Below are 57,671 nucleotides of genomic sequence, written 5' to 3' on the forward strand. Positions count from 1 at the left end.
CCGGTCTGGCGGGCGCGGGTGGCGGCGCTGGCGGCGGGCGTGCTGCCCGGCGACGAGGCGAGCGCCGCCGCGGACCGCGCGCTGCGGCTGGCGCGGGAGGTGCGCGACGACTTCGCCGCGGCCCAGGCCCGGCGCGGGCTGTGGCGGATCGCCACCGCGCACCGCGACCACCCGGAGGCGCTGCGGCAGGTCGACCTCGCCCTGGCCGTCGCGGTCGAGCCGGAGGTCCACGCGGACCTGGTGGGCGACAAGGTGCTGACCCTCCGGCACCTCGACCGGCTGACCGAGGCCGACCGGCTGCTGCGCGTGGCGCGGCCCCACCACGCCGCCGCGACGCAGGACTACTGGCGCGGGCGCTGGGCGGACGCGCTCGCCCTGGTCGACGCCCACCGGGAGCCCGCGCCCGGTCCGTGGCCGCGCGACCGGGGGCCCGTGCCGCCCGCGCACGGCGTGGCCGCGCTCATCGCCGCCCGCCAGGACCGGGTGGACGTGGCGCTGCGGCACCTGCGCGTCGCGGCCGGGCAGCGCGACGAGTTCCTGGACGACTACCTGGCCGCCGCCGAGGCCGCCCTCGCCGAGCGCGACGGGCGCGTGGACGACGCGGTCGTGGCGCTGTCCGGGGTGTTGGCCGCCCACCGGATCGCGCCCGAGCACCCCTGGCTCCCCTCGCTCACGCGGCTGGCGCTGCTGGCGGACGACCACCACCTGGCCGCGCGCGCGGTCGAGCGGGCGCGGGCGGACCCGCGGGCGGTCGCGGTGGCGCTGCGCTGCCGGGGACTGGTGGACCGCGACCCCGCCCCGGTGCTCGACGCGGCGGCGCGGTACCGGGGGGCGGGGCGGCCGGTGGAGCTGGCCGAGTCGCTGGAGGACGCCGCCGTGCTGCTGGGCGAGCTGGGTGACGGCGGGGCGGCGGGCGCGGCGGCGCAGGAGGCCGTGGCGCTCTACCGCGGCTTCGGCGCTGAGTGGGACGCGCGGCGGGCCGCGGTGTGGTTGTGCCACGCCGCCTGAAGGACTTCGGGGAGGGACGGGGGCGGCGGCGGGACGGGGAGGGCGGTGGCGGTGCGGGAGCGGGGCGCACCGCGCGATCGGGGAGCCTTGGGGAGGGGACGGGATGACGTCGTTGCGGTTGGACGTGCTGGGGCCGGTGCGCGCGTGGGTCGGGGACCGGGAGGTGCCGCTGGGCTCGGCGCGTCCCCGGGCGGTGTTCGCGATGCTCGCGCTGCGCACGGGTCTGGTGGTGCGGCGTGACGAACTGGTCGCGGGCGTGTGGGGGCAGGACGCGCCGGCCACCGCGGAGGGCAGCGTCCACACCTACATCTCGTTGCTGCGCAGAGCCCTGGAGCCCGACCGCGCCCGGGGGGTGGCCTCGCGACTGCTGGAGTCCACCGGCTCGGGCTACCGGCTGCGCTGGGACCCGGCCGCCTCGGACCTGGCCGGGTTCCGGGCGCTGCGCGCGCGGGGGCAGCGCCGGCTGGCCGAGGGCGACGCCGAGGCCGCGCTCGACTCGCTGGACTCGGCCGTGGAGCTGTGGCGGGGCGAGGCGCTGGCGGGTCTGAGCGGGCCCTTCGCCGAGACCCGGCGGCGCGAGCTGACCGCGGAGCGCACCACCGCCCGGGAGCTGCGCGCCGAGGCCGCCCTGGCCGTCGGCGCGCACACCGACGTGATCGCCGAGCTCGGCGCGCTGGTCGTCGAGGAGCCGCTGCGGGAGCGGGCGCGCGAGCTGCTGGTGCTGGCCCTGCACCGCGGCGGGCGCGGCGCGGAGGCGCTGGAGGTGTTCCGCGACGCCCGCCGGGTGCTGGCCGCCGAGCTGGGCGTGGAACCGGGACCGGGGCTGCGCGCCGCGCAGCGGCTGGTGCTCACCGGCACGGGCGGTGGGCCCACCGCCCCGCGCACCGCGCCACCGCGGGCGTCCACGACCGGCCACGTCCTCCCCCACCACCCGGAGCCGACGACCGCCGCCGTGGTCGACGAGCCGGTCCTGCACGGCCGCGACGCGGAGCTGGCCGAGGTCGCGCGCGCGGTCGACGAGCTGTCCGCCGGGCGCGGCCGGGCGCTGTGGGTCGAGGGCGAGATGGGCATCGGCAAGTCGGCGCTGCTGGCCGCGGTGCTGGCGCGGGTCGGGACGGCCGGGCACCCCGTCGCCCACGCCGTCGCCGACGAGCTGGACCGCCGCTTCCCGCTCCGGCTCGCGCAGGACGCCCTGGGCGTCGACACCACCGCCACCGAACCGCGGCGCGCGGCCGTGGCGCGGGCGCTGCGCGAGCGGCAGCCGGTCGGGTCGATCTTCGCGGACGGCGACCCGGTCACGGGCGGGGTGGACCGGCTGGTCGCCCTGGTGGAGCAGCTCTGCGCGGACGGCCCGCTGGTGCTGGCGCTGGACGACCTCCAGTGGGCCGACGAGGGCAGCACCGAGGTGTGGCACCGGCTCGGCGCGCTGACCCGGCGCCTGCCGCTGCTGCTGGTGGGCTCGGCGCGACCGGTGCCGAACCGGCCGGAGGTGGCCCGGCTCCGGCGCGTCGCGGAGTCCACCGGCGGCGCGGTGCTGGACCTGGCGCCGCTGGGCGAGGCGGACGTGGCGGGCATGGTCGCCGGGCTGGTCGGCGCGCCGCCCGGACCGGGGCTGCGCGAGATCGCCGCGCGGGCGGGCGGCAACCCGCTGTACGTGCGCGAGGTCGCGGACGCGCTGCTGCGCGAGCGGCTCGTGGTGGTCGGCACCGGGGTGGCCGAGGCGCGCGAGCACGCCTTCGACCGGGCGCCGGGATCGCTGGTGTCGGCGGTCGGCGGGCGCCTCGACTTCGTGGCCACCCCGACGCGCGAGGTGCTGCGGTGGGCCGCGCTGCTGGGCGGTGAGTTCGCGGTCGACGACCTGGCGATCGTGCTGGGCCGCCCGGTGCCGGAGCTGGTGCCCGCGTTCGAGGACGCCGCCGCGGCGGGGGTGCTGCGCGACGCCGGGCACCGCATCGCCTTCCGGCACCCGGTGCTGCGGCAGGCGCTGTACGAGGGCACGCCCGCGGCGCTGCGCAACGCGCTGCACCAGCAGGCCGCGCAGGCGCTCGCGCGGGCCGGCGCGCCGGTCGACCACGTGGCCGAGCAGCTGCTGGCCGCGCCCGGCGACGCCGGGTCGTGGGTGGTGGACTGGCTGCTGGCCCGCGCGCCCGCGCTGGTCTACGAGGCGCCGCTGGTGGCGGTCGAGCTGCTCCAGCGGGCGCTACGGTCCACGGCGGTGCCCGACGAGCACGCCGCGACGTTGCGCGCGAACCTGAGCACCGTGCTGTTCCGGATCGGCCGCGACGTCGAGGCCGAGCACCACGCCCGGCAGGCCCTGCCGCGGCTGCGCGACCCGGACCGGATCGCCGAGGCGCGGTGGACGATGGCCTACGGGCCCTTCCGCGCGTCGCGGCCGGAGGAGGCGCTGGCCTCGCTGCGGGAGGCGCTGGCCGACCCGGTGCTGCCGGACGCGTGGCGGGCCCGGCTGCTGTCGTTGCAGGCGCTGGTGCAGCGCGCCGGGCTCGACGACCTCGACGCGGCGGCGGCGAGCGCGCGCGAGTCCATCGAGGCGGGCGAGCGCGGGGCCGACCCGTTCGCCATCGGGCAGTCCCTGGAGGTGCTCTGGCAGGTGGACGCGGCCCGCCGCGACTACGTGAGCGCGCTCGGCTACCTGGACCGGGCGCTGGACGTGGTGGGCACCGACCTCAGCCTGACCGACCTGAGGCTGGTGCTGCTGGACAACCGCGTGTTCACGCTCCAGTGCCTGGACCGGCTGGACGAGGCGACCGACACGCTGCGGCTGGCGTTCGAGGTGGCCGGGCACGGCGCGCCCGTGGCGGCCCTCCAGGTCGGCGCGTCGGTGCACCGGTTCTGGCTCGGCGGGTGGGACGAGGCGGTGGACCGGCTCGGCGCGGTGCTCGGGGACGACTCCGGCATCACCGGGTTCGGGCTGCGTGAGGGCGGGCTGGTGCTGCTGCACGGCGTCGCCGCGCTGATCGCCGCGCACCGCGACGACGGGCCCGCGCTGAGGCGGCACCTGCACGCCGGGCTCACGGTGCCGATGGTGACCGCGGCGAACCGGGAGAACTGCGACTTCCTGGTGGCGGCGCGGGCCACGGCGTCCTACCGGGACGGGAACCACGCCGAGGCGGTCGACCTGCTGGGCGGCATCCTCGACACCCGCTACGCGCAGATGATGCTGCGGCACCAGTGGTTGCCCGAGCTGGTCCGGATCGCGCTGGACGGTGGCGACCGGGCGACGGCGCGGGCCGCGGCGGAGGCGTGCGAGGCCGAGGCGGCGCGGGAGTCGACCGAGGCGAGGGCGGCCGCCGCCGCGCGGCGCTGCCGCTGCGTGCTGGCGGAGGACGCGGACGGGCTCGCCGAGGTCGCCGCGCACTACCGCTCGGTGGGGCGGGTGTTCGAGCTGGCGCAGACGCTGGAGGACCGCGCGGTCCTGCTGGCCCGGGGTCGGCGCGGGTCTGAGGCGGGCGTGGCGTTGCGCGAAGCCATCGGGCTCTACCGCGACCTGGGCGCGGCGTGGGACGTTCGTCGGGCCACCGCCCGGGTCGGCTGACGCCGGGTCGGCCCGGCCGGTCCCGCACGCGGCCGGCACCTCGCCCGACGAGAACCTGGCGCGGCGGAACCTGACACGGCCGGCTCCTGACACGGCCGGCTCCTGACACGGCCGGCACCGGGCGTGGTCGACGTCGGGCACGGCTTCCGGGGGCGGTTGGACCGCGTCCCACCGCGCGGCCCTCCGGCGCACCCCCGGTTCACCCCGGCCAGGGGTGTCTACTCGTCCCCCGCCGGAGCGCCGATCACGCCGTCCGCCGACATCACCCAGCCCGTCTCCGACCGGCCACCACGCGCGCCGGACGCTCCCCTCAACCCCCGCCGCACCTGGTCCACCACCCGGCGCAGCCTGGCCCGGTCCCGTTCCGCCACCAGGGTCTCGTCCACTTCAGATCATCCCCTTCCGCAGTGCGTAGGCGACCGCGTGCGGCCGGTTGCGCAGGTTGAGCCGGGTGGTCAACCCGTAGAAGACGTTCTTGATCGTGCGCTCCGAGTAGCACAGCCTGCTGGCGATCTCGGCGGTGTCCAGGCCGTCGGCCATCAACCGCAGCACGTCCGCCTCGCGCGGCGTCAGCTTCGGCACGCTCGCGTCCGGCGAGATCAGCTCCCGCTGGAGGCGTTCCACGTGCTTGAGCAGCTCCGCCACCAGGCTCGGCGGCATCACTCCACCGCCCGAGGCGGCCGCCAGGACGCTGCGCAGCACCCGCTCCCCGGTGGCGGCGCTGCGGGGCAGGATGGCCACCACCCGGCACTCCACGGCGGCGAGCACGTCCTTCTCCCCCACCTCGTCGAGGACCAGGACCATCGGCGCGGCCGCGTCGGCGGCGACCCGGCGCAGGCCCGCCAGCACCTCGGGGCCGATCCGGTCGACGGCGACCACGACCACGTCGGCGCGCGCCCGCTGGTCCCACTCCAGGACCACGATCTCGGCCCGCGAGCCGAGGTAGCTGGTCAAGCCGGCCATGCTCAGGTGATCCGCCGACTGGACGACGACCCGCACTCGTTCCACCGCTGCCTCCCACAGGTCCGCTTCCCCGATTTCGAGTGTGGAAGGCGTGGCTTCACGTGCTCTCAAACGCGTCTACAAAACTTCTTCACGAAGCCCGGACGGCATGGAGGGGGCGCGGAGAGGGGCCCGCCGATCACTCAACACCCCGCAAGATCTCCTGGTCAAGGGGGTGTTCCCGGAGTTGCGCAAGGTCGGCGCCCTCGCGCACCCCGGCGCGGTTCACCCCGGGGCGACGACCTCCTGCACCCCGCTCCAGTGCCGGTGCAGGGTCGACAGCACGTCGTCCAGGTCGTGCGCGGGCGACCAGCCCGGGTAGTCGCGCCGGAACTTGCGGGTGTCGCTGATCCACCACCGGGGGTCGGCGAAGCGGGGCCGGGGCGAGTAGTCGAACCGCACCTCCACGCCCGTCAGGTGCTCGTAGCGGGCGATCAGCTCCAGCACCGAGGCGGCGCGCTCCCGCCCGCCGCCCAGGTGGTAGACCTCGCCGGGTCGGGGGTCCAGGGAGAACTCCCACAGCGCGTCCACCAGGTCGCGGGCGTCCAGCACGTCGCGCACCTGCTTGCCGCCGTGGCCGACCACCGGGTAGGGTGCCCCGCGCACGGCGCTGCGCACCAGGTGCGACACGAAGCCGTGCTCCGGCACGCCAGCCTGGCCGGGACCGGTGACGCTGCCGCACCGGAACACGCCGACCTTCATGCCCAACTGGCGGCCGTGCTCCTGCGCGGCGAGGTCGGCCGACAGCTTCGACACCCCGAGGAACGCGCGGTCGGCCCGGTCGAGCCGGATCGACTCGTCCACGCCGTGCTCGTGGAACGGGTGGGCCGGGTCCAGCTCCCACCGGGTCGCGGTCTCCACCAGGGGCAGCGCGTCCGGCACGTCGCCGTACACCTGGGCGGCGGAGACCAGGGCGAACACCGCCTCGCCGCAGTGCCGCCGGACCGAGTCCAGCACGGTGAGCGCGCCCACGGCGTTGACCGCGAAGTCGACCAGCGGCTGCCGGGCGGACCACGCCCGGCTCGGCTGCCCGGCCGCGTGCACCACCAGCCGCACGTCGGCACCCAGGGTGCGCAGGACCCCGTCCACGGCCGCCCGGTCGCGCACGTCCACCGAGTGGTGCCGGTAGTTCTCGACGCGCCGGACCTCGGCCAGGCCGCGCGCCACCGACCCGGCCGGGCCGAAGAACTCCTGCCGCATCCCGTTGTCCAGGCCGACGACCAGGTCGAACCTCGGCGCGAACCGCCGGACCGCCTCGCCGCCGACCAGCCCGGCCGAGCCGGTGACCACTGCGATGTCCACGTGTGCTCCCTCCGTGCGTCAACCCTCTGCGTCAACCCCTGCGCGCCGACCGCGGTCACGGGCGGCGGAAGAACTCGACCTCGCCCAGCGCGACGTGCCGGCCGGCGCCCAACCCGGCGGCGGACGTCACGACCAGGCGCACCGCCACGACGTCGCTGATGCCCGTGTCGGTGCGCTGCGGGCCCGGCTGGTCGTTCAGCGCCACCGCGATCGTGCGGGTGACGCCGCCGGCGCTGGTCACCACCACGTCCAGGGCGGTGGGCCGGGCCTGCTCGCGGAACTGCTCGGGCTGCGCCGAGGCACCCGTGTGCACGACCACCGACAGCAGCCGGAACGGCCGGTCGAAGGTGAACTCGACCGCGTCGCCCACGGCGGGCGCGCCCCAGTACCGGTTCGACAGCCCGTCCACCGCGGCGGCGGCCGGGTGGTCGGGCACCTCGGCGGTGGCCGAGGTGCGCGCGGGCGCGATCGGCGCGGGCTTCGCCAGCCGGTCGCGCAGGTCCTCGAACAGCCCCACCGCCCTCGGGGCGAACAGGACCCCGGCGACCACCAGCGCGGCGACCACGAGCAGCGCGGCCAGCCTGCGCAACCACCGGGAGGTGTCGCCGCGCCGCCGCGGCCGCCCACGGCGGCGCGCGGCCCGCGTCGCCGGTCCGGCCGGCAGCAGCGGGGTGGCGCACCGGCGGCAGAACCTCCGGCCCGGTGGGTTGGTGGTGCCGCACACCGGGCACGGCGGGCCGTCCACCGCGACCCCGGGGCCGGTGCTGGGCAGCGGGCGCTTGGCCTCCGGCCGGCCCGGCAGCACCGGTCCCAGCACCACGTCCGAGGGCCCCGCCGCGACCACGGCCGCCGACCCGGCGCCAGTCCGGACCCGGGCCGCGTCCGCCGAGTCCGTCGGCACGGACGCGGCTCCGGTGCCCTGGTCGGCGGTCGCGCCCGGGTCCTTCCCGAACCGGGACCGCACCCAGGCCCGCCAGCGGGCCCACAGGCCCGGCCGGGTGGCGGCCGACTCCCCGACCGCCGGTCCGACACCGGCCGCCGAACCCGCCCGCGCCCCGTCCGACAGCGATTCCACGCCGCCCGCCAGGAAATCCTCGACCGGTGGGGTCCGCCCGGCGACCAGGTCCTGCACGGCGGCCAGGCCCTCCGCCACCCGGTCGTCCTCTGGAGCCCGATCGGCCCCCGCCGCCCGGTTGTCCCCCGCCGCCCGGTCACCGCCCGCAACCCGGTTGTCCCCCGCGGCCCGGTTGTCCCCCGCAGCCCGATCAGCCCCCGCCACCCGATCGGCCTCGGGTTGACCGGACCCGCCCGCGTGGTCCCGCGCCGGCGCGGGACCACGCCCGGTCCCGGCCCACCGCCGAGCCGCCGGTTCCGGGCCGGTGGCGAGTTCCCGCGCGGCGGCCGGGCCCAGCTCGGCGGCCGGGCCCTGCTCGGCCCCCGGTTCCCGCCCGGCCGCCACACCCCGCCCGGCCCCCGCCACCGCGGCCCCACCCGCCGACCACCCCAGGTAGGTCCCGCAGTTGCCGCAGAACTCGTCGCCGTCCTGGACGGACGCCCCGCACTGGGGGCACGAGCGCACGGTCATCCCCCCTCACCCCCGGGCGGCCCGTCCAGCACCTCGACCACGCACCTGACGTGCACCGGGCACACCGCCTCCACCAGCGCCTCGACCCGACCCCGGTCCACCGGGCCGGACGACCCCGCCCACACCCGCACCACGACCACCCCCACCGCCGGACCCGGCAGCGGCCCGTCCGGCGTGCCCGACCAGCCCACCCCGGGTCCGTCGGCCACCTCCGCGCGCACCCCCAGCGCCAGCTCCAGCCGATCCACCAGCCCGGACACCGTGCCGCGCCGCCGGTGCAGCTCCACCGCCCGCCGCACCAGGGCGCGCCGCAGCGGCTCCGGCCAGGCCGGGTCCAGCCCGGCCGCCACCCACGACGACAGCCACGCCAGGAAGTCCTCCGGCGCCAGCGCCGGGTCCAGGTAGGCGGGCAGGTTGTCCAGCGTGGACAGCACCGCCGACAGCACGGCGTCCAGCCCGGCGGTGAACCGCTGCGCGAGGTCGTCGCCCGCGAACAGCGCGGGCAGCATCTCCCCCAGCGGGTGCCTGCTCGGCAGCTCCGGCAGCGCGGCCCTGGTCACGGCGCACCGACCACGACCTGGTGCTGGTGGGAGAACACCAGCGCGTTGGGCGCGACCTCCAGCCGGTCCACCGGGGTGCCGCGCGCCCCGGTGATCGGGTTCGCCGGGAACATCCGGATCTCCTCCACCAGCCGCACCCCGGGCACCGCCTGGAGCACCGAGAACACCTCGCCGAACTGCACCGGCCGCCCGAAGCCCCACCCGGTCCCCCCCGGCCCGCCGCGCAGCGGGTCGAGGTACCGGTACAGCGCGGCCAGGGCGTCCTCGCGCGCCCGGTCGACGTCGGTCGCGGTGAGCCGGGCCACCACCGTCAAACCCTGGTAGCGCGGCGGCTCCACGACCAGCCGGGTGCCCAGCAGGCGCCGCTCGTCCAACCGGCGGGCGACCGCGGCCAGCACCTCGTCGGAGGGCAGCAGCTGCTCGAACCGCAACCGGTCGCCCTCGTCGGCCACCGCGTCGGGCACCACCAGCACCCGCGCCGCGCCCACCTCGCCCTCCACCGGCAGGCAGCGCACGCGCGCCAGCGACGGCGCGGCCTGCCGGGCGATCAGCTCGTGGTCCTCGGCGGTCACCGCGCGGTCCTGCACCCGCAGCTGCTGGGGCGCGCGCAGCTTCGCCTCGGGCACCGTCTCCGCGTCCACGCCGCCGGTCGCGGCCTCGCGGTTCTCCACCGCCGAGAGGTAGGGCACCGAGCTGCGCAGCACCGAGATGGCCCGCCGCGCGACGTTGCCCGACCGGCCGCCGCCGGTGCGGTAGCGCGGCACCCGCAGCGCCGCGCCCTTGGGCGGCACCGCGCCGTGGCGGCGCAGCGTCCCGTCCGCCTCCCGCACCGCCGGTGGGAACAGGAACTCGCCGCTCGACGCGTCGAGCACCACGTGCCGGTCGTCGGGGCCGGACGCGCCGAAGTCCTCGACGACCGACCAGTCCTCCCAGCCCTCGCCCGCGGCGACCTGGACGACCACCGGGTCACCGTCGAGCAGCACCGGGGCCCTGGGCACGCGGAACCGCTGGCCGGGCACGCCGGCGGACTCGCCGAGCGGCACGTCCACCTCGGTCTCGGCGTGCTCGGCGGTGGTGGTGCCGCCGATGGTGTAGACCTCGGCCTCGCGGACCGTCGGCGACCCGGAGTAGAACGGCTGGCCGGGCACCGGCTCGGTGACCCGGCAGCGCAGCCAGCCCGCGCGGTGCCCGGCGACCACCGAGGTGGTGTGCCCGCCGGGGACGTGCAGCACGACCTCGCCCGGCCGGTTGAGACCGCCGGTGCCGTCCTCGTCGACCTCGCAGGCGGCCCAGTCCGCGCCGTCCCACGCCTCCCACACCAGCGGGGGCTGCCGGGGGTCGACGCCGATGCCCTCGACGCGGCTCTCCAGCCTCAGCACCACCGCGCAGTTCGGCACCGCGGCGCTCAGCCCGAACAGGGTGGCGTCGCCGGGCGCGGGCGCGGGCTGGAAGCACGGCACGTCCTGGCCCGCCTCCAGGTCGCGCGTGCGGTCGGCGTGCTCGCCCGCGGCCGAGCGGGTGACCAGGCGCGCCAGCCCGCAGGGCACGATCGGCAGTTCCCCGGCGGTGGCGAACACGGTGGCCTCGGCGAACTCGGTGCTCACCGTCGCCACCTCGGTGCCCGCGGGCAGCGACACGGTCTCCGCCTGCGGCGCGGACAGCCAGAACGTCACCCGCGCGCGGGCCGCCGTCGGCGGGAACAGCCGCACGCCCAGCAGGTCGAGGAACGCCAGGTAGTTCTTCTCCGGCACCCGGTTGAGCCGGTAGACCAGCTGGTCGACCATGTGCGCGAAGGTCTCGATGAGCGTGACGCCGGGGTCGGACACGTTGTGGTCCGTCCACTCCGGACAGCTCTGCTGGACGTAGCGCTTGGCCTCGTCCACGAACTGCTGGAAGCGCCGGTCGTCCAGGTTGGGCGCCGGGATCGCCATCAGTCGGCCTCCCCTTCCTCGGACGGGATCGTGTAGAACGGGAAGACCAGGTTGCGCTGGTCGTTGGTGGACTTCACGGTGTAGCGGATGTCGATGTAGAGCGTGCCGACGTCGACCGAGTCGAAGGCCACCACCACGTCGGCCACGTCGATGCGCGGCTCCCAGCGGTCTAGCGCGGCGCGCACCTCGCGCGAGACGTGCCCGGCGGTCGCGCCGTCGGCCGCGGCGAACACCAGGTCGTGGATGCCGCAGCCGAACTCCGGCCGCATCGGGCGCTCGCCCGGCGCGGTGCCCAGGACCAGCCGGATGGCCTCCTGGACCTCCTGGTCGCGGTCGACCATGCCGATGCCGCCGGTGGGGCCGACCCGCAGCGGGAAGCCCCAGCCGCGGCCGACGAAGTCGGCGCTCACAGCAGGCCCCCGACCCGCACCGTGCCGAGGCGCGGCACGATCTTGGCCCCGCACGTGGTGCGGTCGCCGATCAGCGCGACGGGCAGGCCCGCGACGAGCACCGTGCGGGGCGGCACCGGCGGGTCCGGGATGACGAGGTTGCCCGGCCCCAGCAGGGGGTCCGGCGGCTTGACGCACGCGTGCACGCCGCCGACCGCGGCGACGGGCCTGCCCTCGACCAGCACCGTGAGCAGCCTGGCCGCCGCGGGGCCGACCGGCGGACCGATCGTGCCTCCGTGGGAGGTCTTGTCGCCCTGTCGGGCGACGGGTACCGGGGGCATGGTGGCACTCTCCTCACGTGGTCAGTTGAGCCTGATGAAGCTGCCCTTGAGCGTGAGCACGCCCATCCCCGCGTCGATGGTGATGCCGGCGGCGTCCATCGTCAGCGAGCTGATCACCCCGGCGCCCCGGGGACCGCGCACGGACACGCCGATCCGGTTGAGCTTGTCGTCGAGCACGACCTCCAGCCGCTCGTCGCCGGTGACCAGCCTCAGGCCCGACTGGGCCGGGCTGTCCAGCAGCTCCAGCCGGTTGCCGTTGCGGGCGGCCACGGACCGGCGGTTGACCTTGCCGCGCATCCGGTCCACCAGCGGGCGGCCGTGCGGCGAGGGCTTGTCGACCCCGTTGTAGAGCCCGCCGATCACGTAGGGGCGGTCCAGGCTGCCCTGCTCGAACCCCACCAGCACCTCGTCGTCGACCTCGGGGCTGAACACCCCGCCGCCGCCGACGCCGCCCCACTGCACGGTGCGGACCCAGTCGGTGACGTATTTGTCGTCCAGCCACGGGAACCTCAGGCGCACCCAGCCGCGCTGGTCCCGGCCGGGCTCCTTGATGTCGGTGACGACCGCGGTGGCCAGGCCGGGCATCCGCGGGCCGCGGGCGGGCGCGCTGCCGCCCGCGACCAGGCCGGCCAGGGACCGGTCGGGCGAAGCGCTGACCGTCAGCGTGGTGTAGTAGCCGGTCTCGGGGTCCAGCACGTGGCGCGCGCCGGTCGCGGTGTAGGTGCCGTTGAAGTCCTCGCCGTAGTCCGCGACCGACACGGGGTCGCCCGCGCGGAGCCGGGGGCTGCCGTTGACCACGGCCTCCAGCTCGCCGAACCCGGCGCTGGTGGACGCCTCCAGCGAGCGCGCCGCGCGGGTCGCCTCGGCCTGGGTGGCGTAGGGGGTGTCGGTGACCAGCAGGGGCGCCTTGGTGGGGAACCTCGCGTTCGCCTCGCCCGCGCTCAGGCCGGGCTTGACGGTCCGGCTCGGGGTGTTGGGCTGCACCGCGACCAGCGCCGCCTTGGCGGCGACGTCCCAGCTGCGCACCTCGACGCCGTTGGCCTGGTCGGTGCCGGTGAGCACGGCGCGCAGCGCCACGGTATTGTCACCGAACCTCAGCACGTGCGGGTCGCCCGCCGCCGACGCCTTCGGCGCCTTGCTCGCGGGCTGGAGCTCGACGAACTCCAGGCGTCCCCGCGCGTCCACCCGGACCACGGCGTCGTGCTCCTGGGCGAGCACCTGGAGGAAGTCCCAGTCCGACACGCCCGCCTGGCTGAGGTGCCGGTAGGTGACGTTGGCGAGGTCGAGCCTGCCCACGGTCAGCCCGGCGCCGAGCGCGACCTTCCGCACGACCGCCGACGCGGACATGTTGCGGAACGCCTGCACCTTGCGGCCGCGCAGCAGGCGGTGCGCCCGGCTCATCGCCCGGACCACGACGAACACCCCGGTGCCGTCGTGGTCCAGCTCCAGCCCGGTGACCTCCCCGGTGAACACGCGCTCGGCGGAGGTGACGGCGGACGTCGCGAACGCCACCTCCACCGGATCGCCGATGGAGATCCCGGCGGCCCGGAGCAGCTCCCGCTTGTCGTCCCGGTAGGTCAGCACCGCGCTGTCGGGCAGGCCGACGTTCTCGTCCACCACGCAGCGGACCAGGAGGCCCGCCCGGTCCAGCAGCTCCTTGCCGTTCACGCTGATCACCGCACTGGCGGCGAGGTTGTCGCCCTGCTCGTTCGGCGTGGTCACCGCTCCTCCTCCGGTCCGCCCACCGTGCCCGGGACCAGCAGCTCCCTGCCGGGCTCCAGGACCATGGGGTCGTCGATGTCGTTGGCCTCGGCGATGATCCGCCACGCGGTGGCGTCGCCGTACTCCCGCCAGGCCAGCTGCGGCAGGCTGTCCCCGGCGACCACCCGGTGCGTGCGCCGGGCCTCGCGCGAACCGGAGGTCGGGTTCTGGCCCGGCGTGTCGGCCCCCGCCTCCTCGATGGACAGCGAGCAGGTGGCGCGCAGCGGCTTGCCGTCCGGGTCGAACAGCGAGTAGTCCACCGACAGGCTCGACAGCACGCCGTCGAAGGACACCGACTTGGCGGTGCCCCACTCGAAGCGCACCCACGGGCTGGCGGGCTTCTTCTTGCGCAGGCTGGCCTTCGTGGGCACGCAGGCGATCATCAGCTTCTCCACCCCCTCCTCCACCGAGTTGTCGTGCTCGGAGGTCGCGTCCAGGAACACGTCCACGCTCAACGAGCGCGGGCCGCTGCCGACGAACTCCGGCAGTGACGCCTGGCCCGCCATCCGCGCCGGTTTGCGCCGCCACTCGACGCTCTTGCTCAGGGACAACCGGTTGGGGTTGAACTGGAACTTGACCGTGGCCAGCCGCCCACCCGGCTTGGCGCCGCTCCTGGCCGGCGGTTCCATGATCACCAGCTGCGCCTTGACGAGGCCGGAGCCGAAGTACGCCTTCGCGGCCTTGCCCGCCTTGGCGACGCCGGCCTGGAACTTCGCTGCCACGGTCCGGTCCTCCTCCCGCTGCCCGCGCCTCAGTCGTCGCTGGACGCCTGGAGGCCCTCGTGGGCGAACTCCAGCGTCTCCACGGCGGCCTGGGACTGGTTCGGGTCGAAGGAGGGGCCCTGCCAGCGGACCGGGATGATGCCCATGACCTGCCAGCTGACGATCGGGGTCAGGTCGGGGGCCAGCGCGACGATCTCGCCGTCCTCGCGGTCGGCCTCCTTGAGGACCTCGTTGAACCACTTGAGGACCTTCGTCGAGTCGCCGGTCACCGGGCGGGTCAGGGTGATGTTCGACCAGGTGATGCGCGAGGGCAGGCTCCAGGTGAACCCGTTGTTGCCGCCCTCGGCGTACTGCTCCACCTCCACCTGCGCGCCGAGACCCTCGCAGGTGTGGAACATGCCGAGGTCGTCGTCGGCGATGGTCAGCCGGAAGAAGACGCTGCTGGCGAAGACGTCGTCGCTCATGGGTGCTCCTTGGTCGGGTCGGCCTGGGCGGGGCCTGGGGTCTGGCGCCTGGGCTAGCGGCGGCGGTCGTGCAGTCGGCCGGCGCGCTCGCGGCCCTGGCGCAGCTCGGCGCGCAGCAGTCGGCCGACCGGTTCGAGCAGCCTGCGAGCCAGGTCGTCGAGGTCGAGGGGGACGGCGGGCCTGCCGTCGTCGCCGCGCTCCTCGGTCCGGGGCGGGGTGGCGGGATGAGTGGCGGGGTGAGTGGCGGAGTGGGGTGGGGTTGGCTGGTGGCCTGGTGTGTTCACCGGGTGCTGCGGCGTTGGCTGCTGCTGTGGCTGCTGTCGCTGTGGCCGTTGCTGCGGGGTGGTCGTCCCGGGGTCGTTCCGGGTCCGCTGCACCACCGCGTCCGACGTCCACCGCACCACCGGGACGGGCTTGGCGATGGGCCCCGGAGCGGTGGAGGTCCGGTGCCGGGTCGGAGCCGTCGGCGCGCCGTCGGGGTTCGGGTGGGCGATCGGCGGGAGTGTCGGGCCGCTGTCGAGGGGGCGGGGCGGGGTCGGTCGCACCACCGCTCTTCCGCTGTTCCCCGGCGCGGGCGGGTCGTCGGTGTGCCGCTGGACGTACGTGGTCGAGGTTGCTTCCGGAGCTGTTGCCCGCTGCACGGCCGTGGGTGGTGCTGTCGCTGGTGCCGGGGTCGGACCGCTTTTCCGGATCGTGCCCCGCTGCACCGGGTCGGGCTTCGCGGACCTGCGGCGGCTCACCGCCGGCGATGCCCGGTCGGGACCAACCGGTCCGCGAGCCACCGGCTTCACCTCGGAGCGCCCGAACCACCGCGTCCTCGGGGACGCCTCACGGGAACCGGTCGCCTTCGGCACGCCGCCTCCCGCACCGCCTCCCGCGCCGGGGTCCGCCCGTCGCCGGGTCGCCGGTGCGGGGTCCGGACCAGCCGGTTCCCGCCCAGCACCCGGCCACTGCGGGCGCACCACGCGCCGCGCCGCCGCGCGCTGCACCGGCTGGGGCAGGCCCGTGCCGGTGTTGGTGGCGAGGGGCCGTTCGGCGATCAGGGGCAACACTCGTGGGCGCGGTGCCTCGTCCTGAGGAGTGGTCCGGCCGGGGTCGGGCACGGCCGACCGCTGGACGGTGACCTGCCCGAGCGACGGCAGGCGGGTCATCGGGACCACCGGCAGTCGGACCGGGCTCGGGGTGGCCGGTGCCCGGCCTGGCGTGGGCGCGGGGCCGGGCCCCTCCGCCGACGTGGTGCTGTCGAGGGAGCGCCGCACCGGGCGGTCCAGCCCCAGCGGCGGCACCACCTCCGGGCCGGAGGGCCGTGCCGGGTCGTCACCCGCCCTGCCGCTCTGGAGCGACCGACGTGCCTTCGCCGTGTCCGGTGGTGCCGCGGTCGACGGCAGTTGCGAGAGGGGTTCACCGATGCCGGTGCCGGTGCCCCGCCTGGGCCGGGTGGTCGGGTCGGGCTTCGGGGCCGCGCTGCGCTGCACCACCGGTGGCGGGCCTCCGGCAGGCGATGATGCCGCCGGGTGGTCCTTCGCACCGGACAGCGCACCGGACTGCGCACCGGCGGTCGGCGGTATCGCCGTCAACGGCTCTCCCAGAACCGGCGCGGACCGGGGTGCGGTCGATGCCGACCGCACAGCGGACTCGGCCGCCTCAGCGGCCTTGGCGGTTTCGGCGGTTTCGGCCGCCTTGGCGCTCTTGATGCCCTCGGTTCTCTTGGCGGCTTCGGCGCTCTTGGCGGCCTCGGTGGTCTTGGCGGCCTTGGCGGCCTCGGTATGCCTGGCGGTGTTGGCGACCTGGGCGGTGTTGGCCGAAGCAGCAGGTTCCGGCCGCTCCCCCATCCCGGCCGGACCCTTCGGCAACGCCACCCCGACCACAGGGAGCGGCCGAGCCGGCGTCACCGGCCTCTTGGCGACCGTCAGCGGTGGCCGAACCGGTCGCAACGGAACCGGTCGCGGCCGCACCACCTCGGCAGTGCCGGCCGCCACCTCACCAGCCGCCCCCGGCCCCGGCACCGCCGCACCGGCAACCGCGCTCCTCTGCACCACCGGATTCGCACCCGCACCGGCAGCTCCCGGCGTGACAGCTCCCGACGCGGCAGCCGGTGAACCGGCAACCCGGGTTCCAGAAGCCCGGGACCCCACCGCCTTCGGACCCGGTGCCCCCGACCCCACCGGCCCGGCCACCGGCCCGGCCACCGGCCCGGCCACCGGCCCGGCTGCCTGCCCCGCCTCCTGGCCCGCCACCTGCCCCGCCGCCTGTCCGGCCACCTCCCCGGCCTCCTGCCCGGCCCTCAACCGCCAGGCCACCAGCAGCGGCCCGCCGCCCGAGTACCGCGACCGCTCCGCCACCTCCGCGCCGGTCACCCCGCCGATCAGCCCGGACGGGGCGCTCGCGCTCACCGAGTGCCCCAGCTGACCCACCGACCGGTGGTCCCGCCACGAGGTCAACCCGTCCCGGAACCGCAACCCGTCCCCGACCGCGACACCGCCGGGCCGGATCACCCCACCCAGCGGCGGCAGGGCGCGCCACCCCCCGTCCCACGCGGGACGCGCCGGACCGCCCGGAGCGGTGACCGGCGCGGCCACCGGCCCCTCCTCCGCGCGCTTCCCGCGCCGCAACCGGTCCCAGATCCCCACCGGGTCACCTCCCCTCGTTCACCCTCGTGTTGATGCGCGCGATCTCGCGGACCCAGCCCTGGCGCTCGTGGTGCTCCAGGTCGAGGATCTCCTCGCGCGGCCAGTGGAAGTGGTAGGCCACGTACGCGACCTCTTCGAGCAGCCGGTCGGCCGCGTACGTCACGATTCCCCCAGGCGGCCACCGGCGAGGTCGACCTCGAACGCGGTGCCGCACGAGGGGCAGGACACGCCCGCCCTGGTGTGGCCCTCGCTGTTGATCCGCCGGTAGAAGTCCTGGAGGAAGGCGATGTCCGTGGCGTACATCTGCTCCACCACCCCGGCGTGGACCTCGCGGACGCCGCCGAGCTGGGTGATGACCTGGCTGAGCAGCACCACGCTGAGGTAGCCGGGGTTCTCCTTGACCCGCAGGTCGATCTGGGGCCGCAGCTCGTCGCGGGCCGTGGCCAGGCGCATCCGGCCGTGCCGGTGCACCACGCCGTCGGGGCCCACGTAGCCCCGGGGCAGCTCGAAGTCGAACTCGGTGCGCAGGCCCCCGCGCCCGCTCGGAGCCGCCGCCGTCGCGCGCTCCGGTTCGTCCCTGGGGTCGACCAGCTCGTCGAGCTGGTCGAGCGCGATCGTCCGCCGCCTCATTCGACCGTGATCTCCTCGAACACGAGGGTCACCTTCTCGGTGGCCGCGCTGGACTCGCCTGCCTTGAACGAGGGGCCCTCCCACTTGCTGGCCCACGCGCGGTAGAGCGTCATGCGGCGGACCGTGTTGCCCTCGGTGTCCTTGACCTCGATGGTGATGTCCTGCCGGGCCGCGGTGACCGCGCCCTTCTCCAGCGTCTCCTTGAGCCAGTTGGTGAACGTGACGCTCTGGTCCAGGCCCCTGGTGAGCGTCACCTCGCCGCCCTTCTGCGCGCCGGGCTGCTTGCGCAGCACCGGCTTGCCGGTCTCGGTGACCTGGGAGACCTCGACCACGTCCTCCTCGACGGTCAGCCCGCTGACCTCCTGGAGGGACTCGACGGTGAACCCGCCGAGCTGGACACCGAAGATGTGGGTGGAAAGAGCATCGCCCTCTGCCATGGGTGGTGCCGCCTCTCTGGTTCACGCGCCCCCTCGGGGCGGCTCATTCGCTGACGAGGCTGGTGCTGTCGGAGAACTGCGCCAGCTGGAAGACCACGAACTCGGCGGGCTTGACCGGGGCCACGCCGATCTCGCACACGACCTGGCCGAGGTCGATCGACTCCCGGGGGTTGTTCTCCCGGTCGCACTTGACGTAGAACGCCTCCGCGGGCGTGCGGCCGAACAGCGCGCCCCGCCGCCACTGCTCGGTGAGGAAGCCGGTGATGTTGCGCCGGATGCTGGCCCACAGGCGGTCGTCGTTGGGCTCGAACACCACCCACTGCGTGCCCAGCAGGATCGACTCCTCCAGGTAGTTGAACAGCCGCCGCACGTTGAGGTAGCGCCAGGCCGGGTCGGAGGACAGCGTGCGGGCGCCCCAGACCCGGATGCCGCGGCCGGGGAAGGCGCGCACGCAGTTGACGCCGATCGGGTTGAGCAGGTCCTGCTCGGCCCTGCTGATGTTGATCTCCAGGTCCACCGCGCCGCGGATGACCTCGTTGGCGGGCGCCTTGTGCACGCCGCGCTCGTTGTCGTTGCGGCTCCACACGCCCGCGATGTGCCCGGCGGGCGGCACGAGGGTGTTGCGCCCCTTGGCCGGGTCGAAGACCTTGATCCACGGGTAGTACAGCACCGCGTACTTGGAGTCGTAGTTGGACCCCTCCACGCGCCAGGCGCGGACCTTCTGCGCGGTGAGCCCGGGGGGCGCGTCGAGCAGCGCGACCCGGTCGCCCATCTGCTCGCAGTGCGAGATCATGGCCAGCTGGACGGTCTTGACGCCCTCCAGGTCGATCAGGCCGCGCCGGTAGGCGCCCATCAGGTCCGGCGCCACCACCATGGTGACCTCGTCGACGCTCTCCAGGCCGCCCACGCCGGTGCGGGCCTCCGGGTCGCCCAGGTACTCCCGGGCGTCCAGCTCGGCCAGTGCCTTCCCCGGCTCGGGGGTGGTGGGCAGCGCCACCTGCTGCTTGTCCGGGCGGGCGAGCGCGCCGCCGGACCGCTCGGTGACCCGGATGAGCCCGGACCGCTCGGACACCTGCGTCACGACGTAGTTCTTGACGTTCTTCTTCGTGGAGACGTCGTAGGTCTCCACCACCTTGCCGCCCTGCCTGACCACCAGCTTGAAGCGGTCCTCCGGCTGGTTCTCGCCGTCGGCGTCGGCCACCTCGACCGAGAGGTCCGGCCCCGCGCCGGGCAGCGCCGCCACGTGCAGGCCGCCCAGCTCGGCCGGCGCGGGCGCGGGCGGCTCGGCGTCGGCGTCCGTCGCGGCGCCGCCGACGAGCACCACGTACGCCGCGCCGCCGCCGTTGGCGAAGTAGCCGTAGACGGCGTGCGGCAGGTAGGCGTCCTCGGTGAAACCGCCGAAGAGCTGGACGTACTGGTTCCAGTTCGAGACCAGCGTCGGCCGGTGGAAGGGCCCCTGCTCGGCGAAGCCGATGAAGGCGGCCACCGCGGTGCCGACACCCTCGATCGGGCGCGCCCCGGACTGGACCTCCTCCACGTAGACGCCTGGTGAGAGGTACTGCGGCATGGTCGCTCCCCTGTCTCGTCCGCTCTGCGGTCCTCGGCTGCCCCACCAGCCTGCTGCGGGCGCGCCCGCGCGGGCAGGTCCCGCGGACCCCGGCCGGGGGCAGAGCCGTTGCCCGGAAGGACATCCGCGGCTCCCTGGGCGCGGTCGCGGGCCGCTCGGGCAAGCGCCCTGCCCGAGCCCTGCCCCCGATGTCCTTCCGCACCCGCACCCGGCGCGGATAGGCATGTGGTCAGGTGCGCCATTCGAGCTCGGACGGAGTTCTCCATGCACAGTCACCAACGCCCGAAACGACCGAAGCGCCCGGCGGGGAACGCGCGGCAGGCCGACGAGGCGACCGAGCGGGTGCCGGCGGCCGGCCCGTCCCCCACCTCGCTGTCCCCGACCTCGCTGCCCGTGCTCCAGCGCGCGATCGGCAACGCCGCGGTGGCCAGGATGGTGACCGACCGGCAGGACGCCGACCCGGCGCACCGGCACGACGGGCTGTCCGTGCAGCGCGCCCCGTCGGCGGGCGGCGACAGCTCCTCGCAGAAGTCCGCGCAGCCGACCTACGCGTTCGCCGACGTGAAGGGGGCCAACCCGAGCCTGTGGACCGACCTGGACGACAACTACTGGGTGGGCACCGGGCCGCCGCCCGAGCAGTACATCGTCCAGGTCGAGCAGCACTGCGGGTACATGGCGACCTACTGGTTGACGCACGGGCACGGCACCGGCGGGCTCCGGTTCGCGGACCTCGACGAGGCCGCCCGCGTCCTGGCCTCCGACACGGTGCGCCGGTGGGGCGCCGCGGGCGGGCGGCAGGCCCAGGTCGACCACGCCGCCGCGGCGATCGGCGGTCACCCCGTCTCGCGCCAGAACCTCGACAGCGACGCGGCCACCGGCAGCCTGCCCCCGGGCACGCTGATCTGGTTCGGCAACGACGCGCACGCCGAGGCCGCCGTGGTGACCTCGTCGGGCCAGTTCCTGATGTACGACCCCAACTCCGGCGAGACGACCGTGCGCGACGCCAACGGCTTCCGCGGCTACATCGCGACCAGGAACGCGTTCGTCGTCAGGCCCGGCGCGAACGCGGACCCCGCCACCTGCAAGTGCTGCGTCATCATGTGACCCGCGAGCGGCTCGGGCGGCGGGTCGGACCGGTTGGCCCGACCCGCCGCCCGAGCCGGGGTCGAGCGGGTCCGGCCGGTCGCTAGCCCTTGCCGAGCACGTGCCGGTGCGCGAGGTCCGGGTCGTCCCGCAGGGCCTCGTCGGCGCGCTGCTCGGCCTGTCGCTCGTGCCGGTCGGAGGGGTGGCTCAGGCGCGTCCCGTCGCCCTGGTCCGTGCCCTCCACCGAGCCCTCGCGCTGCTGCCTCACGTGCTCCGCCTCGTGCAGCAGCGTCTTCCAGTTGAAGGACCCGGGGGTGAACACCATGTCCTCGCCGGTGGTGTAGGCGCTCGCGCCCAGGTCCTCCGCCGAGCGGGCCGCGGCGTCGTCGGTGTGCACCCGCACGTCGGACAGGTCGACCCCCGTGCGCGCCTCGGCCTCCGCCCGCACGTCGGCAGGCAGGCGGCTGCCGGGCCGGTTCACCACCGCGTCCACGGCGGACCGCTGCACCGGGTGCGCCGCCGCGTCCTGCGCCTCGCGGGCCTCCTGCGCCTCCTGGGCCTCCCGCATCCCCCGCACCCCGCGGGCCGAGGCGATCATGCCGCTGGTCGCGGCGTTGCCCATCGAGCGCTGCAACCTCAGCACCTCCTCCGCCCCGCCCACCGCGGCCTGCTCCTCGGGGTCCTGCCGGGCACGGCCGGCACGGCGGTGGACCCCCTTCTCCGGTTCGCTGTGGTGGGCGTGCATCGGAACCTCCGCATCGGGGTCGGACGGGTCACCGCGGCGCGTGCCACGGCCCGAACTCGCTCTCCAGCAGGAGCCGGCCGAGCTTGCGGTACTCCTGGCGCACCGACGTCACCACGTCGGCCATGGTCACCGGGCGGTCCGCGGCCGCCGCCAGGTACGCCGCGGTCACCGCGCAGGAGCGGATCGACCCGCCGGCCAGCTCGAAGCGCTCGGCGCAGAACGCCAGGTCCAGGTCGTCGGACCGGGGCGCCGCGGGGCCGAGGCACCGGTCCCACAGCGCGAGGCGCTGCTCGGCGTCGGGCACCGGGAAGTCCGCGATCACGTCGATCCGGCGGGTGAACGCCTCGTCCACGTTGGACCGCAGGTTCGTGGTCAGCACGGCGATGCCGTCGAAGGACTCCACCCGCTGCAACAGGTAGGCCGACTCGACGTTGGCGTGCCGGTCGTGGGCGCTCCGCACCTCCGACCGCTTGCCGAACACGGCGTCGGCCTCGTCGAACAACAGCACCCCGTGCACGCCCGCGGCCTCGGTGAAGATCCGCTCCAGGTTCTTCTCGGTCTCGCCGACGTACTTGTCCACCACCGTCGACAGGTCCACCACGTACAGGTCCATGCCGATCTCGGCCGCGACGACCTCGGCGGACATGGTCTTGCCGGTGCCCGACTCGCCCGCGAACAGCGCCACCACGCCGCGACCGCGACCACCGCCGGGGCGCATCCGCCACTCCCCCAGCACGCGCTCGCGGTGCCGCGCCCGCACGACCAGCTCGGCCAGCTGCTGCCGGGTCTGCGCGGGCAGCACCACGTCGTCCCAGCCGACGGCCGGCACGATCCGCCTGGCCAGCCGGTCCAGGCCGGCCCCGTTCTGGGCCCGCACCCCGGCGCGCACGTGGTCCAGGCCGACCGGCCGGCCCTCCACGGTGGCCAGGTCCGCGGCCACCGCCACCGCCCGGTCGACCTCCCCCGGGCCGAGCCGGTACCCGGCCAGGTCGGGCAGGAACGCGGGTTCGCCGCCGAGCGCGCGCGTCCACCAGGCGGCCCGTTGCGCGGGCAGCGGGGACCCCACCGGCACCGACAGCACCGGCCGCGCGGTCCACCTCGGGTCCCAGTGCCCCCCGCTGTGCAGGACCACCGGCAGGTCGCCGGCCAGCGCCACCAGCTCCCGCAGCAGCCGCACCCGCTCGGGCACCAGGGGCTCCAGCGGGCCGAGCACGACGCCCGCCCCGCGCAGCCGGGCCTCGCGGACCACCGCGGCGAGCTCGGGGTGCTCCCGGTCGGCCAGCGCCGCCACGTCGAGCACCACCGCGCCCCACCCGGCGGCGGGCAGCGCGGCGACCTCGCCCAGCTCCGCGTCGCCGCCCGCGGCCCGCAGGTGCACCGGGGTGACCCCCGCCCGCAGACCCGCGCCGAGGGGTCCGGGCAGCTCCGCCACCGGGGCGTCGTCGCGGGGCACGAGGCGCGCGAGGCCCGCCACCGCCGGGTCGGGCGCGTCGTCGCCGAGCAGGTGGGCCACCACCCGGTCGGGCGGGCGCAGCGCCCGGGACAGCGCGGGCGCCCCCGGGTCGTGCACCTCCAGCAGGCCGCCCGCCACCAGGGGCGAGGTGGCGGTGAAGCGGAAGCGCCCCGGACCCGCCACCGGCACGCCGCACAGCCGGAGCGCCAGCCCCACCGTCGCCCGGCGGCGCGTGACGTCGTCGTTGAGGTAGCCGTAGAGCCGCTCGAAGCGCGCGTCCACGTCGGGGGCCATCGCCACGAGCAGGAACTCCACGTCGACCGGGTCGAGGCCGAAGTCCCGGGCCAGCGCGGTGAGCCGGGGCCCGGGGTGGGGCACGAGCGCGGCCAGGGCGTCCAGCTCCGGGTCGGGTAGGGGCGCCTGGAGCGGCGGCTGCCGCGGCGCGGCCAGCACCGCCTGGACGGCCTCGGGGGTGAGGTAGAGACCGCGGTAGGGGTCGTCGGGCGCGGGGTCGGTGGCGCGCCGCGCCTCGACCGCCCGCCGCACCCGCCACTCGACCGCGCTCAACCGCGCCCACAGGTAGACCAGGTCCGCGCTCTCCGGGGCCCTGGGCGGGGCGGGCACGGCGTTCCCGGCGAGCACGGCGTTCCCGGCGAGCACGGCGTCCCCGGCAGGCACGGCCTCACCAGCAGGCACGGCGTCCCCGGACAGCGCCGGGTCGACGACCAGCCCGGTCACCGGATCGCCCCGCCGCGACGCCGCCGCGGGCCCGGCACGGGCCGGGGGCGGGTGGCGGCGAACCCGTCGCCCGCCGCGGCGCCCGGCCCCTCGTAGCGCAACCGGCGCGAGCGCTCGCCGGCCTGCGCCGCCGCCTCCAGCACCACGCCCTCGGTGACCGGCGGCCCGGCCTGCGTCCACTCGCCGGCCAGCGGCGCGATGACCTTGAGGTCGATGGACGGCTTGAGCTCGCCACCCAGCGCCGACCACATCTCCGAGGTCGCCCGCCCGTCCGGCGGCTGGGCGGAGTTGAGGATGACGCCCAGCCCCAGCTCCGCCAGCGTGCCGGTGAGCCAGTCGTTCGCCATCCGCTCGACGCGCACCAGGCACGCCAGCACCTCCGACAGCAGCCGGTGCTCGTCCTGCGCCCGGTTGGTCCACGCCGTGACGAGGTAGGCCAGCTCGAACCACCGCGCCGGGCCGCGCCACCCGGTCAGCACGCCCTCGTCGTCGTGGACCTCCGCGCCGCCCGCGTGGCGGCGCATCACGTCCTCGCGGATGTCGTGCAGGAACACGTTGACCGTGGGTGCGTTGCGCCGCGCGGACCAGTCCTTGGTTGGCGCGTCGAACGACAGCTCACCCCCGCCGCCGGGCACGCCCGCGGCGGTCAGCATCCGCCGGATCGCCTCGTCCACCTCGTGGATCACGGCCACCTCCTGCTCGTCGTGGGGCTCACCGGCGCGACACCATGTCCGGCGGTCCGATGGACCCGGCGACCACCAGGAACGGTGTGGTGGCCGGGCTGAAGCCGGGGCCGGTCGCGGTGATGGTGCGCGGCCCGGTCCGGTCCTTGGCGAGGATCAGCAGCTGCGCGGTGAACCGGCCGTCCGCGCGCGGGACCGTCGGCGCCGCGGCCGCGGTGATGCCGGGCGACCAGTCCAGCCGGACCGGCGTGCCGGGCGGGAAGTCCTCACCGCGCACCGAGGTGACGAACCCGGGCTCGCCGATCGGCGGCACGGCCACGATCCTCGGCCGGAGCACGGTCATCGGCGCGGCCGCGGTGTTGTCGGCGGGGTTCGCGTCGGTGCCGGTGGTGCGCAGCACGCCGCGCACCTCGGTCCGCACCGCCGCGTCGGGCGCGAGCACCACCCGCACGACCTGCGTGGCGCCCACCGGGAGGTCGGGCAGCGCGCAACTGGTCGGCGCGCACCCCGGCGGCGGGGTCGCCACCGGCACCCGCGCGGGCAGCAGGAGGTCCAGCCGCAGGCCGGTGGCCAGGGCGCCGCCCCCGTTGCGCACGGTGTAGGTCACCACCGCCCGGCCGCCCACGTAGGACGGGTCGGGCTGCACCGCGACGGTCAGGGCGGGGACGGGCGGGGGTGGCGGCAGCGTGGCCGTGGTGGTGGTCGTGGACGGGGGTGTCGTCGTGGTCGTCGGCGGCTCGCCGACGGTCAGCACGGTGTCGTCGGCGTTGTCCGAGGGCAGCGCGTCGAGCACGGCGCCGGCGACCGACCAGCCCAGCCGGTGCGCTCCCGGCACCACGCCCACCACGTCGGCGACCACCTCGACCGACGCGCCGGGGTCCAGCACGCCGAGGTCGCAGCGCGGTTCGCCGGCCGCGCACCCGCCGCCCGGCGTGCGCAGCCCGACCAGCCGCAGCCCCGTGGGCACGGCCGCGGTCAGCGCGGTGCCGGGCGAGGCCGCCGGGCCGCGGTTCCGCACGGTCACCGGGATCGAGGCGGTCCCGTCCGCGTCGACCGACGCCGTCGGCGGCGCGTCCACCGCGAGGTCGACCGACTGCTGCCAGGTGGGTTCCTTCTGCCGGCCGGGCAGGTCGGTGGCGACGCGCTCCAGCACCCCGGTGGCGGGATCGAGCACGGCCAGCTCCTCCGGCGAGCGGGCGTCGCCCTGCCGCCGGGTGGTCAGCACGATCCGACCGTCCGGGGCGAACGCGGCGTCGCGCGGCTGGAACGGCCCGGCCGGGGCGTTCACCGGCCCGGCGCAGGAGCCGCCGCCGAGCAGCACCTCGCAGCCGAGGTCGGCCGGCGTCACCCGCAGCAGGCCGTCGAACTCCCGGTTGAACACCAGTTCGCGCCCGTCCGGGCTGAACGCCGGGCTGTCGTCGGTGACCCGGCAGTCGCCGCCGCACACCAGCGCGCTCAGGTCGCGCTGCCCGTCCAGCGCGCCCGCCCGGGTGGTCCAGATGTGGTTGTCGCGGACCTCGCCGGTCGGGCCGTCGGTGGTGGTGCCCCTGGTGAACGCGATCGTGGTCCCGTCGGGCGACCAGGAGGGCTGGGTGTCCTCGCGCTCCGCGACCTCGGGCGGCGGTCGCAGCACACCGGCCACCGCGCCCGTGGTCGCGTCGACGACCACGATCCGGCTCGCGGAGCCCTCCGGCCGCACCCCGCCGGGTGAGCGGCGCGCGAAGGCGATGAACCGGCCGTCCGGCGAGAAGGTGGCGTCGAACTCCCAGTCCGCGGGCTGCCGGTCGGCCACCGGCACCAGGCGCGGGTTGCCCCCGTCGGCGTCGACGAGCCACAGGCGCTGCACCCGCAGTTCGCCCTCGTCCTCGAACCGGCTCAGCAGGATGCGCCGCCCGTCCGGCGAGTAGGACTGGCGGTGCGCCCACGGGTCGAAGCCGGGCCCGGGGTGGAACAGCAGGTTCGGGTCGTCGACCGCCCCGGGGTCCTCGCGCAGCACCGCCACGCCCAGGTCGCGCGGGTCGGACCCGTCGGGGCGGATGTCCTGGAGGGTGGCGGTGAACCAGGTCGGGGCGCTGGTGCGGGAGACCAGCAGCCGGGGTGCGGGGCCGTCGACCTGCCAGCTCGGCGAGCTGAGGTGCCGGTTCTCCCCCAGCAGGAGGTCGGGCGGGGCGGTGAGCGGCAGTCCCGGCGCCGTGTCGGCCCGGTAGACCTTCACCGCGTTGGGGTCGGCCGGGCAGGAGCAGGTCTGGTCGAGGCTCAGGAACAGCAGGCGCGAGCCGTCCGGCAGCCAGGCGGGCCAGTGCCCGCGCCACGCGGCCTGGTCGCCGCCCAGCAGCGGGGTGCCGACCCCGGTCCCGGTCAGCACCCGGACCTGCGGCACGTCGCCCACCCACAGCGTGTAGGCGATGCGGCCGTCGACGGGGTTCCACGCGGGCTCGCCGGCGTCACCGGTGGGCTCGTCGGTGACCCTGGCGCCGGTCCCGCCGGTCACCGGCACCCGGTAGACCTCGCGCCCGCCGTCGCGGTCGCCGGAGTAGGCGACCTCCGTGCCGTCCGGGGAGAACGTCGGCCACGACTCGTCCGAGCCGGTGTCGGTGAGCTGCCGCGGCTCGCCGCCGTCCACGCCGACCAGCCACAGGTCGCCGCGCGAGCCGAACACCACGGTCCGCAGGTCGGGCGAGAGCTGCGGGTGCGCCGCGTCGTGGCCCTCGGTCAGCCTGCGCACGCCGCCGTCCGCGGCGCGCACGTACACCTGGGGTCGCGGTTCGTCGCGCAGGCTGGTGAACACCAGCAGGTCGCCCCGGGCGGACACGTGGTCGTCCTGGTGGACCGGCCCCTCTCCCGTCACGGGCTCGGTCGGGCCGAGCCGGTCGGGTTGCGGGTCGACCGCGTAGCCGAGGCTGCGGTGCCCGGTGCCCGCGTAGGCGATGCGACCGGACACCGGCTCACCCGGCTGGCCGGACGCTTCGAGGGGGTCGGTGACACCACGCACCACCGCGATCCCCCCGCACGCCACCAGGACCGCCGCGACCGCGGCGAGGGTGCGGGTACGCGCCCTTCTGGACAAGGTTCCACCTCCGGTTGCGGGCCTGTCGCAGGCGATCGTCGCCGCGGGCGGCGGGCGCCGGGGAGGTCCGGTCGGGCAGGGTCCGGGAAGACCCCTGGGCTGTTCGGGCAACGGGGTTCGGTTGTGGGGACGGCGGTTGCGGGGGCTGCGGTTTGGGGGCGGCGGTTTGGGGAGGCGGCGGTTTGGGGGGCTGCGGTGCTCGGGACGGCGGTTCCGGGAGGGCTCAGATCAGGCCCTGGCGCATCACGTAACCCACGGCGTGGGCCCGGTTCCGCAACTGGAGCCGGGTGGTCACCTCGTGCAGCACGTTCTTCACCGTGCGCTCGGAGAACGACATCCGCGTCGCGATCTCGGCGGTGTCGTACCCCTCCGACACCAACCGCAGCATGTCCGCCTCGCGGGTGGTCAAAGTGGACAGTGTCGGCCCGTTGGGGTCGAGCACGCCGCGCTGCAACCGGCTCACGTGGTCCAGCAGCCTGCCCAGCAGGTCGCCCGGCAGCACCGCCTCGCCCCGGGCCAGGGCCACCGCGGTGGCCACCAGGCGGTCCTGGTCGGCCTCGGCGCGGCGGACCACCGCCACCACGCCGCAGTCGATGGTGGTCTGGAGGGCGTCCTGGTCGAAGCGGCCGACCACGACCCCGGTGCGCGTGCCCGACGAGCGCCGCAGGCGGCGCAGCAGCGACGCCGCCGCGTCGTCGACCTCGTCGACCACGACCAACGACACCTGCGCGCGTTCGTGCTCGCGCGGGTCGAGCACCTCGACCTCCGGTCGCGGGCGCAACTGGTGCGTGACACCCGTGCGCAGCACCGGGTCCTCGGCGTACACCGCGACCGGTATCCTCGTCATGACCGCCTCCCTGGCGAGAGCGGGACCGCCCCGGCGGTCCTCGTGCCGCCATCCTGCGCACCCGGCGCGGACCGCGGGGGGCGCGGAGGTCGCCGGTGCACTTGTTTGCCCGCGGTGTGCCCTTTCCTCCCTGACGCGGGGGTTCGGCCCTGCCTACCGTTCGACCGGTGACCACAACGACCGAATTCGGTCTCCCGACCGTGGTTGTCACGCCCGGTTCGGAGGCGAGCACGAAGCTGACGGTGCGCAACGACGGCGACATAGTCGAGGCGTACGAGTTCCAGGTGGTGGGCGAGTGCGCACCGTGGACCTCGGTCGAGCCCGCGCGGCTCTCGCTCTACCCCGGCACCTCCGAGCAGGTGACCGTCCTGCTCCGGCCGCCGAGGTCGCCGGAGGTGCGCGCGGGCGAGGTGCCGCTGGGCGTGCGCGTGCTGCCGGCGGAGCGGCCGGAGTCGGTGGTGGTCAGCGAGACCACCGTCGTCGTCGAGCCGTTCCTGGAGCAGCGCGCGGAACTGGTGCCCGAGCGACGCCGCGCCTGGCGCAGCGCGCGCTACCACGTCGAGGTGCGCAACGAGGGCAACACCCCGATCGCGGTCGCCCTGGTCGCGGCCGAGTCCGACGACCGGCTGCGCGCCACCGTGCCCGCGCGGCCCGAGCCCGTCGAGCCGGGGACGCTGGTGGAGCTGCCGGTGCGGGTGCGCGTCGGCAAGGTGCTGTGGTTCGGCGCGCCGGTGCCGTGGCCGGTGCGGTTGACCGCCGGGTCCACGACGCCCACCGCCCTGCCCGCCTCGGCCGAGGCCGCGCGGGCCGAGGAGCTGGAGGGCGAGTTCCTCCAGCTGCCGGTGTTCCCGAAGTGGCTGCTGGCGTTGCTGGCGCTGCTGCTCGCCCTGCTGCTGGCGTGGCTGCTGCTGGTCCGCCCGGCCGTGCGGAGCGCCGCCCGCGAGGCCGCCGACGACCGGGCCGCGGAGCTGGTCGAGGCCGGTGAGCAGCAGGCCGCGGCCCAGGAGCCGCCCGCCGGGCAGCAGCAGGACGGGCAGCAGGACGGGCAGCAGGCCGGCGAGCAGCCGCCGGGCGGTCGGCAGCAGGGGCAGCAGGGGCAGCCCGGCCAGGGCGACGCCACCGGCGTCGGCGAGCAGATGTCCAACACCATCGAGATCCGCACCAACACCGGCGACCAGGGCACCGGCAGCTACGTCGTGCCCGCCGGGAAGGTCTTCCGCATCACCGACCTCGTGCTGGCCAACCACCAGGGTGACGAGGGGGTGCTGACCATCGTCTTCGGCGAGCGCACGGTGACCACCATCGCGCTGGAGACCATCCGCAACCAGGACTACCACTGGGTGACGCCGATCGACGTGCCGGAGAACAGCGCCGTCAGCGCGACGGTCACCTGCGCCAGGCCGGGGACCCCGGCCAGCGGGCGGCAGGCGCCGAACTGCCTCCAGCTGCTCAACGTCAGCGGCGCGCTCGCGGACGTGCCGCGCTGAGCGGGCGGGGGGGTGACCGGTGGTCGGGCCCGTCGTGGTCCGGGTCCGCGCCGGGGCCGGGTCGATCCGTCGACCCGGCCCCGGTTCGTCGTGGTCCCGGTCGGGTGGGACGGCCCGGTTCGGCAAGCCGATGTCGCGACCGCTCCCCGGTAGCCGGCCCGAGCGATCCGTTCGCGAAATTCGCCACCGAACGTGACGAATACGACACGGGGCGATACGGCGGTAGCCGCAAAAAACGGAAAAGCAAATGATCACACGCCCCATTTTTCCCTTTTTCACCGCCCTCCGGCCCATTACTCCGACTCCTAACAGACCACCGGTGACCCCTTCGGAGTACTATTCCAAGTGAACCCCGGCACCACAGCTCCCGAGCCCCACCAACACCCGAGAGCCCGCCGACTTCCTTGACACGGTTCTTATCGCCGGGTCAGCATTGGCTCGGCCGCATCACCGGCCGCCCCCGATAACGAAGAAGGTGATCTCTGTGCACGAGACGGAGACGGTTACCCCCGAGATGGACGTCGTCGAGGAAACCTCGGCCTACGACGTGATGCTCCTCCAGAGCAGCGCGTACTGACGTTCCACCACAGTTAACCGCGTCGTGGTGTCGGGCTCCGGAACCGGCACCACGGCCGCCGGACGACGGAGGAAATCAATGCGCGTACGTTTGAATCCAGCCGTCCGGATGATCCCGCCCTCGGCGGTCGACGGGGCGCGCTGGACCGCGGAGCACCTCCTGGAGAGGAAGCGCTACACCCTGTCGACGCCGGCGGCCGCGATGCTCGTCGCCGCCTGCCGCCCGCAGGAGCTGGAGGAGCTGGCGAACGGCATGACCGAACGCGGCGGCCCCTCCGTCGAGTGGTTCGGACTGGCCGATTCCCTGTACCGCCGACACCTGGTCGTGGAGGTCGGGGAGATCGACCGCGATCCCCGGCTGGCCTGGCTGGTCACCCTGCGCCGAGACTGGAGCAGGTTCGGCTGGCACGAGGCGGTCGAGTACCACGCCCTGGCGTTCGACTACCCGTGCGTCGACTACTCCGAAGGCGTCGCCATCACCACCGATCGCGACCGGATGCGTGGTTACCAGGTCGACGAACCGGACACCGACCGGTTCAAGACCACCTACCTGGATCAGCCCGGGACACCCCTCCCGATGCCCGACCGGAAGATGATCACGACCACCGCCCGCGCGTTGTGGACAAATAACACGAACGGTCGAAAAACGGAATTCGAGCAACTCGGAACAGCCCTGTCGCTGGCCTTCGGCGTAACCGGGCGACTGGTTCCCATAACCGATTCCGCTCCCTTGATCCGCCGCAGCAGCCCATCCGGCGGAGGGCGCAACCCCTCCGAGGGCTACGTCATCGTGCGCGACCTGGCGGGAATCGAGCCGGGGGTTTACCACATCACCATCGAACCGTTCGGACTGCGCCGGTTGGACGTACCGCCGCTCACCGCCGACGACCTGGCGGAAATTTTTCCCGAAACCATGCGCAGATTCCCCTTCGACACCCGCGCCCTGGTGGTGATCACCAGCCTGTTCGAACGGAACATGTACCGCTACCGCGAACCCAGGACGTTCCGCACGGTGCACATGGACGCCGGCCACATCGCGGGCGCGTTGCGCATCGCCGCCCGCTCGCTGGGGCTGACCGCCGGGATCTTCTACTGCGACGCGGCCGACCAGGTGGAGCGCGTGCTCGGCCTGGACGGCATGGAGGAGGGCTACATGGTGACGGTGGCGGTCGCGGACGGCGCGGGCGACACGGACGCGGGCGGCACGGCGGTGTCCGCGTGACGGCCCGGGAGACGGCCGACACCGAACCGTGGCCGATCGGCTTCCGCGTCAGACCCGCCGTGGACCCGACCTCACCGAGGGTGGAGGTGGCCGACACGGTGACCGGTCGCCGGTTCCACTGGACGCCCGAGGCGCTGGCTGACTACGTCCTGCGCGGCGGCGGACCCGACGCGCCGCGCGGTGACGGGAGCGCCTGGCGCACGGTGGTGGACGACGCCCGGGACCGGGACCACCTGCTGCCCGGCTGGCTGCACTGGAAGGAGCGCTCCTGGTACCCGTCCGACCAGTACTACGTCGCCTCCCGCCGGTGGGACTTCGCCGACACGGTCGACACCGACGAGTCGATCCGGACCGGCACCGTGCGCGACTACCTGGCGCACGACGGACCACCGCCCGCCGAACGGCTGCCCGACGGACCGGTCGCCCCCCTCGGGCCGCCGGCGCCACCCGGCGAGCAGGACGTGGCCACGCTGCTGGTCACCCGGCGCAGCGGCCGCGCCTACGTGCCGCGGCCGACGCCGCTGGCCCGGTTGTCCGGTCTGCTCTGGCACGGTTTCGCCGAGTTCCGCGCGCGGCGCGAGCGGACCGGCCCCTCCTCGCCGATGTCCTACCTGGACAGCTACGGATCGGCCTGGGACGTCCACCTGTGCGTGTTCGACGTGGCCGGTCTCGACCCGGGCACCTACCGGTACGACCTCGTGCGCCACGAACTGATCGGCATCAAGCCCGGCGACCACCGCGCGGCGGTGGAGGACGTCCTCCAGGGGATGCGCTCGCCCGCGACGGCCGCCTGGACGCTGGGCCTGGTGGCCGACGTCCCCCGCTACCAGTGGCGGTACCGCCACGAGCACGGCCTGCGGCGGCTGTACCTGGAGGCCGGGATCATCGCGCAGGAACTGCTGGTCCTCGGGATGTCCTACGGGCTGAGCACCCTGGTGACCCCGGCGCAGAAGGACAGCCCGTACCTGGCGCTGCACGGTTTGTCGGCCGACCGGTACGCGCCGGTGTACACGCTGACCCAGGGCATGTCGCGGGGGGCGGCCGGCGTCCACTTCAACGGCGAACCGCTCGAACAGCACGGTGCGCGGTGAGCATCGACGCCACGTCGCGCGCACCACTGCGCCACCTGCTGCTGGAGGGCGAGCGCAACACCTGGCCGCGGCTGTCGCCCGACGGCCGGTCGGTGGTGTTCGTGCACACCACCGACGCGGGGCCGGAGCTGTGGCTGCACGGGGCGAACGGCGCGCGGCGGCACCTGATCTCCCACCACGGCGAGACGATCGGCGACCTGCGGTGGACCCCCGACGCCTCCGCGCTGCTCTACCGGCACGCGCCGCGCGGGCGGGAGCGCTGGGCGCTGTCGCACCTGCGGGCGCCCGACCTCACCCCGTCCCCCCTGGTCGAGGACGGCTCGGTGATCGAGTACTGGCTGTCCCGCACGGCTCCGGGGGTCGTCGTGCACAGCAGCCGCACGGCGGCCGGCGTCGGCCTGTTCCGCACGAACCTGGACGGGGGAACCGAGCGACTGGGCGACCAGGCGGGCTTCCACCGGCTGCTGGTCGACGGCGACCTGCGGTGGCGCGGCGGCGTGCGGCTCGCCGAGGACGGCTCCGTGCGCGTGCTGCTCGGCCCCGACGCGGACAGCGCCCGGGAGGTCCTGGCCATCGGCGTCGAGGGGGCCGCGGACCTGTCCGTCCAGGGGTTCAGCCACGACGGCCGGCGGCTGTACCTGCTCACCAGCGACGGCGCCGCGACCAGGCGGCTGCTCTCGGTGGACGTGGGGACCGGCGAGGTCTCGACCGTGTTCGCGCACCCGGGCCTGGACGTGGAGAGCTACCCGATCGCGGGCGAGGGGGTGTGGTTCGACCCGGTCGGCGGGGAGCCGGACGTGTGCGCCGTCCTGGGGCAGCGCCTGGGGTACCACGCCCTCACCCCCGGCCCCGAACCGGTGCTGGCGGGCCTCACCGCCGATCCGGACGTACCGGGCGTGATCATCGACCGGAGCGCGGACGACCGCACCTGGCTGGTGGTGGACGTGCACGACGACGCGCCGATCGAGTACCGCCTCCTGGCGACCGGCACGGGCGTGAGCACCCCGCTGTTCGCCAACCGGCCGGAACTCCTCGGTCGCCCGCTGGCGCGGCTGGAGGACTTCGGGTTCACCGCGCGCGACGGCATGCCCGTGCCCGGGTACGCGATGCGGCCGAGGCACGGCGAGCCGCCGTTCCCGACCGTCGTGCTCGTGCACGGCGGGCCGGCCGGGCGCGACTGGTGGCGGTTCCACGCCGAAGCCCAGTTCCTCGCCGAACTCGGCTACCTGTCCCTGCACGTCAACTACCGCGGTTCCCGCGGCTTCGGCAAGGCGTTCCGCACCGCCGGTGACGGCGAGTGGGGCGGGAAGATGCAGCAGGACCTGTACGACGCGGTGGAGGAGGGTGTCCGGCGGGGGCTCGTCGCCCCCGACCGCGTCGCCTTCCACGGCTCGTCGTACGGCGGCTACGCGGCGCTCCTCGCCGCCTGCACGCGGCCGGACCTGGTGCGCTGCGCGATCGCGATCAGCGCGCCGTGCGACCTGGTGGCGCTCACCGCGGAGCCGCCGCCGTACTGGCAGGCGCTCGCCGTGCGGCTGCGCCACCAGGTGCTCCAACCGCACCAGGGCCCGCCCCTGGACGCGGAGGAGCTGCGCTCGCGCTCGCCGGCGCACGTCCTGGGGCCGGACTGCGCGCCGCTGCTGGTCGCCCACGGCGTACGCGACCCGCGCGTGGCCGCCGCCGGGGTCGACGAGTTCGTCAGCCGCGCCAGGGGGTTCGACGTCCCCGTGCGCCACCTGCGTTTCGCCGACGAGGGGCACCACGTGAGGGCCAACGCCAACCGGAGGGTGCTGTTCGCCGAGATCGAGGAGTTCCTGGAGGTCCACCTTGCCGACCACTAGCCTGAAGCTGCAACGCCGCTACACCCGCAGCGACCCCCGTGGCCTGTTCCCCGGTTTCACCGGGATGCCCGAGCTGGAGCACAACCGGCTCGCGGCGTTCTGGCGGCCGATCGTGGACATGGCCGACAGCGAGGTGGCGCCGATGCGGCTGCGCGCGGTCCAACCGGTGTCGGAGTGGTTGGCCGACCCCGTCGAGGGCCGCTGGTCGTGGTTCGCCATGATCGGCGTGGCCGGTCTGCGGCACCAGGTGCTGCGGCACGCGGGCCTGGCGGAGTACGACTGCCGCGAACCCGCGGGCCTGCCACCGGAGCTGCGCACGCCGCAGTGGAGCCGGCTGGTCGAGTCGATCCACCGCTTCGACTCGCTGACCCCCTACGCGCGCGCCCTCGTGGTCTTCCAGCTGGCTCAGCTGTCCTACTGCCAGTACGTGTTCACCCTCGCCGGGCTCGTGCGACCCCAGGGCGACCCGGTGCACGACCGCTACGCCTACGAGGTGGCGCGGGTGCACGCCCGGTACCCCGGTCACGCCGACCAGGCCCTGGGCGTGTTCGCCGAACTGGCCACCACCTCGTCCGACCCGCTGCTGGCGCTGCTGGCGTGCGCGCAGGGCGTCGGCCACGCGATCCGCGCCGGCGGGCAGGTCGCGGTGGCGCGCGAGTTCGAGGGGTACGGGGAGGCCGTGCTCGACCGAGGTCTGCCGGACACCTGGCACGGCAGCCTGGTGCGCAGCCGTTACCACCGGGCCCTGGCGCTGCTGCGCCTGACCGAGCGCCGGGTCGACGACATGCGCGTGGCGCTGGCCGCCGCGCTCCGGCACGACGAGGAGCTGGAGCCGGCCCACCGGACCGGCACCGATCGCACCGTCGCCCTGGAGAACCGCCGCATCCTGCTCGAATCGCTGATCAAGGCGGCGGCGCGGGCCGGTGACGACGAGTCCGCCGAGCGGACCCGGGCGTACTGCGCCGAGCTGCACGGGCTGGACCCCTACTGCGTCGAGGTGCGCCTGGTCATCGGTGACGGGTATGCGGCGATCGGGGATTACGGGGGTGCGGCGCGGTGGTACTCGGCGGCGGGTGAGTTGGGCACGGGTTCGGGTGCGGTGGGGTGGTTCCGGGCGGCGCAGTGCCTGGAGCACGTGGGTGATCGGGGTGGTGCGCTCAACGCGATGGGACGCTGCCTGGAACTGGACCACACCGCCGTCGAAGCCCGCGACTACCTCGTCCACGCGCGGACGGGGGCCGCGTGATGGTGGCCGAACGCGTCGAAGGCGGTCGGCGCACCACCCCGGCCGCGAAGCAGATCGCCGTGCTGGGCCTGCCGATGCTGATCGGCGCGCTGTCCTCCTCGCTGACCGGGGTCGTGGACACGGCGATGATGGGGCGCTACGGCGCGGCGGACCTGTCGGCGGTGGCCGCCGCGTCGGCGGTCTTCGACGTGCTGTCGAGCGTCGTGCTGGCCTCGGTGACCGGCCACCAGATCCTGGCGGCCCGGTTCGCCGGGCGGGAGGACCCGCCGGGCCTCAGGCGGTCGCTGGTCGACTCGGCCCGGTTCTGCGGCGCGGTCGCGCTGGCGCTGACCGCGGTGTGCCTGCTGGCCGGCGGCGTGTTGACCCGGCTCGTGTCGGGCGGCGACGAGGGGTTGGGCGCCATCGGCGCGGACTACCTCGTGGCGCGCGGGCCGACACTGCTGCTGCTGGTGCCGTTCGCGCTGCTGGCCGCGACGTTCAACGCCTACAAGCGGCCCGGGTTCGCGCTCGTCGCCGGGATCACCGCGAACGTCGTCAACCTGGGCCTGGACCTCCTGCTGATCCACGTGCTGCGGTGGGGCGCGGTCGGCAACGGCGTGGCGACCACGGTGTCGTGGCTGGTCGCCCTCGGGGTCCTGGTGGTGTCGACCCGGCGGTTCCGCCTCGCCGAGCTGCTGTCGCGGCCGGGACCGGGCACGCCCGTCGACTTCACCACGTCGGTGGTGGGGCTGGGGTGGCCGGCGATCGTGTCCAACGCGCTGGACTACCTGAGCACCGCCCTGTTCTTCGCCGTCGTCGGCGGGCTCGGCGGTGCGGCGCTGGGCGGTGGGCGGATCGCGTTCGAGGTGATGGTGCTGCTGTTCGCCGTGGGCAGCGCGTTCGCGGCGGCGGGGCGAATCCTGATCGGCCGCGCGATCGGCGCGAACGCCCCGGCCGAGGCCGCCTCCCTCTGGCGGGCGGGTCAGCGCGTGCTGCTGGTGCCGGCCGTCGCGCTGGGCCTGGTGCTGGTGCTGGCGCCCGGTGCGGTGGCGGCGGTGTTCACGTCGTTCCCGGACGTGGTCGACGCGGCGGCCGCGGCGTTGCCGCTGGTCGGCGTCTCGGTGCCGCTGCTGGCGTGGACGCTGGGCAACGTCAACGCGCTGCGCGCGCTGGGGCGGACCAAGCAGGACATGCACGCGAACCTGGTCTCCGCGCTGGCGGTGCAGCTGCCGCTGGGTTGGCTGCTCACCACCGCGGTGGACTGGGGGGTGACCGGCGCCTACGTGGGTGTGCTCGGCTACTGGCTGGCTCGCGCGGTGGTGACGGAAGTGATGGCGCGCAGGCTGATGCGCACCCTTGGCGAAGGAGCGGGCACATGACGTCCACCGACGATTTCGTCTACACCGACCTGCCGCCGGCCGTCCCGGCGCTGTCGGCCAAGGCCCAGGCGATCGCCGACCGCGGGCGGTGGCGGCTGTCGTCCGAACCCCGGACCGGGGCCCTGCTGCGCACGCTCGTCGCGAGCAAGCCGGGTGGTCTGGTCCTGGAGGTCGGCTCCGGCGTCGGGGTCGGCTCGGGGTGGCTGCTCGACGGCATGGACGCCGAAGCGCGGCTGATCACGTTGGAGGTGCACGTCAGGATCTCCGGCGTGTGCCGCGAGGTGCTGGCGGAGGACCCGCGGGCCGAGGTGATCACCGCCGACGCCACCGAGTGGCTGGCGAACTACTCGGGGCGGCCGTTCGACTTCGTGTTCGTGGACACCACGATCACCAAGTTCGACCGGCGCGACCTGCTGTGGCCGCACCTGGCCGACGGCGCGCTGTTCGTCGCCGACGACCTGCTGCCGGGGGACACCTGGGCGCCCGACCACCCGGAGCGGGTCCAGCGGTTCCGACGCGAGATCATGGCCGAGCCGGACCTGCTGCCCGTGCTGGTGGACTGGGCGTCCGGGCTGGTGATCGCGACCTACCGGCGGCCGTCCAGGTAGTCGCGGGCTTCGACGGCGGTGTGGTCCAGTTCCAGGCAGCGTCCCATCGCGTTGAGCGCACCACCCCGATCACCCACGTGCTCCAGGCACTGCGCCGCCCGGAACCACCCCACCGCACCCGAACCCGTGCCCAACTCACCCGCCGCCGAGTACCACCGCGCCGCACCCCCGTAATCCCCGATCGCCGCATACCCGTCACCCGCCAGCAGCAGGGCCTCGACGCAGTGCGGATCGGCGGCGACCAGCTCGTCGCACCGGGCGCGCACGTCGTCGCCGCCGATCCGGACGCTCAGCTCCAGCAGGTACCGGCGGTTCTCCGCGGCGACCACCGCGTCCACCCCGGTCCGGCCGGCGAGGGCCGCGTCGTGCCGCAGCGCGGCGCGCAGTTCCCGACGGGCGCCCCCGCGGTCGCCGCGGGTCAGCTCCAGCAGGCCCACCGCCCGGTGGAACCGGCTCCTCACCAGGTGGGTGTGCCAGCCGTCGTCGAGGCCGGCGACGGCGGCGCCCCTGCGCCGGAACCACTCGCCCTCCGCCGGGTCCGCGTTCCCGCGCAGCACCCGACCGAGCCCCTGGAAGCAGGCGGCGAGCACGAGCCGGGGATCGTCCTGGACCGACGCCATCTCCCGGAACGCGGCCGAGGCGAAGGCGTTCTGCCCGGGTACCCGGGCCCGCACCCGGATCACCTCGTAGGCGTACCGGTCGTGGCCCGGGTCTCCGGTGGGGGTCACGTCCCCGGCGAGCCGCACCGCCGCGGCCGGGTAGGACAGCTGGGCGAGCAGGAAGACCACCAGCGCCCGACCGGCGAAGTCCAGTTCGGCGAACCGCGCCATCGCGTCGAGCAGCGCGTTCCACCGGGGGGAGCGCAGGTCCTCCGCGAGGTCGCGCGGGTCGCGGCAGTCGTAGTGGTCGAGACCGGCGTGCCGCAGCACCTGGTGCCGCAGGCCGGGCACCCCGATCATGGACAGCCACACCCAGCGGCCCGGCGCCGGGTCGGCCAGCCGGTCGGCGAGCACGGGCACGGCCCGCAGCCGCAGCGGCGCGAAGGGGCTGTCCGCCATGTCGATCAACGGCCGCCAGAACACCGCGAGCCGGTTGTGCTCCAGCTCGGGCAGCCCGGTGCGCACCGGGAACAGGCCGCGCGGGTCGCTGCGGGTGTAACGGGGCTGGATCGCCAACTCCGGCATGACACCAGCGTCGGGGATCGCGGACCCCGGGTCAACGCCGCAGTGCGGGCGCGGTCAACCGTTGGCCGCGCCCCGCACGACCCCGCCCACGACGCGTTCCGCCGGCAGCACGAACAGCACCGTCGCGTGCGGGCGCGGGGCGGGCAGCGTGCCCAGCACCGCGCCGGTCAGCACCAGCGGGTGGTCGGTGCAGTGGCCGCCGGCCAGGCGGGACAGCGCCACCTGCACGGTCGGCGTCTCGTTCGGGTCGAGCACGACCAGCGACCGGGAGATCCCGTTCTTCCCGCCGGCGACGCCGGAAGGGACACCTCAGCAGCGGCGGCGGTTCCACTCGTCGAGCAGCGCGTCGATCCAGGCGCCGAGCAGGTCGGCCATCTCGTGGTCGCCGCACGCCAGGTGGTCGCGCAGCTCCGCGCGCGCGTCCGCCAGCTCGACGCCCAGGTCGACCCGGCCCAGGTCGACCCGGGCCGGTTCGGCGCCGGGCAGCGCGGTGCCGGGCACGGCCGGCAGCGGGACCACCGGCTCGGGCACGGGTGGTTCGGGCAGCAGGGGCTCCGGAGGGGTCACCGCCGCCTCCCGGAGTTGCGCCCCGCGATCCGCAGGGCCTCGATGTACTTCGGCAGCTCGACCAGCGCCCGTTCCCAGCTGTCGGAGTTGAGCTGCCCGGCGAACACCGCGTCGACCACCAGCCGGTCCACGTCGGGCGCGACGTCGTCCCCCGAGGCGTCGCGCAGCTTGCGCGAGAGGTCCAGCTTGCGCAGCCGCGACCGCACCTCGTCGAGGGTGCGTTCCAGCTCGCCGATCACCCCCTGGGCCTGGACGGGCTCCAGCACCAGCCAGCCGCGCCGGGCCAGCTGGAGGAACAGGTCGCCGGCGAAGCGCTCCGGAGGGGAGGAGCGCCCCAGGCCACCCGTCTCGCCATCGGACCGCACGTCCATCGCACCCTCCGCGTGAGGACCGGCACCGCGTGGGTCCCGACCCCCCAGGTTCGCCCCGGTACCGGGGATGTCCCCCGACCCCACCACGCCTCGCGCGGTGGGAGAAGACCGGGCGCCCGGTTCTGCCCGTCCTTACCCCTGTTCTGCCCTCGCGCGACGAAGAGGGCGACGAATCGTGTCCGCCGGCCGGGTGAACGAACCCTTGAAATTTGAACCAACTCGGGACGGGCCTCGTGCAAGGGGCTGACGAGCGGATCGCGGTGGATCGGGGATCGGGATGTCGACCACTTCTGGTGGCGGGGTGCGGGTGAGCGTGCTGGGACCGGTGCGCGCCTGGCTCGGCGAGGACGAGCTGTCGCTGGGCCCGGCCCGGCAGCGGGCGGTGCTGGCGCTGCTCGCGGCCAGGGCCAACCGGGCCGTCTCCCGGCACGAGCTGATCGACGGGCTGTGGGGCGACGCCCCGCCGGCCAGCGCGGTCGGCAGCCTGCACACCTACGTGTCGGGGCTGCGGCGGGCGCTGGGGACGGCGCGGGACGCGCTGGTGTCGCAGACCTCCGGGTACTCGCTGCGCCTGGCCGGGGGCGCGGTGGACGCCGAGGTGTTCGACCGGGCCCGGTCCCGCGCCCGGCTGCTGGTGGACTCCGGCGACCACCACGCCGCCCGGGTCGTGCTGGACGAGGCGCTGGACCGGTGGCGGGGCGAGGCGTACTCCGGGGTGCCGGGGCCCTTCGCCGAGGTCGAGCGGCGGCGGTTGGACGAGCTGCGGCTCAGCGCCCTGGAGATGCGGGCCCGCGCGGCGCTGGAGCTGGGCGCGCACCGGGAGGTGGTGGCCGAGCTGACCGGGCTGGTGGGTGAGCACCCGTGGCACGAGTCGCTGTGGGAGGTGCTGATGCTGGCGCTGGACCGCTCCGGGCGGCACGCGGAGGCGCTGGAGGCGTTCCGGGACGCGCGCCGGGCGCTGGTGGACGGGCAGGGTGTCGAGCCGGGGCCCGCGCTGCGGGACCTGCACCAGCGGATCGTGACCGGCTCGTCGGAGCGGCCGAGCCCGTCCGCCACGGCTGCGCGGGTCTGGGCAGCCGATGAGCCCCGGGCAGCGGGCGAGCCCCGGCCCACCGGCGGGCCCGCGCCGGCGCGCGGTTCCCGGGCCGGCGACGCGGACGCGCCCCGCCGCCTGTTCTCGGTACCACCGCACGTGGCGCGCGTGCTGCGCGACGGGGTCGCGCCGGAGGCGTTCGTCGGCCGTACCGAGGAGACCGCGCTGCTGCGCGACCTGGTCGCCGAGGTGCTGGCCGGTCGGGGCGCGCCGGTGTGGGTCGAGGGTGAGGCCGGGATCGGCAAGTCCGAGCTGCTGACCGTGGCGCTCGCGGACGCGGCTCGGCTCGGCTGCCAGGTGGGCTGGGCCGTCGCCGACGAGCCGGGCCGGCGGTTCCCGCTCCAGGTGATCATGGACTGCCTCGACGTCAGCCCGACCTCCCCGGACCGGCACCGCGCCGACCCGGCCGTGCGGCTGCGCAGCGAGCCCGCGCACGGCGGCTGGGGCCCCTCCGACCCGGTGCCGGTCGCGGTCGACCGGCTGCTGGCCCTGGTGGACCGGGTCTGCGCGGGCGGCCCCCTGCTGCTGGTCGTCGACGACCTGCACTGGGCCGACGAGGCCAGCGTGCTGGTGTGGCACCGGCTGGCCGCCGCCACCCGCCAGTTACCCCTGCTGCTGGTGGCCGCGACGCGACCCGACCCGGGGCGGCGGGAGCTGGCCCAGCTGCGGCGCGGCGTGGAGGCCCGGCACGGGCACGTGCTCCCGCTGGAGCCGCTGGCGGTGCGGGAGACCGAGGAACTGATCGGGCGCGTGGTGGGGGCCCGGCCCGACGCGGTGCTGCGCGAGGTGGCCCACCGCACCGGGGGCAACCCGCTCTACACCCACGAGGTCGCGCACGCCCTGGTCCGCAACCGGGCCGTGCGCGTGGTGGACGGCGTGGCCGAGGTCGACCGGGCCGCCATCGACCAGGTGCCGTCGTCGCTGCTGGGCGCGGTGGACCGCACGCTGGCCCCCGTGTCCCCGGCCACCCGCGAGGTGCTCCGGTCGGCCGCGCTGCTGGGCGCGGCGTTCGGCGTCGACGCGCTGTGCGCGGTCACCGGGCGGTCGGCGCTGGACCTGGTGGGCGTGCTCGACGAGGCGGTGAGCGCCACCGTGCTGGTCGAGGCCGGTGACGAGCTGGCGTTCCGCCACCCCTACCTGCGGCAGGCGCTGTACGAGGGGATCGCCCGACCGGTGCGGGCCGCGCTGCACCGGCACGCCGCCGAGGCGCTGGCGGGCATCGGCGCGCCGGTCGAGCGGGTGGCCGAGCACCTGGCCGCCGAACCGGTGTCGCCCGACGAGTGGGTGGTGGGCTGGCTGGTCCGCCACCACGCCACCGTGGCCAACCGCGCGCCGCTCATCGCCGTCGACCTGCTGCGGCAGGCCGTGGACAGCCCGCTGCCCACCGGGCCGCAGCGGGCGAGCCTGCTGACCGCCCTGGTCAGGGTGCTGTTCCGGTTGGAGCGCAACCCCGAGCGCGAGGCGGAGCAGGCGCTGGCGCTGGCCACCGACCCGGACGACCGCGCGGAGGCGCGGCACCTGCTGGCGGCCGTGCGGCACCGGCGCGGCGACACCGCGGCCGCGATCGCGCTGCTGCGCGAGGGCCTGGAGGCACCCGACCTGCCGGCGACCTGGCGCACCCGGCACCTGTCGCTGCTGGCCAACTTCCGCCGCGGCGACCTGGCCGACCTCGACGAGGCCGAGCGGACCGCGCACCGGGTGCGCGCCGAGTCGGTGGCCGAGGGCGAGCCCTACCCCGTCGCGCACGTCTCGCAGACGCTGTGGCTGCTCGACTCGATCCGCCGCGACCACGAGCGGGCGCTGCGCCACGTGGACGACGCGCTGGTGATCGTCGGCGACCGCACCGACCTGGCCGAGCTGCGCTTCGACCTGCTGGACAACAGGGTGTTCACCCTCCAGAACCTCGACCGGCCGGCCGAGGCCGAGCAGGCGCTGGACTCGGCGCGGGTGGTGGCCGCCCGCCACGACCTGCCCACCGGCCTCCAGGTGTCCACCGCGGTGCACCACTACTGGACCGGGCGCTGGGACGAGGCCCTGGTGGAGCTGGACACGGTGACCGAGGACGGCCCGGCCATCGCCTTCTTCGGGATGCGCGAGCCGGGACCGGCCGCCCTGCTGCTGCACGGCGTGGCCGCGCTGATCGCGGGCCGCCGCGACGACCGCGGGGCGGCGGCCACCCACCTGCGCGCGGCCGAGTCCCACGCGCCGGCCACCGGCGCCGAGCGGGAGAGCTGCGACTTCTACCTGGTGGCCGCGGCGCTGGCGGCCGAGCAGCGGGGCGCGCCCGACGAGGCGCTGCGGCTGCTCGGGCCGGTGCTGCGACCGGACTTCGCCCGGATGATGCTGCGCCACCAGTGGCTGCCCCACGCCGCGCGCCTGGCGCTGGACTCCGGGAACCGGGAGGTGGCGCGCACGGCGCTGGAGGTGTGCGAGGAGGAGGCGGCCAAGGAGGTGCGGCCGGCCCGCGCGCACGCCGCCGCCGCGCACTGCCGGGGCCTGGTGCACGGCGACCCGGGTGCCGTGTTGACCGCGGCCGCGCACCACCGCGCGGTGGGGCGGCCGCTGGAGCTGGCCTCCGCGCTGGTGGACGCGGGTGTCCTGCTGGCCCGCGGCACGGGCTCGCCGCAGGAGGTGACCTCGGCGTTCGGCGAGGCGCTGGAGCTGTTCACCGGCCTGTCGGCGCGGTGGGACGTGCGGCGCGCGGAACGGCTCCGGCGGGCCTGCGGCGTCCGGGGCGACGCGCCGCAGGCGACCGGCCGGCCCCGATCAGGCCGGCAGGCCCTGTCGCCGCTGGAGGTGCGCGTCGCGCGCCTGGTCGCGGAGGGCCTGTCCAACCCGGACATCGCGGGCGAGCCGGCCCTGCCCCGGCGGACCGTGCAGTCGCACGTGTCCAGGGTGCTGGACAAGCCGCGCTCGCCCTCGCGCACGGCGGTGGCCGAGCACGTCCGCGCGAACCGGCTGTCGGTGCCGTGCCCGTGAAGCCGTCGTCCCCGGCCCGGTTCCCGGCCCGCGCGCGGGCGCGACGCCGTCCGATCACGGCCCGGAGTGGATGTAGGGCGCCCACCTCGTCGGGTCGCGGGGCGCGGCGTCGCGCAGGGCCCGCACGGTCCGGTGCAGCACGTGCGCGGTGCCGGTCAGGTCGAGGTCCGCGGCGCGGGGACCGGCTCCGGCACCGGCGTCGTGGGGACCCGCGTCGCCGAGCAGCGCCGAGTACACCGCCGTGGCCACCTCGACCGCGGTCCGGTCGGCCACCGTCCACAGCGTGGCGATCACGTGGCGGTACCCGGCGAGCTGGAGCGCCGCGGCCAGGTGGATGGACTCGTCGGGCAGGGTGGTGCCGCCGACGGCGGTGCGGCAGGCCGACAGGTAGGCCAGCTCGGCGTGCGCGAGGTCCAGCCCGGCCACGTCGAGCACGGTCAGCGGCCCGTCCCGCAGGTACAGCGCGCCGGTGGACGGGTCGCGCGGGTCCTGTCCCCCGTGGCAGGCGAAGTGCGCGTACGCGTGGGTCCTCAGGTCGGCGGTGACGGCCGCTCGCGTGGCCTCCTCCCCCACGCGCGGGGTGTGCGCCCCGGGCAGCACGCGCCGGAAGAACTCGGCCTCCGCGCGGGCCCCCGGGAGCGGGCTCAGCGCCTCGGTCCCGGGCGTGGGCGGCGTCTCGGGCAGGCTGACCACCAGGACCCGCCGGTCCGCGGTGGCGGGCGAACCGGCCGTGCGGGCGCGGGCCAGCGCGCGCAGCGTCGGGGTGTAGGACGAGACGACGCGGTCGAGCACGGTGCGCCCGGCAGGGGTGTCGGCCGGGTCGTGGTAGCCGGCGGCGTGCAGCGGCAGCAGCGTCAGCGGCCCCGTGGGGCACCACCACAGCCGGAACTCCCCGCCGGTCGGGCCCAGGTGGTCGAGCACCGGCTCGGCCACCGCGTCCCACAGCCACTCCAGGGTGGCCAGCAGGGTCTGCCTGGCGCCGGCGCGGCCGCCCGGGGAGTCCGTGGCGTCGAGCACCCGCAGCGCGTGCAGGTAGGCGTTGGTCCGCTCGGTGGCCTCCGACAGGGAGAGGTCGGGCAGCGGGACGTGCGCCACCGGCCGGTCCCGGTGCACCACCAGCGCGTCGCACCTCCTCTCGTGCAGGTTGAGCAGCACCACGGGCCCGTCGGGCAGGCCGTCGCGCAGGTCCGCCAGCGGTGGGACGCGCAGCAGGTGCGCCAACCCGGGCAACGCCCGCGCCCGCGCGAGCAGCCGGTCCCACTCCCCGGCCAGCCGGATGCGGTGTGCCTGCTCGTGCCGGGCGTCGTCGTGCGGGAAGCCGGGGGCCAGGACCGGGGGCAGGCCGGTCGGTCCGTCCGGGGCGCCCGCGCCCGCCAGCTCCGCCGCCGCGGCCCGCAGCCGGTCGTGCAGGGCCGGGTCCCGCTCGTGGAGCACCGACATGTCGGTGCGGGTCTGGAGGACCTGCGCCCACAGCACCGAGCGGCCCTGCTCCAGCAGCTCCACCGCGCGGTCCGGGTCGCCCGCCACCACCGCCGCGGCCGCGCCGACCGCCGCCAGGCCCTGCCAGCGACCCAGCCGCCGCTCGCGGGCGCCGCGCTCGGCGCCGTGCCAGGCCAGCTGCGGCAGCAGCGCCACCACCGTGCCGAACCCCTCCACCGCCGACGCCCAGTCGGCGCGGTCGGCCGACAGCAGGGCCCAGCCCGCGGCGGCGGGCACCCGCACCAGGGCCGGGGCCGCGGTGAACTCGGCGGCGGCTCGGTAGGCGGCGGTGGCGGCGGCGTGGTCGGTGACGTGGTCGGTGGCGGCGTGGTCGGCGGCGGCGGCAGCGGTAGCGGCGGCGTGGTCGGCGGTGGCGGCGTGGTCGGTGGCGGCAACGTGCTCGGCGGTGGTGTGGCCGGCAGCAGCGGCGTGGTCGGCCGCGATGGGGTCGGTGGCAGCGGCGGCGGTAGTGGCAGCGGTGTGGTCGGCGGCAGCGTGACCGGCGGCGGAGTAGCCAGCCACAGCGGCGCCGTGACCGGTGGAGTGATCGGTGGCGGCGGCGTGACCGGACCGGTCGCGGCGGCGTCGGTGCCGCAGGCGCAGCACCCAGCCGAGGTTGGTCCACACCACCGCCCGGCGGGGGTCGTCGACCGGGAGCGCCTCGACCGCCCGGCGGGCCAGGTCCACGGCCTCCGCCGCGTCCTCCTCCCGCCCGCCGTCGGCGTAGCGGGCGCGCAGCGCGACCGACAGGTTGAGCCGGTGGACGGGCCCCGTGGCGTGTGCCGGGTCGGTGCGCGCGACGGCTTCCCGCAGCAGCTCGACCGCCCGGTCCAGGTCCCCGGGGCGCGGGTGCGACTCGGCCCGGGTGCGCAGCAGCCCGGCCAGGTTCGACAGGACCTGCGGCCGGTGCGGGTGCTCCTCCGGGCAGTGCTCGACGGCGCGGGCGGCGACCGGGATCGCGGCGTCGAGGTCGGCGGGGTCCTGGCGCTCCGCGGCGCGGACGTGCAGGGCGACGGAGAGGTTGAGCAGGCACGCCACGGCGGACGCGGGTGTGGCGTGGGCGACCGCCGCCCGGCCGGTGTCCACGGCGGCGTCCAGGTCGCCCGAGGAACCGAGCAGGCCCGCCCTGGCCCGCAGCGCGTTGCTCAGGTTGGACAGCGTCAGCGACCGCAGCCCGGTTGGTCGCGGCGGCGCCCAGGACGTCGATCGCCTCGTGCAGGTCGGCGAGCGAACCGGTCCGCTCGAACCTGGTCCACAGCGCGACGCCCAGCGTGGTCAGGTGGGCCGGGGCCAGGAAGTAGCCGGTGGGCACCCCGGCCACGGCGGTCCGGCTCAGGTCGACGGCGGCGGACAGGTCGGCCGGCGCGCCGGTGCGCCGGCCTCGGGCCAGCAGGCCGTCGGCCAGGGTCGCGGTGGTGGACGCCCGCTCGACCCCGGTCAGCCCCGGCAGCTCCGCCGCGCGCCGCGCCACCGCGATGGCCTCGTCGAGGTCGGCCGAGTCGGTGAGGCGGTGGTGGCGGGCGCGCAGGGAGTTCGACAGCTCGGCCAGGGCCGTGGCCGACGCCGCCGGGTTCGCCGCCGGCGTGGCGACGGCCTCGCGGTGCGCCTCGACGGCCTCGGCCAGGGCGGCGGGGTCGTCGGTCCGCTCGAAGAGCTGGGTGAGCACCGTGCCGAGCAGCGTCAGCACCCCGACCCGGTAGGCGAAGTCCGGTGGGCCGGTCCGGACCGCGGTCCGGGCGACCTCGACCGCCTCGGCGAGCGCGGCGGGGTCGCCGGTGTCGTTGTAGCGCAGCTGCAACGCGGTGCCCAGGTGCACCAGCGCCATGAGGTGGGCCGGGGTCCCCCGGCGGAAGCGCGTGCGGGCGTGGCGCAGCAGGGCGACGGCCTCCTCGTGCGCCTCCGGGGTCGGGGACCACTGGGCGCGCGCCAGCAGTGCCGCCCCCAGCTGGAGCACCACCAGGTCGGACCCGCGCCCGCCGCCGGCCGCCGCGGCGCGCAGGGAGGCGATCGCCTCGTCGAGGTCGGCCGCCTCGGTGGTGCGCTGGAAGCGCAGGAGCAGGACGACGCCGAGGTTGAGCCGCACCTCGGGCGGCGCGGGGTGGTCGGGTCGGGCACCGACCAGAGCGGACCGCAGCGGGGTGACCGCCCGGTCCAGGTCGGCCGGGTCGCGTTCGCGCTCGTACCGGCCGGCGAGCAGGGCGGCGGTGTTCACGGCCAGGCCGGCGGCGTGGCGGTGCCCCGGCGGCAGCTCGGCCAGCACGCGTTCGGCGGCCCGGACGGTGTCCTCGACGGCCTCGTCCAGCTCCGCCGCGGCCCGGGTGTGTGCGTAGCGCCCGATCAGCACCCGGCCCAGGGTGATCACCGCGAACGCGGTGGGCCCGTCGTCGCGCGCCAGCACCTCGCGGCACAGGGCGATGGATTCGGTCGTGCCGTCCGGGTCGTGCCTCGCGCGGGCTCGGGCGCCGAGCACGGCGGCGAGGGCGACCTGGGCGAAGGGGAAGTGCGGGTCGTCGGCCGGGCACAGGTCGAGGGCGCGGCGCGCGAGGGCGACCGCCGCGGTGATGTCGGCCGGCACGGTGATGTCGGCCGGCACCGCCGGATCGGCCGACCCCGCCGGGTCGTGGGGCACCTGGTCGCGGGGCACCGCCGAGTCGTGGGGCACCGCCGGGTGGTCCGCCCCCGCCGGGTGGTCCGCCCCCGCCGGGTGGTCCGCCCCCGCCGGGCTGTCCAGCACCACCCGGCCGTCCGGCTCATCACCGGCACCCGGCTCATCCCCGAGATCGGCGCGCAGGTGCCGGACCACCGAACCGGCGGTCAGCACGCGCGGCAGCGCCGGGTGGTCGTCGGGCAGCAGGTCGGCGGCGCGGTCCGCCGCGTTGACCGCGCCGTCCAGGTCGGCCCGGTCACCGGTCAGCTCGGCCCGGCGGGTCAGCGCGGTGGCCAGCCGGTGCAGGCACTCCGCGCGGACGAGGTCGTCGGTGGCCAGGTGGGTGAGCGAGCGCAGCGCCCCGATCCGCTCGTCGAGGTCGGCCCGTCGCCCGGTGCGGTCGTGCCGCAGCCCCAGCAGGTTCGTCAGCTCACCCAGGTGGTGGCCCCGCAGGACGTCGTCCGGCGCGGCCCGGACGGCCGCGCGCATCGCCTCCACCGCCTCGTCGAGGTCGTCCTCGGCCCCGGAGAGCCCGAACCGCTCCCGCGCCACCTTCGCCAGGGTCAGCAGGACCGGCGCCGGCACGCGGTCGTCCGCGTCCGCCGCGGCCCGCCGCAGCAGGTCCGCCGCCTCGTGCAGCAGGACCGGGTCCCCGGTGTCGTCGTAGCGCATCAGGAGGGCGTCGGCCAGGGAGAACACCCCGCCGACGCGGTCCGCCGGCGAGCCGGTCGACGCGGCCAGGGCCGCCCGTGCCGCCTGCTCCGCGCCGGCCGGGTCGCGCCGCCCCGCGCGCCGCACGGTCGACAGCACGGCGTCCACCTCGGGCCGCAGCGGGTGGCCGGCGGGGACCGCGTCGTCCGCGAGCGCGGCGAGCCGGGTCGCCTCGACCAGGTCCGCCCCGGCCAGGTCCGCCCCGATCAGGCCCTCCTCGTCGGGCCGGCCGAAGGCGCGGGCGTGCGCGAACCGGAGCACCAGCGCGGTGGCGAGCCTGAGCAGCGCCGTGACGTGCTCCTCCTCGGTCGCGCCGCCGATCGCCAACGCCTCGGCCGCGCACCGGGCGCTCTCGTCGACGTCCGCCACGTCGGCGGCCTCGCCGGTCCGCACGAACCTGATCCTCAGCGCCTCACCGAGCAGCAGCAGCACGGCGCGGCGGCCGGGCTGGTCCGGTCCGCAGGCCGCCGCGACCTCCCGGGCGACCTCGACGCACTCCTGCACCTCGGTCGACGGCGCGCCGCGACCGCACCGGGCGGCCAGCGCCGCGCCGAGCGCGAACAGGCACGACAGCCGGTCGGTGTCCTCCGGCGGCAGCGACCTGGCGCGGCGCAGCAGGTCCGCGGCCCCGTCCAGGTCCGCCACCTGCCCGGTGGCCTCGAACCGGTACTGGAGCGCCAGGCCCAGGTTCAGCGCCACGGGCAGGGCCAGCGGGTGGTCGGCGGGCACCCGGACGGCCCGGCCGGTCTCGACGGCCTCGTCCAGGTCGGCCGGCCCGCCGCGCTGCTCGTGCCGCACGCGCAGCAGGACGAGCAGGTTGAGCCGGTGCGCGTCCACGTCCTCGTCACCGTGCCGGACGGCCGCCCGGCACAGCTCGGCCCCGGCGTCCACCAGCTCCGGGTCGCCCATCGCCAGCGCGGCCCGCGTGATCACGGTGGCGTAGTAGCGCCCGACCACGTCGAGCGCGAGCACCGGCACGGCGGGGTTCGCCGCGAACCAGTCGAGCACGGGCCGCGGCACCGACCCCGGTGCCACCAGCGTGAGGGGACCGGACAGGTTCAGGCACACGTCGAGGTCGGCCCCGGCCTCCTCCGGCGGCAGGGCGTGGTGGCGCACCCAGTGCAGCGACGCCAGCAGGGCCAGCACCCTCGGGTCCGCCGGGCCGTCGACGGCGGGCCGGGCCAGCCGGGCGGCCTCCACCAGGGCGTCGGGAGAGACGGCGGCGGCCGGGTCGGCGTCGCGGACGGCGAGCGTGATCCGTTCGTCCAGGGAGATGCCGCACCCCGTTCTCGCGTCGAACCCCGCCTGCCCGGCGGGGCGCACCGTTACGGTTCGATCAACGACCCAGCGTGGCACACGGAGGAACGGCGTGGCGGTGGAGATCGACGAAGGGCAGGCACTGGTGCTGTGGTGCCTGCTGTTACCGGGGTTGCGCCGGGCCGCGGCCACCGGCCGCTGGTCCGACCGGCTGGAGCGCGCGGCCGCGCGGGTGCGCGACGGCGGTTCGGCGCTCGACGCGTGCCGGCGGTTCGAGCTTATCGCCGACGACGACCCCGAGGAGCCGACGCGGGGTGTCGGCGAGCCCCCCGGCGTCTCCTCCGCCTACCCGGACCCGCGCGGCCCGCGACCGCCCGGCACCGGCCGCGGCGACTACCGGTGCCCGCGCGGGGTGTGCGACCGGCACGACCGCCGCGACGAGGAGGGCAGGCCGCCGGTCTGCGCGCTGTTCGACGGCGAGCCGATGCGGCCGACCGGGTCGCCGGCGTGAACCCGTTCCTGTCGTCGCTGGGCGGCAAGCTCGCGGAGCGGTGGGTGGCCACCCTGGTGCTGCCGGGCGCGCTGTTCGTGGCCGCCGCGGTGTGCGCGGTCCGGCTCGGCCACCGCGACGCCCTGGACGTCGTCCGGCTGGGCAACGAGGTTGTCGCGGCGTTCCCCCGCCTGCCCGTCGCGGTGGCGGCGATCGGCCTGCTGCTCGGCGCCGCCGCCGCGGTCGTGGCCGCCCAGGCGCTGGGCGCGGTGGCGGAGGCGGTGTGGGTCAAGCCCTGGCGCGGTCCGGCGGCCTGGGTGGCGCGGCCGGTGGTCGCGGTGCGGCGGTGGCGGTTCGACCGGGCCGCCGCCAGGGCCGGCGTGGACCCGGTCCCGGCGTACCGCCCTCGGCGCGCCACCTGGATCGGGGAGCGCTTCCGGTTGCTGGACACCAGGATCGCGGCCCAGTACCAGGGCCTGCGCCTGGGCCCGCTGTGGCCGCGCCTGTGGCTGCTGGTGCCCGAACCCGCGCGGCTGCCCGTGCAGGCGGCCGAGATCAGGTTCCACAGCGCCACCACCCTGACCGGCTGGGGCGTGCTGTACGCGGCCCTGGGCCCGCGCTGGTACCCGGCGGCGGTGGTCGGCGCGGTGGTGGCGGTCGTGGGCCGGCACCGGGCCCGCGCGTCAGACCACGCCCTGGCCGTGCTGATCGAGGCGACCGTGGACACCCACCTGGACGTGCTGGCCACCGCGCTGGGCCACCCGCTGCCGGCCGCGGGCCTGACCCCGGACCTGGCGGTGCGGCTCAACGACCGGTTCGCCAAGGGCGGGTAGCCACCGGGCACCGACGGGCGCACCGCCGCGAGGTCGTGGGCCTCATCGCCCGCCGCGCACGGCGTGGCTGCTCGGCGTCGCCTCCGGCGCCGTGACCGGGCGGTCCAGCACGACGGCGTCACCGACGGCGACGCGACCGGGCACGACCACCGAGGCGTAGACGCCCAGGGTCATGTCGTGCCCCAGCGCGATGGCGCGCAACACCTCCCGGTCCCGCCGGCCGGTGTCCGGGTCGACCCCCACCACCGCGCACCGCCGATCCGGTCGGTCCACCCGCAGCACCGCCCCGCCCAGGGCCACGGTCCCCCCGACCCAGGCGTCCTCCGGGAACTTTTCGGCGGGGAACTTTTCGGCGGGGAACTCCCCCGCCGACTCGACCAGCACGTTGGGCCGGAACCGGCGCGCGTCGACCGCGCCCGCGGCCGCGACGCTCCGCGTGGTCAGCAACGAGACCGGCGCGGAGTCGAACGCGCCCCGGTCCAGCCTCATCGGCCGGGCGCCCAGCGACGCCGCCAGGGCGGGGTCGGCCACGTCGTGCTCCTGCCCGTCCGGCGCGCGCACCACCACCGTCCGCCCCACCGGGCGCGGCCGGTGCAGGACGAGGTCCGGGCGCTGCCGCAGCGTCAACCACGGGAACCCGTCCCGCTCCCGGCCCTCGCGCACGAACCCCCACCGCCGGTCGTCGGCCAACCCGTGCCACGACACGTCGGCGTGGTCCAGCTCCTGGCCCGCCATCGACTTCACCGGGTACCGGTACAGGGTGACCACCCGACCGACCACGACCACCACGCCTCCAGGGGATCGGAGGCGCCCTTACCGCGGGAGGAGCCGGACCGAGCGTGGCGGACCTGGTCCGTCGCAGCGCCTCTCGGCCCGTGGCCGCATCGTGGCAGCCGTCGCCGGCACGGGTCAAGAAAGCCGTTCACCGCGGCGCAGGAGCCCCGACTTCACGGCCACCACCGTTCGACGTCGAGGATCGCTGCGGCGCACGTGTCGCGGGCGGCCGGGCCGCCGTAAGCGCGCACCACCGCCGCGCACAGCTCCACCAGGGCGAGCAGGTGGGCTCGGTCGAGGCCGGCGAGGTGGGGGCGGAGGGCGAAGTGGTCCACGGCCTCGGCCGCACCGTCCCAGCTGACCCGGGTGGCGGTGGCCGCCCGCGCGACAGCCAGGGCCCCGTGCCCGCCGGCGTCTCGATCGCCGCGCAGGAGGTCGGAGCGGGCAGCGTCGGACAGGTGCGGCCAGAGACGGGCGATGACGGGCCCCCGGTGCTCCGGCAGCATCTTCCGGGTAATCCGCAGAGCTTCGTCCGGCAGCGCGGAACGACCTGGTTCCGGCGTGTACGGGGCCAGGGAGAGGAGGGCGAGCGCGCGGTGGGCGGTGTTCGACGCCTCGGCGGTGAAAAGCAGGTGATCGGGTTCCCTGCTGTCCAGCCGCAGGTCTGGGCCGTAGTCGATGAAGGTGCGAGTGCGATCGGACCGCGGCGGGTCGGCGCGCAATCGTCCGATCGCCATCCCCACCTGCTCCGGCGACAGCTGATCCGCGATCCCGGGCACGACCGATCCGCGGTTCAGCCGATCGTCGAGGGTGGTTCGGAGGGCTTCGTCGACCACCGTGCCGCGGCTCGGGCCCTCCAGGCGGAACGCGAGCGCCGCCAGCGCCTCGGCTCGCAGCGTGCGGTGGTCGAGCGTGCGGGCACGGGACAGCGCGCCAGGCAGGTCACCGATCGCCGCGTCCGCGATCGACCGGATGAACTCCAGGTCCTGCCACCACCGCGACATCGGCTCGCCGGTGCCGAGTTGTCGCCACGCCTCGGGACGCCAGTCGCGGTCGAGGGCCATCGCCCGAGGCGGCGCGACTGCCGAGACGTAGGTGACGTAGTAGCCGCCCGCTTCCCCGTCGCCGGATTCCGCGGGGATACCGGCGACGACCCCCGGCCGGAACAACTGCGCCGACCCGGGCGGGTGAAGCCGCACGAAGTCCTCCACCGCGGGGCGCAGGGCATCGGCCGGTCCGGCCCCCTGTTCGCCCAGCGCGGTGAGCGCCGCCGATGCGGCGGCGGCGTCGTGCGGCCGCCGCGTGCGGCGCAGGGCGCCGCGCAGGGCGTTGTCGCGGTCGGCATCCGGGAGGTGTTCGGCCAGGTCCACCACGAGCCTGACGTACCACTCGTCCGGTGAAGCCTCGGCTTGGCGCAGTGCGGTGAGCGCGATCCCGCTCCGGTGGGTCGCGGGACAGCGAGGCAGCAGGCCGATGAGGGTTTCCAACTTCCCCGGGTCCCCGATCTCGGCCACAGCCGTCGCCAGGTCCCGCAGCGCGGTGGACCGCACCGGCTCGTCGAGCAGTGGCAGGACGTTGACGATCGTCTCGCCGCGCTCGGCTGCGGTCAGGGTGCGCGAGGACCGGATGACCTCCTCCGCGACCGACCGGAGTTCGACCTCGGGCAGGTGACGGGCCAGTGCCGCCACCGCCCGTGACCGTGCCGGTTCCGACCAGGGCCACGTCCCGTCGCAGGTCCGCAGGGCCCTTTCGAGGAACCCCGACCCCTCGGCGGGTCCGGCCAACCGGGCTTGGGCGATGAGCGCGGCGACCCGCTTGGCCGGGTCACCGATGGCCTCCAGCCCGACCGCGGTCAGGACCAGGCAGTCCTCGCGCACCTTCCCCGTGACGTGTTCGGCCATCGCGTGCAGGCTGTCGACGCGGTAGCCGATGTCGTCGTCGACGTTGATCGACGCGAGCGCGTCGCGGACCGCGTCGGCCCGTTCCCGCCCCCGGAGGTGCGGCAGCAGCGCAACGCGATCGGCGATGTGGAAGGGGGTGCGCGGGATGCGTTCCAGCATCCGCCGCGCCAACTCCCGGCGTTCGGCCTCGGGCCGGTGCGGGAGTACCGCCCCGAGCACCGTGCCGGCGTTGGTCGACGTGGCGTCGAGGGCGAAGGCCAGGTCAACGACCTGCGACGAGAGCCGGTCCTCCATGGGCTCGTCGAGGTGCGGCAGCAACACGGCGTGCGCGACAGCCCGCCCGAACGGTTCAGGCACCTCGGCGGCTTCCCGGAAGCACTGCCCGAGCACCTCGGGGCGGCCTTCCCCGGACACCTGCCCGAGCCGTCGCGCGACCTCCCGACGGGCTTCGGCGACCGCCCCCGTCGGCCAGGCGTCCACCGTGTCCCCCGTGCCCGCGGCCCGTTCGGTCCACGCGCCGACGAGTCCCGAGAGCACCCGTGCGCTCTGGGCGGGCAGTGTCCGGGTGAGGGCCGCGGCCCGGCTCGCGACGCGGCCGCGTTCCGGTTCGTCGAGCCAGGGGGTCAGGGCCGCGAACCCCAGGGCGGCGAGCTCGTGGAGACCACTCCTCGGGCGGGTCGCGGTGGAGATCCGGTCCAGGAGCCCGGACCAGTCGTCCGGCCGCAGGTGCGGGGCCAGGGCGGCCAGTGTCCCGGCGTGGTCCCGATCCGTCGTGCGCGTGTCCGCGAGCGCACGGCGCGCCCCGACGACCCGTTGGTCGTCGGGCAGGAACCGGAGGTGCCAGGTCGGCACCGGGTCGGGGGCGAGCAGACCGTCGACCTGCGCCGCCGCGGCCGTGCACTCGGCGATGACCACGGGGCGCTCCGCTCGGCCCAGCTCCGGCAGGAGCCGGCGAAGCGCCGCGCGGCGCTTGTCGGGATCTTCTACGCGGCGGGCTGTCGCGAGCAGGCGCGTGACCGGCACCGCGTCCGGCAGGGTGCGGCGCACCGCGTGCAACAGCGCGAGACGCGCTTCGCCGCCGCCGACGTGGGCCGCGTAGGCCAGGGCCCGTGCCCCGGACCAGAGCCGGTGGCGGACAAGTGCACCGATCAGTTCCGGCGGGATGTGGTTGGCGCGGCCGACCAGACCGGACCTGATGAGGTTGTAGAACAACTCACCTCCCAGGGCGGGCGTCTGCCGGCGTGCGGCGTGAGCGCGGTCGACCGACTGTTCGGCGAGCCTCTGACCGCGGTCGACGTCCGCCAGGTAACCGTCGTGCCCGTCGTGCCCGTCGTGGGCGGCGAACCACAGGTTCTCGCCGTTGTCCGCGTCCAAGGCGAGCAGGAGGTGGAGGTCCCGTTCCCGCCCAGCCCCCTCCAGGTGGGAGGTGAGCCACCGCAGGGGGTACCGGTCATCGCCGAGCACACCCACCGGATCGGCGGCCAGCGCGGGAAGGCCGTCGGCAATCCCGCCCCAGCTCGTCAGGTACCGGTCGGCGATCCGGCGGTGAGCGGTGACGACGGCCTGCCCGAGCTCCTCGCGCATGGTGCCGTGCGCCCCGACACCTTCGAGGTACTCGCGGAGGCTGGCGTGGTACAGGCCGTACCGGGCGTCGTCGTCCTCGCCCTCGACCGCGAGAAAGGGGCGGAACCGCTCACCGAGGAAACGCCGGAGGGCGTTCTTCTCCGGCGCTCCGACGAACCCGGCGAGCTGATCGAGGGTGACCGGTTCCGCGACCGCGGCGAGCATCGCCAGCACCGGCAGGAAGAACCCGTCCCACCTGGACTCGTCGGCGCGGAAGCGGGCGAGGTTCTGCTCGTAGTACCCGGCGAGGTCGTCCGGCAGCCGCTCCACGTCCCCGACCCGGCCGCTCAGGAGGATGTCCGCCACGACGAACCGGGCGTAGACCCACACGCCGGCGCACCGCTGAACGAGGTTCTCGACGAACTCCTCGACGGTGAGGCCCGCTGCCGCCAGCGGTTGTGCGACGACGTCCCGGGCGCTGACCCGGTTCAGGTAGGACCGCAGGTCCACGACGTTGCGCGGGTCGTCCGCGCGGAGGTCGACGTACTCGTGCGGCCTCCGCATCGCCGGGAAGCGCGTGGAGCTGCGCACGGTGCCCACGACGAAGATCCCCGGCGGCAACGTGCCGGGCAGGTCGAGCGGCATCCCGCCGGGTTCCTCCACGAGTTCGTCCAGCCCGTCGACGACCAGGACGACCGCCACCCCGGGTCGGGTCTCGTCACGGCGCGCCGCCACCTCGTGGAGGAGACCGGCAAACCAGTCGGGTTCGCCCGCGTCGTGCGGGAGCACTCCGCCCGGCGCACGGGACTCCAGCATCCACGCGGCGATCAACTGGGCTGCCAGGCCGCGCCGCGCGGCCCGTGGGCGTCGACCGCCGGGAAGCCCGCTCAGGTGGCTCGGCCAGCGCCGCTCGACGGCCAACCAGGCCGCGAACATCGTCTTTCCGACGCCGGCGTCGGCTGAGATGACCACGTACCCGCTCTGGTGCGACCGGATGAACCGGTCGACCTCCGCCACCAACCAGTCCCGACCGGTGAACTCGGCCAGGGGGATTTGGGCGCGCAGTTCCCCCGGGTGCCGGTAGGCGGTCCGGAGCAGGGCGAAATCACCGTGGAAGACCTGGATCGTCACCGAACCCAGGTTGTCCCCGCCGATCGCGACCGAGTAGGGGGCCCGGGTGGCGACGACCCGCCGCTCATCCATCGTCGGGCCGTCGTGGCACGATGCCGGAGATCGTCACCGAACCGGTGTTGTCCCGGCCCATCGCGACCGAACCCTCGGCGGCGGTGATCGTGACGCGGTCCTCCGCACCGGACGCCCCGGTGTCCGCTCCTCCTCGCCACCACTCCACCACCACCGCGACGACCACGGCGACGACCAACCCCGCGGCTGTCGGCCAGCTCCAGCCCTGGGTGATCAGGTTGACGAGGACCGCGACCACCGTGCCGGTCACCACTGAGCTCGTGACCTGCACAGCCCGACGAACCACCACGCTCACGTCACCTATTGTGCCCGGTTGTGCGGTTGGCGTCACGCTCAGTTCACACTGCGGGGCGGGGCGCCCGGTCCGGGCGCGGAAGAACCCGCCCGGACCAGGGCGGGTCAGCCCTCGGTTCCCAGCGCCACCACCTGCGCGGCCACCGCCTCCGGCGCCTCCAGCGGCAGCATGTGCCCGGCGTTCTCCACCACCACCGACTCCCCGCCCACCACCGCGGCCAGCTCCTCGGCGTTGGACTCGGGCACCAGCCGGTCCTCGTCGCCCACGATGGCGATCACCGGCCGCTCCCCCGCCACGGTCAGCGCCGCCTCGCGGTCGTAGCGGTCCACGGCCGGGCGGAACAGCGCGATGGTCTCCGGCCAGTGCCCCCACACCATGTCGGCGGTCAGGTCGACGT

45 protein-coding genes and 1 pseudogene (1 of these 46 running past the window's edge) are annotated in these 57,671 nt (G+C 75.8%); 16 read left to right on the forward strand and 30 right to left on the reverse strand.

Annotated features, from left to right (window positions below; all coding sequences use genetic code 11):
* Positions 1 to 1,008 (forward strand): annotated as a pseudogene (locus tag ACFP3R_RS23245) (hypothetical protein); the annotation flags it as partial.
* 103 nt (positions 1,009 to 1,111) lie between these two features.
* Positions 1,112 to 4,561, forward strand: coding sequence for a BTAD domain-containing putative transcriptional regulator (locus tag ACFP3R_RS23250; RefSeq protein WP_380638492.1), 3,450 nt, complete (start codon positions 1,112 to 1,114; stop codon positions 4,559 to 4,561).
* 218 nt (positions 4,562 to 4,779) lie between these two features.
* Here ACFP3R_RS23250 and ACFP3R_RS23255 read toward each other — a convergent pair whose 3' ends face one another.
* From ACFP3R_RS23255 to ACFP3R_RS23310, 12 genes are all read right to left on the reverse strand, one after another.
* Positions 4,780 to 4,947: a hypothetical protein gene (locus tag ACFP3R_RS23255; protein WP_380638493.1), complete on the reverse strand. Its 168-nt coding sequence runs from the start codon at positions 4,945 to 4,947 to the stop codon at positions 4,780 to 4,782.
* Position 4,948: 1 nt separating this feature from the next.
* The gene (locus tag ACFP3R_RS23260) at positions 4,949 to 5,569 is read right to left on the reverse strand and encodes a response regulator transcription factor (protein ID WP_380638494.1); all 621 of its coding nucleotides are present in this window, start codon (positions 5,567 to 5,569) and stop codon (positions 4,949 to 4,951) included.
* A 219-nt stretch (positions 5,570 to 5,788) separates the two neighbouring features.
* Entirely contained in the window at positions 5,789 to 6,865 is a 1,077-nt protein-coding gene (locus ACFP3R_RS23265; protein WP_380638495.1) for an NAD-dependent epimerase/dehydratase family protein, read from the reverse strand.
* A gap of 55 nt (positions 6,866 to 6,920) precedes the next feature.
* Positions 6,921 to 8,450 (reverse strand): NADase-type glycan-binding domain-containing protein, encoded by a 1,530-nt coding sequence (locus tag ACFP3R_RS23270; protein ID WP_380638496.1) that lies wholly within the window; start codon positions 8,448 to 8,450, stop codon positions 6,921 to 6,923.
* Positions 8,447 to 9,010 (reverse strand): phage tail protein, encoded by a 564-nt coding sequence (locus ACFP3R_RS23275; protein WP_380638497.1) that lies wholly within the window; start codon positions 9,008 to 9,010, stop codon positions 8,447 to 8,449. Before ACFP3R_RS23275 ends, ACFP3R_RS23270 begins: the two co-directional genes overlap by 4 nt.
* Positions 9,007 to 10,941, reverse strand: coding sequence for a putative baseplate assembly protein (locus tag ACFP3R_RS23280; RefSeq protein WP_380638498.1), 1,935 nt, complete (start codon positions 10,939 to 10,941; stop codon positions 9,007 to 9,009). Before ACFP3R_RS23280 ends, ACFP3R_RS23275 begins: the two co-directional genes overlap by 4 nt.
* Positions 10,941 to 11,351, reverse strand: coding sequence for a GPW/gp25 family protein (locus ACFP3R_RS23285; protein WP_380638499.1), 411 nt, complete (start codon positions 11,349 to 11,351; stop codon positions 10,941 to 10,943). Before ACFP3R_RS23285 ends, ACFP3R_RS23280 begins: the two co-directional genes overlap by 1 nt.
* The gene (locus ACFP3R_RS23290; RefSeq protein WP_380638500.1) at positions 11,348 to 11,671 is read right to left on the reverse strand and encodes a PAAR domain-containing protein; all 324 of its coding nucleotides are present in this window, start codon (positions 11,669 to 11,671) and stop codon (positions 11,348 to 11,350) included. The genes ACFP3R_RS23285 and ACFP3R_RS23290 overlap by 4 nt, the downstream gene beginning before the upstream one ends.
* A gap of 21 nt (positions 11,672 to 11,692) precedes the next feature.
* The gene (locus tag ACFP3R_RS23295; RefSeq protein ID WP_380638501.1) at positions 11,693 to 13,393 is read right to left on the reverse strand and encodes a VgrG-related protein; all 1,701 of its coding nucleotides are present in this window, start codon (positions 13,391 to 13,393) and stop codon (positions 11,693 to 11,695) included.
* Entirely contained in the window at positions 13,390 to 14,154 is a 765-nt protein-coding gene (locus tag ACFP3R_RS23300; protein WP_380638502.1) for a CIS tube protein, read from the reverse strand. The genes ACFP3R_RS23295 and ACFP3R_RS23300 overlap by 4 nt, the downstream gene beginning before the upstream one ends.
* Positions 14,155 to 14,183: 29 nt before the next feature.
* Positions 14,184 to 14,618, reverse strand: a complete 435-nt coding sequence (locus tag ACFP3R_RS23305) for a phage tail protein (protein ID WP_380638503.1) — start codon at positions 14,616 to 14,618, stop codon at positions 14,184 to 14,186.
* Positions 14,619 to 14,671: 53 nt separating this feature from the next.
* On the reverse strand, positions 14,672 to 14,902 hold the full coding sequence (locus ACFP3R_RS23310; protein ID WP_380638504.1) for a hypothetical protein: 231 nt from the start codon (positions 14,900 to 14,902) through the stop codon (positions 14,672 to 14,674).
* A 1,123-nt stretch (positions 14,903 to 16,025) separates the two neighbouring features.
* Here ACFP3R_RS23310 and ACFP3R_RS23315 point away from each other — a divergent pair.
* Entirely contained in the window at positions 16,026 to 17,027 is a 1,002-nt protein-coding gene (locus tag ACFP3R_RS23315) for a hypothetical protein (RefSeq protein ID WP_380638505.1), read from the forward strand.
* A 225-nt stretch (positions 17,028 to 17,252) separates the two neighbouring features.
* On the opposite strand, the gene ACFP3R_RS23320 is transcribed toward ACFP3R_RS23315, so the two are convergent.
* From ACFP3R_RS23320 to ACFP3R_RS23335, 4 genes are read right to left on the reverse strand one after another with little or no spacing between them, the layout of a single operon-like run.
* The gene (locus tag ACFP3R_RS23320; protein WP_380638506.1) at positions 17,253 to 17,411 is read right to left on the reverse strand and encodes a DUF6760 family protein; all 159 of its coding nucleotides are present in this window, start codon (positions 17,409 to 17,411) and stop codon (positions 17,253 to 17,255) included.
* Positions 17,408 to 17,878, reverse strand: a complete 471-nt coding sequence (locus ACFP3R_RS23325) for a hypothetical protein (protein ID WP_380638507.1) — start codon at positions 17,876 to 17,878, stop codon at positions 17,408 to 17,410. Before ACFP3R_RS23325 ends, ACFP3R_RS23320 begins: the two co-directional genes overlap by 4 nt.
* On the reverse strand, positions 17,875 to 18,315 hold the full coding sequence (locus tag ACFP3R_RS23330) for a phage tail protein (protein WP_233815714.1): 441 nt from the start codon (positions 18,313 to 18,315) through the stop codon (positions 17,875 to 17,877). Before ACFP3R_RS23330 ends, ACFP3R_RS23325 begins: the two co-directional genes overlap by 4 nt.
* 43 nt (positions 18,316 to 18,358) lie before the next feature.
* Entirely contained in the window at positions 18,359 to 19,882 is a 1,524-nt protein-coding gene (locus tag ACFP3R_RS23335; protein WP_380638508.1) for a phage tail sheath family protein, read from the reverse strand.
* 264 nt (positions 19,883 to 20,146) lie between these two features.
* Between ACFP3R_RS23335 and ACFP3R_RS23340 the strand changes: the two genes are divergently transcribed.
* Positions 20,147 to 20,986 (forward strand): hypothetical protein, encoded by an 840-nt coding sequence (locus tag ACFP3R_RS23340; RefSeq protein ID WP_380638509.1) that lies wholly within the window; start codon positions 20,147 to 20,149, stop codon positions 20,984 to 20,986.
* Positions 20,987 to 21,068: 82 nt separating this feature from the next.
* Here the strand turns inward: ACFP3R_RS23340 and ACFP3R_RS23345 are convergent, their stop codons facing one another.
* The 5 genes from ACFP3R_RS23345 to ACFP3R_RS23365 form a co-directional block, all read right to left on the reverse strand.
* Positions 21,069 to 21,710, reverse strand: a complete 642-nt coding sequence (locus tag ACFP3R_RS23345; RefSeq protein WP_380638510.1) for an eCIS core domain-containing protein — start codon at positions 21,708 to 21,710, stop codon at positions 21,069 to 21,071.
* A gap of 28 nt (positions 21,711 to 21,738) precedes the next feature.
* The gene (locus tag ACFP3R_RS23350; protein ID WP_380638574.1) at positions 21,739 to 23,805 is read right to left on the reverse strand and encodes an AAA family ATPase; all 2,067 of its coding nucleotides are present in this window, start codon (positions 23,803 to 23,805) and stop codon (positions 21,739 to 21,741) included.
* Positions 23,806 to 23,897: 92 nt separating this feature from the next.
* On the reverse strand, positions 23,898 to 24,587 hold the full coding sequence (locus tag ACFP3R_RS23355) for a Pvc16 family protein (protein ID WP_380638511.1): 690 nt from the start codon (positions 24,585 to 24,587) through the stop codon (positions 23,898 to 23,900).
* 25 nt (positions 24,588 to 24,612) lie between these two features.
* Entirely contained in the window at positions 24,613 to 27,651 is a 3,039-nt protein-coding gene (locus ACFP3R_RS23360) for a hypothetical protein (protein ID WP_380638512.1), read from the reverse strand.
* Between the two features lie 223 nt (positions 27,652 to 27,874).
* Entirely contained in the window at positions 27,875 to 28,498 is a 624-nt protein-coding gene (locus ACFP3R_RS23365; RefSeq protein ID WP_380638513.1) for a helix-turn-helix transcriptional regulator, read from the reverse strand.
* A 167-nt stretch (positions 28,499 to 28,665) separates the two neighbouring features.
* Between ACFP3R_RS23365 and ACFP3R_RS23370 the strand changes: the two genes are divergently transcribed.
* From ACFP3R_RS23370 to ACFP3R_RS23400, 7 genes are all read left to right on the forward strand, one after another.
* Positions 28,666 to 29,985: a COG1470 family protein gene (locus tag ACFP3R_RS23370; protein ID WP_380638514.1), complete on the forward strand. Its 1,320-nt coding sequence runs from the start codon at positions 28,666 to 28,668 to the stop codon at positions 29,983 to 29,985.
* A gap of 655 nt (positions 29,986 to 30,640) precedes the next feature.
* Positions 30,641 to 31,783, forward strand: a complete 1,143-nt coding sequence (locus ACFP3R_RS23375) for a SagB/ThcOx family dehydrogenase (RefSeq protein ID WP_380638515.1) — start codon at positions 30,641 to 30,643, stop codon at positions 31,781 to 31,783.
* Positions 31,780 to 32,874 (forward strand): SagB/ThcOx family dehydrogenase, encoded by a 1,095-nt coding sequence (locus ACFP3R_RS23380; protein WP_380638516.1) that lies wholly within the window; start codon positions 31,780 to 31,782, stop codon positions 32,872 to 32,874. The genes ACFP3R_RS23375 and ACFP3R_RS23380 overlap by 4 nt, the downstream gene beginning before the upstream one ends.
* Complete coding sequence (locus ACFP3R_RS23385; RefSeq protein ID WP_380638517.1) at positions 32,871 to 34,715, forward strand: S9 family peptidase; 1,845 nt, start codon at positions 32,871 to 32,873, stop codon at positions 34,713 to 34,715. The genes ACFP3R_RS23380 and ACFP3R_RS23385 overlap by 4 nt, the downstream gene beginning before the upstream one ends.
* Positions 34,702 to 35,961, forward strand: a complete 1,260-nt coding sequence (locus ACFP3R_RS23390; RefSeq protein WP_380638518.1) for a tetratricopeptide repeat protein — start codon at positions 34,702 to 34,704, stop codon at positions 35,959 to 35,961. Before ACFP3R_RS23385 ends, ACFP3R_RS23390 begins: the two co-directional genes overlap by 14 nt.
* A complete protein-coding gene (locus ACFP3R_RS23395; RefSeq protein ID WP_380638575.1) occupies positions 35,961 to 37,319 on the forward strand; it encodes an MATE family efflux transporter in 1,359 nt (452 codons plus the stop codon). The genes ACFP3R_RS23390 and ACFP3R_RS23395 overlap by 1 nt, the downstream gene beginning before the upstream one ends.
* Positions 37,316 to 37,927: an O-methyltransferase gene (locus ACFP3R_RS23400; protein ID WP_380638519.1), complete on the forward strand. Its 612-nt coding sequence runs from the start codon at positions 37,316 to 37,318 to the stop codon at positions 37,925 to 37,927. Before ACFP3R_RS23395 ends, ACFP3R_RS23400 begins: the two co-directional genes overlap by 4 nt.
* Here ACFP3R_RS23400 and ACFP3R_RS23405 read toward each other — a convergent pair.
* From ACFP3R_RS23405 to ACFP3R_RS23420, 4 genes are read right to left on the reverse strand one after another with little or no spacing between them, the layout of a single operon-like run.
* Positions 37,906 to 39,111 carry a tetratricopeptide repeat protein gene (locus ACFP3R_RS23405; RefSeq protein WP_380638520.1) on the reverse strand — a complete coding sequence of 402 codons (1,206 nt, stop codon included), beginning with the start codon at positions 39,109 to 39,111 and terminating at the stop codon, positions 37,906 to 37,908. The two genes, ACFP3R_RS23400 and ACFP3R_RS23405, sit on opposite strands and share 22 nt — an antisense overlap.
* Positions 39,112 to 39,165: 54 nt before the next feature.
* Complete coding sequence (locus ACFP3R_RS23410; protein WP_380638521.1) at positions 39,166 to 39,366, reverse strand: ABC transporter permease family protein; 201 nt, start codon at positions 39,364 to 39,366, stop codon at positions 39,166 to 39,168.
* A gap of 54 nt (positions 39,367 to 39,420) precedes the next feature.
* Positions 39,421 to 39,678: a hypothetical protein gene (locus ACFP3R_RS23415; protein ID WP_380638522.1), complete on the reverse strand. Its 258-nt coding sequence runs from the start codon at positions 39,676 to 39,678 to the stop codon at positions 39,421 to 39,423.
* A complete protein-coding gene (locus tag ACFP3R_RS23420; RefSeq protein ID WP_380638523.1) occupies positions 39,675 to 40,049 on the reverse strand; it encodes a hypothetical protein in 375 nt (124 codons plus the stop codon). Before ACFP3R_RS23420 ends, ACFP3R_RS23415 begins: the two co-directional genes overlap by 4 nt.
* Before the next feature lie 277 nt (positions 40,050 to 40,326).
* On the opposite strand from ACFP3R_RS23420, the gene ACFP3R_RS23425 reads away from it, so the two are divergent.
* The gene (locus ACFP3R_RS23425) at positions 40,327 to 44,121 is read left to right on the forward strand and encodes a BTAD domain-containing putative transcriptional regulator (protein WP_380638524.1); all 3,795 of its coding nucleotides are present in this window, start codon (positions 40,327 to 40,329) and stop codon (positions 44,119 to 44,121) included.
* 54 nt (positions 44,122 to 44,175) lie between these two features.
* Here ACFP3R_RS23425 and ACFP3R_RS23430 read toward each other — a convergent pair whose 3' ends face one another.
* Positions 44,176 to 46,686: a CHAT domain-containing protein gene (locus ACFP3R_RS23430; protein WP_380638525.1), complete on the reverse strand. Its 2,511-nt coding sequence runs from the start codon at positions 46,684 to 46,686 to the stop codon at positions 44,176 to 44,178.
* A gap of 218 nt (positions 46,687 to 46,904) precedes the next feature.
* Here ACFP3R_RS23430 and ACFP3R_RS23435 point away from each other — a divergent pair, with 218 nt between their 5' ends.
* The 4 genes from ACFP3R_RS23435 (at position 46,905) to ACFP3R_RS23450 (ending at position 51,538) form a co-directional block, all read left to right on the forward strand.
* Positions 46,905 to 47,300: a hypothetical protein gene (locus ACFP3R_RS23435; protein WP_380638526.1), complete on the forward strand. Its 396-nt coding sequence runs from the start codon at positions 46,905 to 46,907 to the stop codon at positions 47,298 to 47,300.
* Between the two features lie 1,926 nt (positions 47,301 to 49,226).
* On the forward strand, positions 49,227 to 49,901 hold the full coding sequence (locus ACFP3R_RS23440; RefSeq protein ID WP_380638527.1) for a hypothetical protein: 675 nt from the start codon (positions 49,227 to 49,229) through the stop codon (positions 49,899 to 49,901).
* Between the two features lie 432 nt (positions 49,902 to 50,333).
* Entirely contained in the window at positions 50,334 to 50,726 is a 393-nt protein-coding gene (locus ACFP3R_RS23445) for a hypothetical protein (protein ID WP_380638528.1), read from the forward strand.
* Positions 50,723 to 51,538 (forward strand): hypothetical protein, encoded by an 816-nt coding sequence (locus ACFP3R_RS23450; RefSeq protein WP_380638529.1) that lies wholly within the window; start codon positions 50,723 to 50,725, stop codon positions 51,536 to 51,538. Before ACFP3R_RS23445 ends, ACFP3R_RS23450 begins: the two co-directional genes overlap by 4 nt.
* Positions 51,539 to 51,580: 42 nt before the next feature.
* Here ACFP3R_RS23450 and ACFP3R_RS23455 read toward each other — a convergent pair whose 3' ends face one another.
* The 4 genes from ACFP3R_RS23455 to ACFP3R_RS23470 all read right to left on the reverse strand — a co-directional run.
* On the reverse strand, positions 51,581 to 52,327 hold the full coding sequence (locus ACFP3R_RS23455) for an MOSC domain-containing protein (RefSeq protein WP_380638530.1): 747 nt from the start codon (positions 52,325 to 52,327) through the stop codon (positions 51,581 to 51,583).
* Positions 52,328 to 52,485: 158 nt separating this feature from the next.
* A complete protein-coding gene (locus tag ACFP3R_RS23460) occupies positions 52,486 to 56,979 on the reverse strand; it encodes a hypothetical protein (RefSeq protein ID WP_380638531.1) in 4,494 nt (1,497 codons plus the stop codon).
* Positions 56,972 to 57,274 (reverse strand): hypothetical protein, encoded by a 303-nt coding sequence (locus ACFP3R_RS23465; protein ID WP_380638532.1) that lies wholly within the window; start codon positions 57,272 to 57,274, stop codon positions 56,972 to 56,974. Before ACFP3R_RS23465 ends, ACFP3R_RS23460 begins: the two co-directional genes overlap by 8 nt.
* A 104-nt stretch (positions 57,275 to 57,378) precedes the next feature.
* On the reverse strand, positions 57,379 to 57,671 hold the end of the coding sequence (locus ACFP3R_RS23470; protein WP_380638533.1) for an alpha/beta fold hydrolase. 565 nt of this gene lie beyond the right edge of the window; 293 of the gene's 858 nt are visible here — the last part of the coding sequence; the start codon falls outside the window, past its right edge; it ends in the stop codon at positions 57,379 to 57,381.

The organism is Saccharothrix lopnurensis, assembly GCF_042658445.1.
Lineage (GTDB): Bacteria > Actinomycetota > Actinomycetes > Mycobacteriales > Pseudonocardiaceae > Actinosynnema > Actinosynnema lopnurensis.

What these genes read in the sequence shown, in the direction of transcription:
- ACFP3R_RS23250 (WP_380638492.1), top strand. Translation starts at nt 1,112, where the DNA reads ATGACGTCGTTGCGGTTGGACGTGCTGGGGCCGGTGCGCGCGTGGGTC.
- ACFP3R_RS23270 (WP_380638496.1), bottom strand. Translation starts at nt 8,450, where the DNA reads ATGACCGTGCGCTCGTGCCCCCAGTGCGGGGCGTCCGTCCAGGACGGC.
- ACFP3R_RS23280 (WP_380638498.1), bottom strand. Translation starts at nt 10,941, where the DNA reads ATGGCGATCCCGGCGCCCAACCTGGACGACCGGCGCTTCCAGCAGTTC.
- ACFP3R_RS23290 (WP_380638500.1), bottom strand. Translation starts at nt 11,671, where the DNA reads ATGCCCCCGGTACCCGTCGCCCGACAGGGCGACAAGACCTCCCACGGA.
- ACFP3R_RS23305 (WP_380638503.1), bottom strand. Translation starts at nt 14,618, where the DNA reads ATGAGCGACGACGTCTTCGCCAGCAGCGTCTTCTTCCGGCTGACCATC.
- ACFP3R_RS23315 (WP_380638505.1), top strand. Translation starts at nt 16,026, where the DNA reads ATGCCGGTGCCGGTGCCCCGCCTGGGCCGGGTGGTCGGGTCGGGCTTC.
- ACFP3R_RS23325 (WP_380638507.1), bottom strand. Translation starts at nt 17,878, where the DNA reads ATGAGGCGGCGGACGATCGCGCTCGACCAGCTCGACGAGCTGGTCGAC.
- ACFP3R_RS23330 (WP_233815714.1), bottom strand. Translation starts at nt 18,315, where the DNA reads ATGGCAGAGGGCGATGCTCTTTCCACCCACATCTTCGGTGTCCAGCTC.
- ACFP3R_RS23335 (WP_380638508.1), bottom strand. Translation starts at nt 19,882, where the DNA reads ATGCCGCAGTACCTCTCACCAGGCGTCTACGTGGAGGAGGTCCAGTCC.
- ACFP3R_RS23340 (WP_380638509.1), top strand. Translation starts at nt 20,147, where the DNA reads ATGCACAGTCACCAACGCCCGAAACGACCGAAGCGCCCGGCGGGGAAC.
- ACFP3R_RS23345 (WP_380638510.1), bottom strand. Translation starts at nt 21,710, where the DNA reads ATGCACGCCCACCACAGCGAACCGGAGAAGGGGGTCCACCGCCGTGCC.
- ACFP3R_RS23365 (WP_380638513.1), bottom strand. Translation starts at nt 28,498, where the DNA reads ATGACGAGGATACCGGTCGCGGTGTACGCCGAGGACCCGGTGCTGCGC.
- ACFP3R_RS23375 (WP_380638515.1), top strand. Translation starts at nt 30,641, where the DNA reads ATGCGCGTACGTTTGAATCCAGCCGTCCGGATGATCCCGCCCTCGGCG.
- ACFP3R_RS23395 (WP_380638575.1), top strand. Translation starts at nt 35,961, where the DNA reads ATGGTGGCCGAACGCGTCGAAGGCGGTCGGCGCACCACCCCGGCCGCG.
- ACFP3R_RS23400 (WP_380638519.1), top strand. Translation starts at nt 37,316, where the DNA reads ATGACGTCCACCGACGATTTCGTCTACACCGACCTGCCGCCGGCCGTC.
- ACFP3R_RS23405 (WP_380638520.1), bottom strand. Translation starts at nt 39,111, where the DNA reads ATGCCGGAGTTGGCGATCCAGCCCCGTTACACCCGCAGCGACCCGCGC.
- ACFP3R_RS23420 (WP_380638523.1), bottom strand. Translation starts at nt 40,049, where the DNA reads ATGGACGTGCGGTCCGATGGCGAGACGGGTGGCCTGGGGCGCTCCTCC.
- ACFP3R_RS23425 (WP_380638524.1), top strand. Translation starts at nt 40,327, where the DNA reads ATGTCGACCACTTCTGGTGGCGGGGTGCGGGTGAGCGTGCTGGGACCG.
- ACFP3R_RS23460 (WP_380638531.1), bottom strand. Translation starts at nt 56,979, where the DNA reads ATGGATGAGCGGCGGGTCGTCGCCACCCGGGCCCCCTACTCGGTCGCG.